Source organism: Ruminococcus sp. SR1/5, from assembly GCF_000209835.1.
Classification (GTDB): Bacteria; Bacillota; Clostridia; order Lachnospirales; family Lachnospiraceae; genus Blautia_A; species Blautia_A fusiformis.
Genome location: NC_021014.1, coordinates 1 through 57,135, shown reverse-complemented (window position 1 = coordinate 57,135; position 57,135 = coordinate 1). Strand labels below are relative to the sequence as shown.

Genomic DNA, 57,135 nt, shown 5'->3' with positions numbered 1-57,135 from the left:
CAAACAGGGATTTCCCTCCTGCCGCAAAAATGCCGTTTTTGTTGTATTTCCATCCAAACAGCGTTAAAATGAGTACTATATATTTTTATAAAGGAGTAATCTTTTTATGAATCGAAACAGCTGTCTGAATTATTTTCAGGCGTTTCCCTTCTGGGAACATATGACGGAAGAAGATCGGAATTTTCTTCTTGATAACATTCGCGAGCTTCATTACCCGGCAGGTGCTGCCGTACAGTCTGAAGAGCGCCAGTGCCTGGGAACTCTTTTTCTTCTGAAGGGAGTTCTCCGTGTTTATCTACTGTCCGCTCAGGGAAAAGAGGCAACCCTGTACCGTTTAAGGGACAGTGACATCTGCACTCTTTCCGCCTCCTGCATGCTTTCTGCCATTACATTTGATGTACAGATCGATGCAGAAACAGACTGTGATCTGCTTCTGCTTCCGGCAGTTCCTTTTTCCCGGCTGATGAAAAACAATATCTATCTGGAAAATTTCATCTACAAACGGACAACTGAACATTTCTCAGATGTGATCGCAGGAATCGAACGGACATTTTTTATGACTCTGACTCAGAGAATCGCAGCCTTTCTTCTGGATGAAGCTGCAGATACCGGTTCCGATGAGCTCGCTCTCACACAGGAAGCCATCGCCCGCTCCATCGGAAGTGCCAGAGAAGCTGTCAGCCGCAGCCTTAAAAAATGAATAAAGACGGCTCTATCCAGATCTCACGGGGATCGATCCGCATTCTGGATAAAAGACGTCTTTATGAAATGATGAATACTTTTTAATTTGAAGATGTTTTAGGTGCCGGCTGCAAGATCCACCAGAACAGCATCGGCATAATAGTCATTACCGGCCACATATAACGGATCATCCCATTTACAGGAGACACAAGACATATCAGTATATTCAGCACCGGTATGGCAAAGATCAGGAGTTTTTTCCATTGCTTCTTCACCAGAAGATATCCCATCAGCAACAGAGTAAGCCAGGTATACGTTCCTGCACTTAAGATAAGTCCCAGCCCAGGTGCACGCATCCATAATTCATCATAAAGCCTGAATAGATACTGGATCTTTTTTGGGCCTACATAGCTGACATCGATCCCGGATTTTTTCTGATACAGTTTATCTATGTAAAACCGGTACACGCCCTGCTGTCCTCTTCCCATATGGAACGGATCATTATAGCTGTAGGTGTTATTCAATGTCGCCTGGACATATACTCCCGGATGACGACGGAACATGGCAAACCAGGCTTTAAAATAATCTTTCATGTATCCATCCAATTTAGGATCATTATCATCATCTCTGAACCTGAATGTAATTTTCACAGGATCCGACAGTTCCGGATTATACTTCTCGGCAAGAACATCATAATCCAGGATCCTGTTTATCGCTTTCTTCTCACTTGCGGTTACATCATCCGGATATTCTCTCAGATATCGGGCAGTCTGCTGAAACGGTACCGAAAGCATTTCACATCGGGATCCAGGTGCCACGCCAAGGGCAGGTGCTGCCCCCTTTTCTACGCCCAGATAGCAGGCAAAAACACAGACAGCCACAATAAATGCATATTTCCTCGCGCCCTTTACCAGGAAGAAAAACAAAAGGATCAAAGAAGGCAGGACCAGATGAATGCCATTATTTCGGGTAAGACAAACACTGATTCCCAGAAGAAATAAATATACTGCCTTTCTCTTGGAAAAGGAATGACAAATATCTATATACACTGCAAAATACAAAGTAATGACCGCCGTATATAATCCATCTTTGATCACTGCCTGGGCATAGCTTCCAAATATGGGAACAAATGCAAACAGCAGAACAGTACCAAAAAGTATCCATTTTGGAGCCTTCCATCTGTACAGATAGCGGACTACCGCACTGTAACACCAGATTTCCACAGAAGTAAACACAATGACGATCAAAAATACTCCAAAATTATAACACCAGATAGTTTTTCCAAGTGTCAGCAGTCCACCCATGATCATCGTCAGGACCCATGGATGATGATTGTCCAGCGGCATAGCTCCCAAAAATACATCCAGTTGCCGAAATCCATCTGCCGGGATCGAACCTGGGAGAAATGCCAGGATAAACGGTGTCCATCCAATGATCATAGATATCTTTGCCAGGCGGAACCACATTACTTCTTCCTCTCTGGCCGGGATACGCCCGCAGGCCTTTCGGAAAAACTCCATCTCAGGAATCCTCCAGAAATAAGTGATTCCCATATCACAGATAATATAAAATCCTATAAAACATCCGGCTGAGATCAGGATCTGTTTCTTTGCGCCAAACAGAAAATCCCAGTTTCCATTTGTAAAATAAGAAGTTCCAAGAAGCATTCCCGCCGAAAAGATCACTGCCAAAACATGTGCCTGCCAGTTTCTGTATTTCCGGTAGCCCTCCCATCCTTTCACGTATAAAATAAGAAGCAGGATCCATGCAAGCAAGCTCGTGCATCCCAATCCATTATAAACATCGCTCATTTTTTCTACAGAAGTATTTCCATCCATTGGAAGGCCCGTAAAAGAAAAGGCCAGCGCTGTGATCATTGCCGCGATCACAGGCACTGCATTCTTTTTATTATTTTCTCATCCATATTTTTATTAACCCTTGTCTAAAATTTTCAGTAAACCAACAATGCTCCGGAAACCGTTTCGGTTCCCAGAGCTGTATCTGTTTTTCTGTTTTCTGTTTTGGTTACTGAAGCGCTGCCTCAAGCTCTGTCTTTGATGTCAGTCCCACAAAACGTGCGGTCTCTTTTCCTTCTTTGAATACCAGCAGTGTGGGGATACTCATGATCTTGTACTGCTGTGCCAGTGATGGCTCTTTGTCTACGTCAACCTTGCCAACCTCATATCCGGCTTCTGCAAGCTCTTCCACGACCGGAGCCTGACGTCTGCATGGTCCGCACCAGGTTGCCCAAAAATCTACCAGTACCGGCTTTTCTGCCTTTAATACCTCAGTTTCAAAATTGTCTGTTGTAAAAATTTTTGCCATGATAAAATTCCTCCTTGATCCTGTATTTATTTTTAGTATCAGCTTATACTTACGCCTTCAGAAGCTTCCGCACATACTGACAGGCGGAAAGTCCTGCCTGGGCACCGTCATGAACAGCTTTTGCCACCTGGAGAAGTCCACCGGTGCAATCACCTGCTGCATACAGTCCCGGAACTGTAGTCTCCATCTCTTCATTGACCCGGATATTTCCTTTTTCATTCAGTTCCGCTCCGATCTGGCGGGCCATCTCCGAGCTTCCGGCTGTACCAAGTGCTACAAAGACTCCCTCTGCCGGCACAAAAGAATCTGCTCCGGTACCTGCTTCCTGCATGGACACATCACTTTTCAGGCGGATGCCGGAAACACGCTCATCTCCTTCGATCGCCTGGATCTTCATGGTGTTAACCGGAAGCGGATTTTCTCTTGAAAATTCCGGTTTCTTTCCATCTGTAAAGATCGTCACACGGGAAGCGGTATGAGAAAGTTCTTCTGCTTCATGAAGAGCAAAATCACTGTTTCCAAGCACTGCCACTTCTTTTCCTCTGTAAAAAAATGCGTCACATACTGCGCAGTAGCTGACACCTTTTCCCTCAAATTCCTTTACTCCCGGAATCCTGGCAGAAGCTCTCCTGCTTCCGGTTGCCAGGATCACGCTGCGTGCCTCAAAATCTCCTGCGGTAGTTTTCACCTCAAAAGTATCAAAACCACCCATTCCCACAACCTGGGCATCCAGGATCCGTACTCCAAGTGCTCTTGCCTGGACAAGACCTCTTTCGAAAAGTTCTCTGCCGGACAGCGGCTGCTCCAGTCCGTAATAGTTCTCGATCTTCTCCGCTTTTTCCAGTGAACCGATTCCTGTATTTATGATCAGCGGATCCATATTTCCTCTTGCCGCATAAAGTGCTGCCGAGATCCCGGCCGGACCTGCTCCTATGATAATGATATTCTCCATTTCAGACACCTGCTTTCTTCTTCGTTTGGATCTGTTCTATAATATACGCTTCGCATTGGTCTGTTTCTGTGATCAGGTCACTTTTCCTTCACAGAAGTCATTATATCACATTCCCCCAAAATTACACCTTTTTTTCAATAGCTTTTATTTGCGTCTGTTTCTCTTCTATGCTATTATTATAACGACTTTAAACCAATTAAATGAATCAAGATGATACCCCTGCGGGATCATAAATATCTGCTTGACCTGTAAGGAAACAGATTCCTTATATTTATCAATAGATCATGAATCATAAAAAGGAGCCTAATCTCTATGAGAAATTTTGAATATTTTACCCCTACCCGGGTTATTTTCGGAAAAGATACACACCTTAAGATCGGCACTGTTCTAAAAGAGCAGAACTGCAGCAAAGTACTGATCCATTATGGCAGCCACAGTGCAGTAAGCTCCGGTCTGATCGATGAGATCCGATCTTCTCTGGATGAAGCTGGAATTTCCTATGTCACTCTTGGCGGTGTGGTTCCCAATCCCCGTCTCTCCAAGGTACGTGAAGGTATTGAGCTTTGCCGCAAAGAACAGGTTGATTTTCTTTTGGCTGTTGGCGGTGGCAGCGTTATTGATTCCTGCAAGGCCATCGGCTATGGACTTGCCAATCCGGATACAGATGTGTGGAACTTTTTTCTCCGCACCGAAACCCCAAAAGCCTGTCTTCCTGTAGGCGTTATCCTGACGATCGCAGCTTCCGGAAGTGAAATGAGCGGATCCTGTGTGATCACCAATGAAGAGGGCTGGCTGAAACGAAGTAGTGCCCGCAACGATCTGTGCCGCCCACGTTTTGCTATTTTAAATCCCCGCCTCACCTATACCCTGCCGCAATATCAGACCGAAAGCGGCTGTGTGGATATCCTGATGCATACTATGGAACGGTACTTTGTAAATATCGAAACCATGGAGATCACCGACAGTATCAGCGAATCTCTGATGCAGACCGTGATCTATAACTCCCGGATCCTGATGAAGGAGACGGATAATTATACTGCACGGGCAGAGATCATGTGGGCCGGCAGTCTTTCCCACAATGGACTTACCGGCTGCGGAACCGGCGGTGGTGACTGGGCCTGTCACCAGCTGGAGCATGAACTGGGCGGCACCTACGATGTGGCTCACGGAGCCGGTCTTGCCGCTTTGTGGGGAAGCTGGGCACGTTACGTTTATGATGCAAATCCGGAACGCTTTGCCCAGTTTGCAGTCAATATCTTTGACATTCCCTGCAGTACCGACTTCAACAAAACTGCTCTTGCCGGCATAGAAGCCATGGAAGATTATTTCCGTTCCATCCAGATGCCTACCAGCCTTCATGAGCTTGGTCTTGATCTTACAGAAAAGGAGATCCATGATCTAGCGTTTAAATGCAGCTTTGAAGACACCCGTACCATCGGTGTGTTCAAACAGCTGAACATGAAAGATATGGAAAAAATCTATCTTGCTGCCAGATAAATCTGTAGCCATAATATTGCAGATGTTTTTTTGAAAATCAGATTTTTCAGAAAAACATCTGCTTTTTTTATTTTTTCCTTGCATTCTCTACATAAATGTGTTAAAGTAACAAAGTACTCGAAAGAGACATGCCCAGATAGCTCAGTTGGTAGAGCAGAGGACTGAAAATCCTCGTGTCGCTGGTTCGATTCCGGCTCTGGGCATTATTTTTTACTCTGATCGCAGAATAGCCTCTGCTGGTCAGAGTTTTTTATACAAAAAACTGCTGCAAATCCCTTGTGGAATCTACAGCAGTCTTTTTCTGATCACTGAAGCAAATAAACTTCTGTATAAAACACGCCCTTCTGCTCTGCTTCGGAGTGTGTTGCCACATATACATCAATGCAATTGGTCCGGATCGCTCCTCCGCAGTCCTCTGCAACATAAACCTGTCCATTGATCACTACTTTGGAACCGTATGGGATCTGACTCGGATCCACTGCGATCGTACGGTTGGTAGTGGCCGTTACTCCTGTGGAAGTAATTCCATTCGCCCATGGTCCGCAGCAGATGCTACACGGACAATAATGCGTGATCCGGAATGTTCCCAGTGGTTTCAATGTCGCGTCCGAAGATACTGATACCGGCGTTCCGATCTGTACGCCAGCTGCGGTACTTCCGGAACCACCTGTGGAAGTTACACCATCCACCGCATCCGCAAAAACGCCCTCCCCGGAACTCTTGGTAAGGGATCCTGCTTTTGTATTCTTTTCCTGCTCTGCCTTGGCCACTTCCGTAGCCTGATAACCTTCCAGACAGCTGGTCGGAATATAGCCGACGTGATCTGAACCACTGTCATCTGTGTAAACGATCCTGCTCCAGATAGCATCTACCGTACCTGTTCTTTTCAGCTCATCATCCTGAAGGACCTCTCCTACAACCTCTCCGTCCTTCTTGCCGGGATAATCCAGGATATCACTGTCCTGTGCCGCTGTAACTGTATCTGTAAATTTATTTACGATCTCCGTATCACTGAGCACGCTGTCCGAAACATAACCGATGATCTTGTCCTCACCTTTCTTTTGGAAGGTCACCTTGCTCCAGCCATTGTCACAGACTGCAACTCTTTCAAGCTTCGTTCCCAGGATCACAGAACGCAGCTCTGTACCACTGTCTCCCGGATTGGACCGGATTTCCGTATTTTTCGCTGTAACATAAAGCGTATCACTCTTCGCCAGAGCATTTACTGTATTTCCCGCCCCATCATCGATCTGAAACTGCTGAGGTGTTTTTTTCTCCTTTGTATATGTATCCAATGTTGCTTCATATCCCAGTACCTCTGCTGATACGGATGCAGGGAAAAGCATAGAAGCACATAAAATAACTGCCAGAAGCTTTTTTCGCATGAAATCTTGCCTCCTTTATTCCGGCATTCTACGGTTTGTCCCGACTATCATAGCATATCAGATCATATTTTGCAATTTCACAGGACAGTCTTCAGAAATTTTTAACAAAAAGATCATATTTTTTAACTGGTCAAATCTATCCGTAACGGATACAATACTTATATGAATATAAAACACAAGAAACCAACCCTTACTAAAAAACAGCGCCACAAACTCCGTGTACAGCAGGTGCGAAGGCAGAAGATCTTTCTGACATGTCTTTTTCTGCTGATCGTGGGCTGTATCCTTCTGCGTTTTTCCAAATTTTCCGGCAGGCAGGAGGAAGCCCATCAGATCAATGCAGCCTGTGAAGCTTATCGCGATGAGGTCTCCAGCGAAGCAGCACAATATGATATGTCCGACTATGTAGACCTGCTCCTGGCCGTGATGATGCAGGAAAGCTCCGGGCAGGGTACTGATCCCATGCAGTCTTCAGAAGGAGCCTACAACACCAGATATCCGCAGCAGCCCAATGGTATCACAGATCCTTCTTACTCTATTTCCTGTGGCATCCAGGAGCTGAAATATGCTCTGGATAAAGCCGGCTGTACCGGTCCGACTGATCTTTCCAAGATCCGTCTGGCTCTGCAGGCATACAATTTCGGAGCCGATTCCTATTTTGCTTATCTGGAAGAAAACGGTCAGACTGTGTGGACGGCCCAAAGTGCTCAGGCCTTTGCTCAGATGGCAAGCGGCGGCACACAACGTGATGAAGATGATCCCCTTCATGATCCTGCCGGTCCATGGGACTATGGTGACCAATACTATCCGGATCATGTTTTGCGCTATTACCACTTAGACAATAACTCATAAACCACCGAAATATTGTCATATACAAGTTCTATTTCAGATGTCTGGAATAAACTTTATATGTTGTATATAATTTCAAAAAATTCCAAAAAACATTTGACAGAATATAAAATCTATGCTAATATATGTCTTGTCGCTGAGGGAAATACGTGAAGCGATAAGGCATATGCGATAGTGGCGTAGTTGGTAACGCGCGACCTTGCCAAGGTCGAGACCGCGGGTTCGAGCCCCGTCTATCGCTCTTCAGAACTCTGAATCTTTCAGAGTTCTTTTTATTTTTAAAACTATCCTTTTTCGATCAAAAAGTCCCGAGTCTGATCTCTTTTTTCCAGAAATTCAGATTCGGGACTTTATATTTTTTATCTTTTATTTCAGCTGCATATCATGGCCAAGGCATGCATCTTTTAGTGGTGGAAAAGGCGGATTCCTGTAAATGCCATCACCATTCCATACTTATTACATGTATCGATAACTGCGTCATCACGTACAGATCCACCCGGCTCTGCAATATATTTTACACCGCTCTTATATGCGCGCTCGATATTATCACTGAATGGGAAGAATGCATCGGATCCCAGTGTCACGCCGGTAAGACCATCCAGCCATGCTCTCTTCTCTTCTTTTGTGAACACTTCCGGCTTCTCCGTGAATGTCTTTTCCCATGCACCATCTGCAAGGACATCCATATATTCCTCACCAATGTAAACATCAATGGCATTATCTCTCTCCGCACGTGTGATCGTGTCTTTAAACGGAAGCTCCAGTACTTTCGGACACTGACGGAGATACCAGTTATCTGCTTTCTGGCCTGCAAGGCGTGTACAATGTACACGGGACTGCTGTCCTGCACCAACGCCGATAGCCTGTCCGTCCTTAACAAAGCATACAGAATTGGACTGTGTATATTTCAGGATGATCAGAGAAACCTTCATATCTCTCTTGGCTTCTTCCGTAAGCTCTTTATTCTCTGTTACAATATTGGAGATCAGCGCATCATCAATTGCCAGCTCCTGGCGGCCCTGCTCAAAGGTGACTCCAAATACCTGTTTGTGCTCCAAAGGTTCCGGAACATAATTTTCATCGATCTGGATCACATTGTAATTGCCTTTTTTCTTCTGCTTCAGAATTTCAAGAGCCTCCTCTGTATATCCAGGTGCGATCACACCATCAGAAACCTCTCTCTTGATCAGCATTGCGGTATCTTTGTCGCAGACATCAGAAAGAGAAATGAAATCACCAAATGATGACATACGATCTGCACCTCTTGCTCTTGCATACGCACATGCAAGCGGGGAAAAATTCTTCCAGTCCATATCATCTACCCAGTAGATCTTTGCCAGTGTCTCATTCAGCGGAAGTCCGATGGAAGCACCTGCCGGAGATACATGCTTAAATGAAGTTGCTGCCGGAAGTCCGGTTGCTTTCTTAAGGTCACGTACCAGCTGCCAGCCATTAAAGGCATCCAGGAAATTGATGTATCCTGGTCTTCCGGAGAGTACCTGGATCGGAAGCTCACTTCCATCTGCCATATAAATCTTTGATGGTTTCTGATTTGGGTTACATCCGTATTTTAACTGTAATTCTTTCATGAAAAAGCTCCTCCGTTCTCTGTGATATCCCTATTTTCTTATTTATTCTTGTTTACGATCCTGGATTCATATTTTCCTGTCTCAATGTCAATAAAACGAACAAAGAGAGAAACTTTATTATCCTGGTTCAGGCTCTTCCAGAGGAGATCCGTAAACTCATCAATATCGCTTGGGATCTCTACCAGCTTCGGCTCTCCCTCGAAACTTGGAAGTGGATTTCCATCGCATTTATAAGTATGGATAAAACGTCCCTGTCCTGCCGCCGCATTCTCATAGGCGAATGTATAACGAAGACAGGAATCCGGATTTCCGTTATTGCTCTTTAAAATAGACATCGCATAATTGAATTTACCGTCTTCAACATGAAGAACACCTGAAATACGAGGTGTATAGTTCGGCGCATCCGGCTCAAACTCTCTGCTGCGGAGAGACTGTTCAAAGGTGAGCTGTCTGTCCATTCCCTCATAGATCGTATCTGTCTGATCACCATTTGTTACGATGGTCTTATTTCCAAGGACACGTACCGGTGCATAAATGATCAGGCTCGGGTCTGTAAGCTTGGATGGATCAAAAGCCTGTGTACGGATTCCTTCCCCATCCTCAACAAAAATACGGTTTCTGCTGTTCTCGCTTCTTCCCATAATAAAATATGCAGTAACTGCATGTTTCCCGTCAGCGGAACGTCCGATCACAATTCCTCTTCCCGGATAGGAATTTTCTTTCAGTTCTTTTTCAAGTGAAAATGTCGTCATTTTTCACAGTCCTCCTTGTCTAATGTAAGGCCCGGGGCTCATCCCAGGATATGAACGGTAACAAAAAACCGCCTGGACACCCCTTATCAGGCTGCCCAGGCGGTCGGCTTCTCACTTCACTGCACTCCCTGTAGGTAATCCTACTTTCCGCCAGTCATGCAGCTTCTGCTGTTATACTACAATACTTCTTCTTAATTTTCAAGCCCCTATTTTCAGAAATTATTTTTCCAGACTTCTTGTTGCTCACAAAATAAACAATAACACTTTATTTCCCCTGTAATGCATAATCTGTCTGGATCTGTGCTGCAATGTCTGATTTCATCTGGATCCATGCATCGGGATTTTCCACGTAATACTTCGGACAGTCTTTACCTGTGACATCATAATGACGGATCACCTGATCCGAAGTCAGTCCAAAGCGTGTACAAAGCCACGCTGTCAGCTTTACCACCGAATCATAGGTTGCTGTATTAAACTGCCCTGTTTCATCCGGATGGCAGCATTCAATGGATATGGTATCTACATTTCTGGAATTTGTGGCATAGGATATTTCCGAAGTGGGAATACATTGTACCACTTCTCCCTCCAACCCTACCACAAAATGACTGCTGACTTTGTTGTCCTGCGTTGTCGCAAGATTTTCAAAATAATTCCGGTTGGATACGGCAGTAGATCCCGGATTGGCCGTATAATGAATGGCTATATAATTTACCTGTTCCATAGAAATCTGTGGTCTGGAATAGGAATTCGGTGTCAGAAGCTCCACATCAATAAAAGGTGCTCCTTCTGCCTGCCATTGTTCCGGTCCGCCATTTCCGCTGGCATTCCCGGATATCTCTTCCTGTCCGGACTGAGTTTCACTCTGTTCCATGCGCATCTCAAAAAATGCGTATCCTAACGCACACGCAGCAAAAGCAACGATCACAATGATACATATCAGCACAATCCTCTGCAGGATCTTGATCGGGTTCTTTTTCTCAAAGACTTCTTTTTCTTCTGGAAGACCCGGAGGAAGTTTTCTTTACGGAAACAGGCCGCCCGCTATGGGACGGCCTGGGTGACTTTTTACCGGTCTTACCTTTTTTCCTTTATTATTCATCTACACTGTAGTTTGGAGCCTCTTTTGTGATGTGGATGTCATGTGGATGTGACTCTTTAAGAGATGCAGCTGAAATCTTGATGAATCTGCCTGTTGTCTTAAGCTTCTCAATATTTTCTGCTCCACAGTAACCCATACCGGATCTTAAACCACCGATCAGCTGGAATACGGTATCCTCAACGTGTCCTTTATACGCAACACGACCCTCAACACCCTCCGGCACAAGCTTCTTTGCATTCTCCTGGAAATAACGATCCTTGCTGCCATTCTCCATAGCTGCGATAGATCCCATTCCACGATATACTTTATATTTTCTTCCCTGATAAAGTTCGAATGTTCCCGGGCTCTCATCGCATCCTGCGAACATGCTTCCCATCATGCAGACATTGGCACCTGCTGCGATGGCCTTGGTGATATCTCCGGAATATTTGATACCGCCGTCTGCAATGATCGGGATTCCGTAGCTGTTAGCCACTTCATAACAATCCATAACTGCAGTAACCTGCGGAACACCAATACCTGCAACAACACGTGTTGTACAGATAGATCCCGGTCCGATACCAACTTTAACTGCATCTACTCCAGCCTCGATCAGAGCCTTGGTAGCTTCGCCTGTTGCAACATTACCTGCGATTACCTGAAGCTCCGGATATGTTGCCTTGATCTCGCGGACTGCTTTTAAAATGTTTTCTGAATGACCATGTGCAGAATCAATTACGATCACATCTACATTAGCCTTCACAAGCGCATCAACACGCGCAAGCACATTTGCTGTGATGCCAACCGCAGCACCACAGAGAAGTCTTCCCTGTGCATCCTTGGCTGCAAGCGGATACTTGATCTGTTTCTCGATATCCTTGATGGTAATGAGTCCTTTTAAATTAAAGTCATCATCTACAATGGGTAATTTCTCCTTACGGGATTTCGCAAGGATCTTCTTGGCATCCTCAAGTGTGATTCCTTCCTTAGCTGTGATCAGTCCTTCTGAAGTCATGCACTCCTTGATCTTTCTGCTGAAATCTGTCTCAAATTTAAGATCACGGTTTGTGATAATACCTACCAGTTTTCTGCCTTCTGTGATCGGAACACCGGAAATACGGTATTTCGCCATCAGATCATTGGCATCCTTCAGTGTATGCTCTGCTGAAAGATAAAATGGATCGGTGATAACACCGTTCTCAGAACGTTTAACTTTGTCAACCTCTTCTGCCTGTGCCTCAATGGACATATTCTTGTGAATGATACCGATACCACCCTGTCTGGCCATAGCAATTGCCATTCTGTGCTCTGTAACTGTGTCCATTCCCGCACTCATCATGGGGATATTCAGCTTTACTTTCTTGGTTAAATACGTTGAAACATCAACCTGATTCGGAATTACTTTAGAATAAGCCGGAACCAGCAGGACATCATCAAACGTAATGCCTTCACCAATAATAGTACCCATTGCATTTCCTCCCTTTGTGTAAGATATTTTAAATTTGTGAACTAGTGTAACAAAAAACAAGATTCATGTCAATCCAAAAAAACTTTACTCGGTGCAGAATTTTTCATGGTATTGGCAAGTTCATCATCCAGCTCCAGGATCACCTTGCAGGTTTCTCCGCTGTCTCTTACGATCATGGCATAGCGCTTATGATCCTCAATACCTGAGGAAAAGTCTATGGTTTTCATCTTCTGATTTCCGTTGTAATAATCCATTCTGTGGGATTTCAGAGGTGCCACAAGATCAGCCTCCGCAAGCTGAAGTGATTTTACTCTTTTCCTCTTTGACTTGGACATGATCATATCAATATCCAGTTCCCCGTTAACAAACAGATATTCATATTCCAGGTCTGTTTTCGGAATTACAAAATAGCATGCAACACCAAGAGCGATAGCCGGAACCAGAAGAAGTGCATTCAGCACCAGACCTCCCAGAACCATGATCACGGTCAGTGCAATAAGACCGTATTTTATAGCAAGATCCTTCCCTGTCTGTTTCTTCTTTACCAGAAGTTCTGAATATAAGTCACTCATTTGCTTCTTCCTTTCGTAATTTACTGATTTCTTTTGATTATAACACAAAAAGAGAGCCGCGTCCATGACGCAGGCCCTCTCATTTTGTAAATTATTTACCTGCCTGCTTGAAATTACATCATTCCCATTCCCGGGTTTGTTGCCGGAGCAGGAGTATCCTCTTTGATCGTAGAAACTACAGCCTCTGTTGTAAGAAGTGTAGATGCAACACTTGTTGCGTTCTGAAGTGCACTTCTTGTAACCTTTGCAGGATCAAGGATTCCATTCTCAACCATGTTTACATATTTCTCATTCAGAGCATCAAAGCCTGTACCTACCTCAGACTCTCTTACCTTGTTGATGATAACAGCGCCTTCCAGTCCTGCGTTTGCAGCAATGTGGAACAACGGAGCCTCAAGGGCTTTCAGGATCACATAAGCACCTGTCTTCTCATCTCCCTCAAGTGTTGCTGCAAGCTTTGCAACCTCTTTGGAAGCATGGATATAAGCAGAGCCGCCGCCTGCGATGATACCTTCCTCAACAGCTGCTCTTGTTGCTGCAAGAGCATCCTCAAGACGAAGCTTTGCTTCTTTCATCTCTGTCTCAGTAGCAGCACCTACACGGATAACAGCTACGCCGCCTGCCAGTTTTGCAAGTCTTTCCTGAAGTTTTTCTTTATCAAACTCGGATTTTGTCTCCTCGATCTGCGCACGGATCTGAGCAACACGTTTTGCGATGGCATCTTTATCGCCAAGGCCGTCAACGATAACTGTATTCTCTTTTGCAACCTTAACGGATTTTGCACGTCCGAGCTGCTCCATTTTAGCTTCCTTCAGATCAAGACCGAGCTCGTCAGAGATCACCTGTCCGCCTGTCAGGATCGCAATATCCTGAAGCATCTCTTTTCTTCTGTCACCATAGCCAGGTGCTTTAACAGCTACTACCTGGAAGGTTCCTCTCAGTTTGTTAACGATCAGGGTTGTGAGAGCCTCACCCTCAACATCTTCTGCAATAATGAGAAGCTTTGCACCAGCCTGAACAACCTGCTCAAGAAGCGGAAGGATCTCCTGGATGTTGCTGATTTTCTTATCTGTGATCAGAATATACGGATCATCAAGAGTTGCCTCCATCTTCTCCATATCTGTAGACATGTATGCGGAAATATATCCACGGTCAAACTGCATACCTTCAACAAGGTCAAGCTCTGTATGCATGGTCTTGGACTCCTCAACAGTGATAACACCATCCTTGGAAACCTTCTCCATAGCGTCTGCAACCAGCTGTCCAACCTGCTCATCACTTGCAGAGATTGCGGCTACATTAGCGATCTGAGCTTTTCCGTTAATTGCCTGGCTCATGTTCTTGATCGCTTCTACTGCAACATCTGTTGCTTTTTTCATTCCTTTTCTGAGGATGATCGGGTTCGCTCCTGCTGCCAGGTTCTTCATTCCCTCATGTACCATTGCCTGTGCAAGTACGGTTGCTGTTGTAGTACCATCACCAGCTACATCGTTTGTCTTGGATGCAACCTCTTTGATGATCTGAGCACCCATATTCTCGAATCCGTCCTCAAGCTCGATCTCTTTTGCAATGGAAACACCATCGTTTGTGATAAGCGGAGCACCGAAAGATTTGTCAAGTACTACATTTCTTCCTTTCGGTCCAAGTGTTACTCTTACTGTATCTGCAAGTTTATTTACACCAGCTTCAAGTGCTGCTCTTGCTTCTGCGCCGTATTTGATCTCTTTTGCCATGATAAAATGACCTCCTATTTATATTGATATACGATAAGATGTTTATATTATTTAATGATTGCCAGGATATCTTCCTGCTTTACAATAATATAATCAGTTCCATCCATCTTTACTTCTGTTCCTGCATATTTGGAATAGATAACAGTATTTCCGACTTCTACTTCCATTTTTACTTCTTTCCCGTTTACAACTCCGCCAGGTCCAACTGCAATAACCTCTGCCTGCTGTGGTTTCTCCTGTGCCTGTCCCGGAAGCACAATTCCGGATGCTGTTGTCTCTTCTGCTTCAACCTGTTTTAATACTACTCTGTCGCCTAAAGGTACTAACTTCATGATCTATGTTCCTCCTTTATAAGTTCCATCTTCGCCTGCTAGCACTCACTTTATACGAGTGCTAATCACTATGGCTATATTAGTGAATTTCACATATTTTCGCAACCCTTTTAAGATATGGTTTTTCTATATTATTCTGGTTTTATCTCTTTTATACTCTTGTTTTCTCTTGTTTTCTTAATTTCATTATTTATTTTGATTTTATGAAACAGACAAAAAAGAGACTCCCACACTAGCGGGAAGTCTCTTTTGTCACGTTCTTTATCTTATATCAAGCATCTGACAGTGCTGATCACATTATGCCTTCTTGCTTCTCTGTGCTTTTATCTCCTCAAGCTCATCAAAGATCACTTCATTAAGAACTTTAATGTAAGTTCCCTTCATACCGGATGAACGGGATTCGATCACACCTGCACTCTCGAATTTACGCAGTGCATTTACGATCACGGATCTGGTGATACCTACACGGTCAGCGATCTTGCTGGCAACCAGGATACCCTCATCCCCATCCAGCTCATCAAAAATATGGATGATCGCCTCAAGTTCTGAGAAGGACAGTGTACTGAATGCCGATTTAACGATCTGCTGTTTTCTGTCTTCTTCTGCGTTCTCGTCATGAACCGCACGCATCATTTCCAGGCCAACAACTGTTGTACCATACTCGCTGACGATAATATCCTCAATATCATAGGGATGATCATTGCGGTACATGAATAACGTTCCCAGTCTCTCACCTGCAATATCGATCGGATTCACGATTCCCTGATAATTTCCGGGTACATGCTCAAAGCCAAGTGTCTGGAGATTGACATTCTCCTTTGTGGAAAGAACACCAAGAAATCTCTCATTCAATAACGGGTCGATATGTCCGCCGATCTTGTCATCGATCAGCTCTGTGATCTCATCCACACCCGGGCAGATACTGACTCCCAGAACCTTACCTTTCTTACTGAGTACCAGGATATTGGAACTTAAGGTTTCCATGAGCACCTGGCAAATGTCGTTAAACACTACCTTGCTTGAGCTGCTGTTATGCAGAAGCTTATTGATTTTTCTAGTTTTATCTAGCAACTGAACGCTCATTTTTCCTCCTTTCACTTTCGTACCTTGAAAGAAATCGTTTTTCTAGTCTAATATTACACGTTATTCTGGAAATTTACAAGACTTTTTTATATTTTTTATTTTTAACGGGATTTTCTGAAAATTGGTGGAAAAGCATTTATTCAATCAATCTTCATCTTTTGGTTTTTGTTCCACATATCCGCAGGTTTCCTGGCTGCAAACCAGCTTATTTCCCTTTTCGAGCATATAATTACCACATTTCGGACATTTCTTTGCAGAAGGTTTCTGCCAGGACATAAAATCACATTCCGGATTATTCTCACATCCGTAATATTTTCTGCCTTTTTTCGTTTTTTTCATGACAATTTCGCCGCCGCACTTCGGACATGCAACACCGATCTTCTCATAATATGGTTTTGTATTACGGCAGTCCGGAAATCCGGGGCATGCAAGAAATCTTCCATGAGGACCGTACTTGATCACCATGTTGCGGCCACAGTTGTCGCAGATCACATCCGTAACCTCATCCTGTATATCAACTTTCTCAAGCTCTTTCTCAGCCTCATCCACATCATGCTTCAGATCCGGATAGAAGTTACGTACAACCGTTTTCCACTGTACAGTACCTGCTTCCACGCAGTCCAAAAGTCCCTCCATAGTTGCTGTAAAGTTTACATCCACAATACTTGGAAAAGCCTGTTTCATAATATTATTAACAACCTCTCCAAGCTCTGTGACGTAAAGATTTTTCTGTTCCTTGGATACATAGCGTCTGCTGATGATCGTTGTGATAGTCGGCGCATACGTACTTGGACGTCCGATTCCAAGCTCTTCCATAGTCTTTACAAGTGAAGCCTCTGTGTAATGTGCCGGCGGCTGTGTAAAATGCTGCTCCGGCTTCAGTTCTTTCAGCTTCAGCTCCATACCCTTTTCCAGACTTTGACTTAAAACATTGCCCTTTTTGTCATCGCCCTCTTCTGTGTACACAGACATAAAGCCATCAAAGGCAACCTTGGATGCTGCAACCGTAAACACATACTCACCTGCTCCGATCTTGACAGACGTGGTCTCATAACGTGCCGGTGCCATTCTGCTCGCCGCAAAACGTCTCCAGATCAGCTGATATAAACGGAACTGATCCCTGGTCAGGGATTCCTTCACCAGAACTGGTGTCCTCGCAATATCTGTAGGACGGATCGCCTCATGAGCATCCTGTATCTTCTGTCCGTTTTTGATTGCCTTCTCTGTCTGAGAAACATAATCCAAACCATACTGCTCAGAAATATAAGTTCTTGCTGCTGCATCTGCTTCCTCTGAAATTCGAGTAGAATCTGTACGCAGATAGGAGATCAGACCTACCGTACCACTGCCTTTTACATCCACACCTTCATATAACTGCTGTGCCAGGCGCATAGTCTTCTGCGTAGAAAAATTCAGTGTCTTGGCAGCTTCCTGCTGCAGAGTACTTGTGGTAAACGGAAGGGGAGCGTTTTTGATTCTCTCGCCTTTTTTACTTCTGTGATCTCATATTTACAGTCTTCCAGACTTTTCAGGATCTCATCCATTTCCTGACGGTTTCTGATCGGAAGTTTTTTATCTGTTCCATAGAACTTGGCTGTCAACGGTTTCTTCTCACCCTTTACCTGAAATTCACCCTCCAGGCTCCAGTATTCTTCAGGAATGAATGCATTGATCTCATCTTCTCTGTCACAGATGATACGCAGTGCCACAGACTGTACACGGCCTGCACTTAAGCCTCTTTTTACCTTGGCCCAGAGCAGCGGACTGATGGTATAACCTACCATACGATCCAGCATACGCCTTGCCTGCTGTGCATCTACCAGATTCATGTCCAGTTCCCTGGCCTGCTTGATGGACGCCTTAACTGCTGTTTTTGTTACTTCATTAAATGTGATCCTGTGCATCTTTGCAGTATCTGTCTTCAAAGCCTGCATCAGATGCCAGGAAATTGCTTCTCCCTCACGGTCAGGGTCAGTTGCAAGATAGATCTTATCTGCTTTTTTTGCTTCTTTACGAAGTTTTGCAAGAAGCTCACCCTTTCCCCGTATTGTAATATACTTCGGTTCAAAATCATTGTCCACGTCAATACCAAACTGGCTCTTGGGAAAATCCCTCACATGACCGTTGGACGCTTCTACTGTATAATTTGCCCCCAGAAATTTCTTTACTGTCTTCATTTTAGCAGGTGACTCTACTATCACCAGATTTTTGGCCATTTTACCTCTCCTAATCTCATTCTGCCTTCCTGTCCGGCTTAAAAACTCCTGCTAAATCTCCGGGCAAAAAAGCATTTATTCAAGTCTGATATAATACTGTCTCCCGGTTTCCTTCACAAGCCCCATCAAAATAAGCTGTCCCAGGATCCCGGCTGTTTTTCCCGGTGAAAAACCGGTTTTTCTGATAATATGATCCAGATTTTTTGGTCGTAAATCGAGACAACTATACACCAAATCCAAATCCGTTGCAAGTCCTAACTTGCTTTTTTCAGACAAATTTGTCTTTTTTTCACAGATAATCCCCACTCATCCAGAAGTATTTCCGGAGAGTATGCAATTCCTGCTCCGTCGTAGATCAGCTTGTGACAGCCTCGGCTCAGCGCATCATTTACTGCTCCCGGAATGGCGTATACCATCTTCCCCTGTTCCAGTGCACAGGTAGCTGTGATCAGTGATCCGCTCTTTTCTTTTGCTTCCACCACAAGCACCAGATCTGCCAGTCCGCTGATGATCCGGTTCCTTGCCGGAAAATAATATGCCCTGCCTTTGGTACCTGGTTCATATTCGCTGATGATCCCTCCGTTTTTTTCGGGGATTCTCCGGTAAATACCTCTGCTGGATGAAGGATAACAGATGTCCACGCCATTTCCCAGCACGGCAAAGGTCGGGGTACCACCTTCCAGAGCACCCTTGTGGCCCTCAGCATCAATGCCGGCCGCCATACCGCTGATCACCTGTACCCCATGTTCGCTTAAGAATTTTCCGTAATTAAATGCCTGTATCCGTCCGTAAGGACTGCACAGCCTTGCTCCTACAATTGCAGCTGTAGGTTTGTCATCATCCGGAAATCTTCCAATATAATATAATTGTTTTGGCATACCAGGAAGTTCCTGAAGTCTTGCCGGATAAACACTACTGTCCTTCCGGGCACACCGGATCCTTGTTTGCTGTATTTCTTCCATATAAAATACCTTCCTTTTTTCTGTTTTATGACCAGTATTTCTTATCATATGCCCGGTACGTCAGAGCTTCGCAGATATGTTCTTCCTTTATCTTTTCGGAGGATTCCATATCCGCGATGGTCCTGGCCGTTTTCAGGATCTTATGATATGCTCTGGTACTGAATTGAAACTGCTCATATGCCTGCTCCAGAAGTTTGTCTGCCCCTCCCGTCATTACACAGTATTTTTCCAGTTTTCTTCCGTCAAGCTCCCCATTGAAGCAAAATTTTTCCTTTTTGTAACGTTCTCTCTGGATCTCCTGTACTGCTTCCACCCTCTTTCTTATTTGAGCAGAGGATTCCCCTGCAATTTTCTTTTTCATTTTTGAAAAACTCACTGCCGGAACTTCTGTGCAGATATCAATACGCTCCAGGAGAGGCTGGCTGATCTTTCCAAGATAATGCGTGATCTCCCCTGACGTACAACGACATCTGTTCATATCCGGGTAAAATCCGCAGGGACAGGGATTCATCGCTGCCGCCAGCATAAAACTGGCCGGAAAAACATAGGTTCCGGCAGCTCTGGACAGATGGATCTCCTTATCTTCCAGCGGCTGACGCAGGATCTCCAGGCTTTTTCTGGAAAATTCCGGCATCTCATCCAGAAAAAGAACACCTCTGTGTGCAAGAGTGATCTCCCCCGGCCCCGGTATCCTGCCGCCACCTGCCAAAGCCTGAGGGGAACTGGTATGATGCGGACTTCGAAAAGGCCTCTGCCGGATCAGCGGATCTTTTTCCGTGAGAAGTCCTGCCACACTGTATACCTTAGTGATCTCCAGGCTTTCCTCAAATGTCATCTCCGGCATAATGGTCGGCAGACGTCTTGCCAGCATGGTCTTTCCGGATCCTGGCGGTCCGATAAAAAGAATATTATGAAAACCGCTCACTGCGATCTCTGCCGCCCGCCGGGCTCCTTCCTGCCCGCAGATGTCCGCAAAATCAACCTTTGGTATTTCCGGTTTGTTTTCTGTTTTTCTTTTTCCTGATACGCAGCTGTATAAGTGTTTGGGTCTCTCAGACACCGGATCATGTCATTCAGACTTTTTACTCCAAACACCGGCATATCCTTCACCAGATTCCCCTCCCGGATGTTTTCCTCCGGAATAACGCAAAAGCGTAAGCCCAGCTCTCTTGCGCGGATCACCCGAGGCAAAACTCCGGCAACCCCATGGATCTCTCCATTCAGACTGATCTCTCCTACGATCATAACTCCTTCCAGAAGATCCGGTTCCAGAATTCCGGCAGCCGCAAGTACTGCAGCCGCCACAGGCAGATCAAAACCGGCTCCTTCCTTTTTCATATCGGCAGGTGCAAAATTTACAGTTACTTTTTTGGTGGCAGACAAAGCCGGTTGTTCTTAAATGCAGTCCGGACTCTTTCCTGGGCCTCTCTCACCTGGGCAGAGGGAAATCCTACCATAGCAAAAGAAGGCAGACCATCACTGACATCTGCCTCAACCTGGATCTCACGTACTTCCATTCCGTAGATCGCTGCTGATAAAACACTCGCAAACAAATACATTCCTTTCTGCGAAAAAAACGGATCCCGATCTTCCATCTTTTCGTCTTTTCAGGTCAGGCGGATATTCGAAATCCGCATTGGTTAAAAACAAGGGAATTTTCAGATAGACATTTTCTGAATTTTAGAAGATAATAAATTTAGTATAGTCCATTTTGCTCTCTTTTGCAAGGGTGCATTTCGTTCTGTTTTATACTTTCAATAGAAAGAAGAGGTGAGCACAATGAAATTTCAGCGTATTCAGGATTTACGTACAGACGCGGATCTGTCCCAGAGAGAATTAAGTGAGATTCTTCATATCAGTCAGCGTTCTTATTCCCATTATGAAACGGGATCCCGTAATATTCCTATCGAAATGCTTATCCGGCTGGCAAATTATTACGACACCAGCATCGATTATCTCGTCGGCCGCACAGACCGCAAAAAAATGATCAAATAAAGAGATCCCCGGAAATGTGGAACAGTTTCGGGAATTCCTGTATCGGGATTCCCTGATTGCCAAAATCCGGGGATTCTTTATTTTACCGTGTTTTATTTTTTTGATCATTCCGTATAATAGGTTTCTTCTTCTCCGTAGGGAATCTCATATTCTTCTGTATTCTCATCAGAAGAATCTTCACTGTTTTCGCTGTAGGATTCCTGTTCATAGGAATTTTCGTTGCTTTCATTATAGGAAGCATCTTCTTCGGAATTTTCGGATACTTCCAGGGATGGCTCCTGCCGGGTCATAATAGACTCTGTTTTCGGATAGGTCAGAGATCCCTCTCCCCGTTCATATGTTTTTACCTTCACATAAAGCTCACCACTTTTATCGAAAACAAACTCTCCTTTTGCCTTATTCCCTTCGGAATCCTTAAAACGGAACTGTGTGGCATTTCCTGCTACCTCTGCAGTCACATCTGCTTCTGCGGTCATGGAAGGATCTTTTCCATTCACTCTCTTATAGGTAAAGGAAACAGATTTCAGACTGATATCATAAATATCGATCGTTGTCAGCCCGTCTTCGCTGTACCAGATTCCCTGATAATTTTCCGGTTCAAATGCCGGAAGGATTGTCGGGACCGGTGTCAATGACGGTGTCGGCGTCGCTGTCGGAACCGGTGTTGCTGTTGCTGCCGGAGTTGCTGTCACCTCCGGAATACTGTCCAATGCAGCCAATGCGGCCTCTCTTCGTTGTTCTTTTTCCACTTTATCCCTGTGGGAAACATACAGCATCCCTCCCAGTCCTGCCAGAATAAACAGAATGATCAACAGGATCAGAACTGCTCTCAGCCGTTTTTTTCTTCTTTTGTTTTTTCTCATCTGCATTACCTCTGTTTACTATAGCATACAGGAAACCCTTCTTGTATTTCTCAATTCTGCTTATTTTTTCTCTTTGATGATACCTTTTCTGTAAACTTCCAGAAGCTGGATCAGCTCACTGATCCTTTCCTTCAGAGCAGTTCCGGTATCGGTATCACCGACCAGAGTACGTTTGTTATTGTAGTGAACTGCCACCCTGTTGGAAACAATATCCTGCTCCTTGGCTACCGCTTCTTCCGCAGAAGTAAAAGGCTCATGAGCAGACAGGATCAGCCCGTAGGAATTATAAACCAGTGTATAACCGGCAATCCCCGTAACCTTCTGATATGGTCTGGAAAAACCGCCGTCGATCACAAGAACTTTGCCATTGCATTTTACAGGACTCTCTCCCTCACTCTGGTGAACCGGCACATGCCCGTTGATGATGTGACCTTTTTCCGGATCCAGTTCAAATTCACGGAGCAGATCATCTACAACATTCTCATTTTCCAGAAGATGATAGTAGGCATTTTTAGTTTCTTTATGTGTTTCCTTATCTTTAATAAAATAACGTTCAAAGGTGGTCATTTTGTCTTTTCCGAACAGCGGTGAATTCGGAGCTGCCCAGATATACCACATAATATCCCTGCCTTTACGCTTTTCATCCTCATTTACAGAGAAAAACGCCCGGCGCACATAAGTCTCAAGAACATCGTACAATTCTTTTCCTTTGTAGGTTTTTCCATAAATCTGGACTTCTTTCAGACTTCCATCCTCATTAAGCGGAATACTTCCATGGAACAGAAGATTTCCATTATAAGTTTTATAAAGGCCTCCCTTGTCCAGAAGAAGCCGGACATGATTCTGCAGTTTCTCGCAGTTTCGGAACGCGGAATCCAAGCGTTCCATTACATCCTTTTCCTCTGTAGTAAGTTCATATGGCTTTTTCCAGTCAATAGTAGGAAAATATGTATCGGTCAGCGGATATTCTTTTCCGTCCGGAAGTGTGATCATTCCCTTTTTCGGATCGATCCTATGAAGCAAACAACGCTTTTCCATATGGAATTCTTTGTGCCGGCGGATCAGCTGCCCCTCCAGCTTAAACTGGATAATGGCAATAGCCTTGTGCATTTTCCGTCCAAGCTCTTCTTCCAGAATACTATAGTTATTGGCATCTCCCTTCATCTCAAAAGCAGTACATGGATCATCCTTATAAGCCTCCATTGCAAAGGTTGCCAGAGGCATGAGATTGATCCCATATCCATCCTCAAGAATATCCATATTTCGGTAACGGATGCTGTTCCGGATCACCGTTGCAATGCAGGCTTTCTGTCCTGTAGCAGCTCCCATCCAGACCACATCATGATTTCCCCACTGGATATCCAGCGAATGATATTTCATCAAACGATCCATGATGAAATGCGGGCCCGGACCTCTGTCATAAATATCTCCCAGCACATGAAGATGATCCACAACAAGACGCTGGATCAGTTCTGCCAGGGCAATGATAAAATTCTCTGCCCGGCCGATCTCAATGATCGTATTGACGATGGCATCGTAATATGCTTCTTTGTCCAGAACCTCCGCTTTCTCTGTAATCAGCTCCTCGATCACATATGCATAGTCTGCAGGAAGTGCCTTACGTACCTTGGAACGGGTATATTTGGATGCCGTTGTCTTGCATACTTCGATCAGACGATAAAGTGTGATCTTGTACCAGTTCTCCATGTCTTCTTCCTGTTTTTTTACAACCTCCATCTTTTCCTTCGGATAATAGATCAGTGTGGCAAGAGAACGTTTGTCGCTGTTGCTTAAGGTATGTCCGAATACATCATCGATCTTTTTTCGTACAGCCCCTGATCCATTCCGAAGAACATGGGAAAACGCATCGTATTCTCCATGAATGTCCGACATGAAATGCTCGGTACCTTTCGGAAGGTTTAATATAGACTGCAGATTGATGATCTCTGTTGAAGCCTTTGCTATAGTAGGATACAGCTCCGCAAGTCGCTGCAGGTATCTTAATTCTTCTTTTTCATAGTATCTGGTATCCTCCTGGGAGTTCTCACTGCCAGATCAGCCTTCAGGATAAACGGCAGTATTTTTTATTTATTGTAAGCCCTTCCGGTATCATATATCAACCCGTAAAATCAAACAGTGACATCTGATTGGACTGCGGGATATCTCCGAAAAGATCCATATCATCCATCAGATCGATAACGGTCTTGCTGACCTTGGTACGATCACGGAAATCATCCTTGGAAAGGAATCTGCCTTTTGCGGCAGCATCCACAACTGCCTCTGCTGCCTTATCTCCAAGACCCTCTATGGTATCCAGAGCAGGCATCAGTTTATCTCCGATGATCTGGAACCGGTGTGCCTTTGCCTTATAAAGATCGATCGGTACAAAATCAAAACCTCTGGCGTACATTTCCTGTACGATCCTCATATCCTTCAGTGTATCCTGTTCCTTCTTGGATGCCGCATCACCTTTTTTCCGGATCTCCGCCATATAATATTCCAGACGTTCTTTTCCCATGCACATCAGTTCATAGGAAAAGGAAGTGGCACGGATACTGAAAAATGCTGCATAATAAGCCAGTGGATGAAACACTTTATACCAGGCGATACGATACGCCATCATAACATAGGCTGCCGCATGGGCTTTCGGGAACATGTACTTGATCAGCTTACAGGACCAGATATACCAGTCCGGAACATCATGCTCTTTCATAGTCTGGATCCATTCCTCACGAAGACCCTTTCCCTTACGGACACTCTCCATGATGGTAAACGCCAGACCACTTTCCACTCCTTTTCCGATAAGATAGATCATAATATCATCTCGCGTACAGATTGCTGTGGAAATGGTAGCTGTACCATTCTGGATCAATACCTGGGCATTTCCAAGCCATACATCCGTGCCGTGGGAAAGTCCAGCAATACGTACCAGGTCGGAAAAATATTTCGGCTTGGTATCGATCAACATCTGCATGGCAAAGTCTGTACCAAACTCCGGGATCCCGAGGCATCCCAGCCTGCAGCCGCCGATATCCTCAGGGCTGATCCCCAGAGCCTGCGTTCCCGCAAACAGGGACATGACATCTCTCTGGTCCAGCGGAACTGTTCTTGCACTGATGCCGGTCAGATCCTCCAGCATACGGATCATGGTCGGATCATCGTGTCCAAGTATATCAAGTTTCAGAAGATTTCCGTCAATGGAATGGTAATCAAAATGTGTGGTGATGATATCACTGTTCACATCATTGGCCGGGTGCTGCACAGGTGTAAATTTCTCAATCTCCTCACCCATAGGCAGTACGATGATACCTCCCGGATGCTGGCCAGTGGTACGGCGGACACCGGTACAGCCCTTCACGATACGGTTGATCTCACAGTAACGCTTGTGCTGCCCCCGTTCCTCATAATAGTTCTTCACATAACCAAATGCGGTTTTTTCCGCAAGGGTACCAATGGTTCCCGCCTTAAAGGTCTGCCCTTTTCCGAAGATAACCTCTGTATACCGGTGGGCATTGGCCTGATATTCACCGGAAAAGTTCAGGTCGATATCCGGCTCCTTATCACCTTTAAAACCAAGGAATGTCTCAAAAGGAATATCAAAGCCTTCCTTGTTCATCCTGGCACCGCATTTCGGACAAATCTTATCCGGCATATCACATCCTGCCATACCCGCGTATTTTTTCACCTCAGGGGAATCAAAATCACTGTATTTACAGTCCGGATTCGGACAGAGATAATGAGGCGGCAGAGGGTTTACCTCCGTGATACCGGACATGGTCGCTGCCAGAGAAGAACCTACAGAACCACGGGATCCAACCAGATAGCCGTCCTCATTGGACTTCCACACAAGCTTCTGTGCAATGATATACATTACCGCATAACCATTGGAGATAATAGAATTCAGCTCCCTGTCCAGACGGTCCTCCACGATCTTCGGCAACGGATCTCCGTACATTTCGTGGGCCTTCGTAAAACAGATATTCTTAAGATCCTGCTCGGAGTTCTCAATGACCGGTGGAAATTTATCCGGATGGATCGGTGATATCTTCTCGATCATATCCGCGATCTTATTGGTATTGGTGATCACCACCTCTTCCGCCTTTTCACTTCCCAGATAGGAAAATTCCTCCAGCATTTCCTCCGTTGTACGAAGATAAAGCGGGGCCTGGTTATCTGCATCAGAAAATCCGTTTCCTGCCATGATGATCCGTCGGTAAACCTCGTCCTGAGGATCCATAAAATGCACATCACAGGTGGCAACCACCGGTTTTTTGAACTGTTCTCCAAGTTTTACGATCTTCCGGTTTATCTCTTTTAAGTCTTCCTCAGAATTGATCATATCATGTTTTTCATCCGCAAGCATAAACGCATTGTTCCCAAGAGGCTGGATTTCCAGATAGTCATAAAAATTTACCAGTCTGGCGATCTCCTGATCCGGTGCATTGCGAAGAAGTGCCTGATAAAGCTCTCCTGCCTCGCAGGCACTTCCCACCAGAAGGCCTTCCCTGTATTTTTCCAGCACGCTTTTGGGAACCCTTGGTCTTCTGTGATAGTACTTTAAATGGGACTGGCTTACCAGCTTGTACAGATTGATCCTTCCGGTCTCATTTCTTGCAAAAACAATAGCATGGTATGTGGGCAGCTTTCGGATGGTATCCGGTGAAACCGCACCCTGCCTGTTCATCTCATCCACATCAAAAATATCTCTTTCTTCCAGCATCTTTACAAACCGCACAAAAATCTCTGCGGTACATGCCGCATCATCCACAGCTCTGTGGTGATGATCAAGAGAAACACCTACTGCCTTGGCTACCGTATCCAGTTTAAAACGGTTCAGGGCAGGAAGAAGGAATCTAGCCATACCAACGGTATCCACATAAGTAAAATCATCCGAAATCCCCTGCCGTTTACAGTTTTCAATAATAAAGCTCATATCAAAGTCCGCATTATGGGCCACCATCACGCAGCCCTCACAGAATTCCAGGAATTTCGGCAGTACTTCCTCTATCACAGGTGCATCCAGGACCATGGAATCATTGATGCTTGTCAGCTGCTCAATACGGAACGGAATGGGCACTTCCGGGTTTACAAAGGTGGAAAAACGATCTGTGATCTGTCCTTTTTCCACTTTTACCGCACCAATCTCAATGATCCTGCAGGTTAGTGCTGAGAATCCCGTAGTCTCAATATCAAAAACAACAAAATCTCCATCCAGCCGCTGCCCTTTGGAATTGGTGACCATACCCTTCAGATCGTCTACCAGATACGCTTCCATTCCATAGAGCACCTTAAAATCAGACTCCTTTGGAACACAACCGCCCCAGGCATCAAAGCAGTGATTTGCCTCCGGGAAGGACTGCACCACGCCATGATCCGTGATAGCGATAGCCTTATGTCCCCACTCATAGGCACGTTTTACCAATGCCTTTGCATCGCTGACACCATCCATATCGCTCATCTTGGTGTGACAGTGAAGCTCCACACGCTTCTGAGGACTGGTATCCATTCTTGTGCTAGTAAAATTGGCGATTTTCTTGATACCTGTAATATTTCCAATAGTAAGCTCACTGTCAAAACGGTCAATGGTGGTAACTCCCTTCAGCTTCAGGAATGCGCCTTTTTTACACTTTCCGTCACTTCCGGAACCTGCTCGTTACGCAGAAACATCTTCACAACAATACTGTCCGTAAAATCGGTCACAGGGAAGATCAGGATCGTTTTCTCATTTCGGATCTCACGAGCTTCCACATCCATAACCTGACATCGGATGATAACCTCCCCCCATCTCACCGGTAATGCTCTCCAGCGGAATCGTTTCTCCATCAAAATCTCTGCCGTAAACCACATCCGGATTGCTGTCCCTGCGGAATCCGAAGCTACCGCGGAAATCTCCCTTCTGAACCTTCTGCTGTTTTTTGTCAACGGATTTCTTCTCGTTTGTCTTTTCGCCCTTCTTATCTCCTGAGGTTTTCTTTGTCTCTTCCTTGGCTGTATCCTCCTGCTTCGGTTCACTTTCCTGATCCCCGCTGAGTTTGGCATGCTTCAGGACATTTTCCACTTCCTGTTTGATCTGAAGTGCAGCATTTTTCCGGTATTTACTCTCTTTCACTTCCACAAAATCCAGTTCCACTTTCAGATCCATACCGCAGCGTTCACAAAAAACCTTATGAAAATATTCAACAAGTATTTCGCTTTTCTGTCTGGAAATAACCGTATCCGGAAGCTCCATACGCAAGGTATCTTTTCCTGTAAAAATGATTTTTGATCTACGGAACAGATTGTACTCCAGCATGTTATAGTTGCGCAGCTCCATCTCCATACTGGAACGGTAGCTTTCCAGAAAGTTCTCCGGTGTATACTGCTCGGAAAGATGAAATTTTTCCACAACTGTTACAGTCATGGGAATCCCCGGAAAGCACTGCCGTTCGATCTCATCCTCCAGCGCAAAAATATTCTTCTTGTGTATCCAGCGGCTGCTTTCGATATAAACCCTCAGATGAGTTCTTCCGGGGTTCATGGAAACCTTTGTCACAAATACCATGTCCAGAAGTTCTTCCAGCTCTTTCTTCACTTTAAGATGCGGAAATACATCAAAAAAATCTTTCTCCATTATGACTCCTGCTCATTCCAGGTAAGAAGTTCCTGACGAAGTGTATCCAGAAGATCCGTTTCCGGTACTTTTTTTACAACATCTCCATGCCGGATCAGAAGACCAACACCATCGCCTCCTGCAATTCCAAGATCTGCTTCTTTCGCCTCTCCCGGTCCATTTACCACACAGCCCATAACCGCAACCTTAATATCAAGAGGAATATCCTGTACCATGGTCTCTACCTGGTTTGCAAGGCCGATCAGATCGATTTTTGTTCTTCCGCAGGTCGGACAGGAAACAACCTCCACGCCTCCTTTGCGAAGTCCCAGCGTTTTCAGGATCCTTTTGGCTGATTTCACTTCTTCCAGCGGCGCGCCTGTCAGAGAAACACGGATGGTATCTCCGATTCCCTGATACAGGATGATCCCAAGTCCGATAGCTGATTTGATATTTCCCGAATACAGAGTTCCTGCTTCTGTAATTCCCACATGAAGAGGATACTGTGTTTTTTCTGCGATCAGTTCATGGGCTCTGGCGCACATGAGAACATCAGAAGATTTGATGCTGATCACAAGATTGTCATATCCCATCTCTTCAATGATGTGCACCTTATCAAGAGCACTCTCCACAAGTCCTTCGGCTGTAACACCGTGATATTTTTCTACCAGTTCTTTTTCAAGGGAACCGCTGTTTACTCCTACACGAATAGGGATATTCCGTTCCTTTGCTGTATCCACAACTGCCTGGATCCTCTCTTTGGAACCGATATTTCCCGGATTGATACGGATCTTGTCCGCACCGTTCTCCATGGCTGCAATGGCAAGGCGATAATCAAAATGGATGTCCGCAACCAGCGGAATATGGATCTGTTTTTTGATCTGGGATAAAGCCTTCGCAGCTTCCATGGTAGGAACTGCGCAGCGGATAATATCACAGCCTGCTTTTTCCAGTGAAAGGATCTGCGCAACCGTTGCTTCTACATCTTCAGTTTTCGTATTGGTCATGGACTGGATAAGGATCGGATTTCCTCCTCCGATAACACGATTTCCAATTTTTATTACTTTTGTATGATCTCTGTACATAAAAATCTCCTTTATGAATCCTGAAAGGCAGGTGTCTTCAAACGCCCTGCCTTTCCTTTCCGAACTATCTTTTTACTCTTACTCCTAACGTCGGATCTCCAGCAGCTTTGTTTTCAGTTCGTTTTCCATACGTCTCATATCTGCCTCTGCTGCCTGACGTTTTTCACGGCCTTCCTGCTGGATCTTCATCACATCATCCAGTGTCTGGATCAGTTCCTGATTGGTTTTTTTCAGAGTTTCAATATCTACAATACCACGCTGGGATTCCTTTGCAGTTTCCACAGATGCCAGGTGAAGCGTTTCCGCATTTTTCTTCAGAAGTTCATTGGTAAAATCCGTAACCTGCCGTTGTGCCTGTGCGGCTTCTGTGGAGTGCGCGATCCCTAGAGCCAGCACCATCTGGCTTTTCCAGAGAGGAATGGTATTTACAATGGTTGTCTGGATCTTCTCGATCATCGTCGTATCATTGTTCTGGATCATGCGGATCTGCGGTGCAGTCTGCATAGAAATGGTTCTGGTAAGCTCCAGATCATGAAGCTTTTTCTCAAAGCGGTCACATTTGCTTTCCAGATCATTGGCAGCCTGTGCATCTTCCGGAAGTCCGCTTGCCGCTGCCTTCTGATGCAATTCGTTGAGCTTGCCTTCTCTGACTTCCCTAAGCTTCTTTTTACCCGCAAGAATGTACATGGAAAGTTCTTTAAAGTATGCAAGGTTCTGCTCATACATTTTATCCAGCACGGCAGAATCTTTCATCAGACGCATCTGGTGCTGCTCCAGAGCTTCCGTGATCTTCGTCACATTTCCCTCGGCCTTTGTGTAACGGTTTTTCAGAGTTTCCACCTTCGCTGTCTGTTTTTTGAAAAAAGCCGAAAAATCCCTTTTCCTCTGTGGCATCAAAATCCTTCAATTCTCCTACCACATTTGCAAGAAGCTCTCCTGCCTCCCCAAGATCCTGTGTCTTCACATTTACCAGCGCTGCATCAGAAAAATCTGCCATCTTCTTCTGAGTGCCTGCTCCGTACTGCAGGATCTGGTTTGTATTTTCAATATCGATCTTTGCTGCAAAATCTTCTACGATTTTCTGTTCCTGGGGAGATAACACCGGTTCCTCTACTGCAGGCTCCTGGGGTTTCTCCGGTTCTTTTTTGCAATTTCTTCTTTTTCTTCCGTGAGATCCGGTTCCAGAGTCAGCACCGGTGCTTCTACCTCAAAGTCTTTAAATTCTTCTCCCATAAACATTCTCCTTGATCAGCTGTACCTTCCGGCAGATGTCTGTATTCCAGCTTCTGATCTGCTCGTTGTACTTATTTCATTTCCGCATTCTGTTTCATTTTTTCGAAATCATCCTCTGTCAGTCCCTCCTGTGCCAGAACTGTATGCAGCACAGAAATATCGGTGGATACATCCAATGCGGTATCCCGGAATATGGAATCCAGAAGTTTCTCAAAAGCAATATTCAGTGTATCAATGGTTTCTTCAATTTCTTTCTTGGAAGCCGTGATATTCTCGCCCTGTACAGGCTGTCCATCCATATCCTCATAAGCATCCAGAAGCTTCACAGTCATGGGCAGATAGTAATCCATCATTTTCTTAAGATCCGGAATCACCTCCGGATGCTCTCCTGCACGCTCAAAAATTTTCTGAACGATCATTTCCATCCTGGAAATCTTTGCGGAAATTTCTTCCCCGGGAATGGCGTCATTGCTCTCACGGATCTTTACCAGAAATTCATTTCCTTTTCTCAGGACTTCCTGGGCTTCCGGACTCATATTCTCCTCCAGCTGAACCTTAGGATCTGCTTCCTGTTTACGAAGCTCCAGCTGCTTCTGTGTTTCCAGATACTGCTGATAGGTCTCATTACTGGTGATCAGACAGGTTCCCTGCTCATCCACATGGCCTTCCAGAAACCAGCCCTTCTGGATCATTCTGCTGATATCTTTTTTACAAATTTCTCGTTCTTTCCTGCTGCCTGGGCAAGCTTCTGAAAATTACAGTAGGTGTGGTCTCCCAGCGCACGGATATATTTCTGGAAACGTCCCAGTCTTCCGAGACGGCTTGTTCCTGCTCCAAGAAGAGCACCGCCACCTGCTGCGCCTGCACACATCACTCCAAGCACACCTGCTGCAAGTGCACCGCTGTGTCCAATGCCCATCCAGATCAGAAGCACCATGGCTCCAAGCCCCATGCCACTTAAAAGTATCCCACCGGAAACTGCCATCATCATGCCTTTGAGATTCTCACCGGTAGTCTTTCCGTAGAGCAGTTCCGACTGTTTCCTTGCAGCCTGCTGCTTTGCTTTTCTGCTTCTTCCGTAATAAGGGCTCTGGTATGTATAGCTTTTCTTACGGAATTCCGGATCAGCACCCGGATCAAACACGGAATTCAGCGCATTTTTTAGCGCTTCGCTTCCGGAATCAATGGCCTTATTTACTGTCTGGTTGATCGTATGGCTTAATTCGTGATAGCTGTTTGAATTCACTGCATTATCTACAATATCCTGAATCTTTTTCCAAGGTCTTCAAATTCGTGATTGTCCATTTTTCCCTCCAGTCCATAGATAATTTTTATTATATCGAAATCATATTAAAATTACAAGCAAATGAAAAAAAGGAACAAAAAACTATTGAAGTCATCACGTAAAAGTTTTACAATGGTAAAAAGTAAAAATTGTAAACGGAGGAATCGTTATGGAAAAAAGAACATCGACTGGTCCAGCATCGGATTCGCTTACATGCCAACCGACTACAGATATGTGTCTAATTTTAAAGATGGAAAATGGGATGAGGGTACTTTAAGCACAGACCCTAATATCGTACTCAACGAGTGTGCTGGTGTGCTTCAGTATTCTCAGAGTGTATTCGAGGGTCTGAAGGCATACACAACAGAAGACGGACATATCGTTACTTTCCGTCCTGACCTGAACGCAGAGCGTATGGCTGCATCTGCAGCAAGACTTGAAATGCCGGTATTCCCGAAGGAAAGATTTATCGACGCTGTTGAGCAGGTTGTTAAGGCAAATGCTGCATGGGTTCCGCCATATGGTTCCGGCGCAACACTTTATCTTCGCCCGTACATGTTTGGTTCCAACGCCGTGATCGGTGTTAAACCGGCTGACGAATATCAGTTCCGTATCCTTACAACACCGGTTGGTCCGTACTTTAAAGGCGGCGCCAAACCGATCACGATCCGTGTCAGCGACTATGACCGTGCCGCACCTTGCGGAACCGGTAACATCAAGGCTGGCCTGAACTACGCAATGAGCCTTCATGCTATCGTAGATGCTCACAAACAGGGCTTTGATGAGAACATGTACCTTGATCCCAAGACTCGTACAAAAGTTGAGGAGACAGGCGGAGCAAACTTCATCTTCGTTACTAAAGACGGCAAGGTTGTAACACCGAAGTCTGACAGCATCCTTCCTTCCATCACACGTCGTTCTCTGATCTACGTTGCAAAGGAGTACCTTGGACTGGAAGCTGAAGAGCGTGAGGTCTACTTCGATGAGGTTAAAGATTTTGCAGAGTGTGGTCTTTGCGGTACTGCTGCAGTTATCTCTCCTGTCGGAAAGATCAATGATCACGGCAAAGAAATCTGCTTCCCAAGCGGAATGGAGAAGATGGGTCCGGTCATCCAGAAGCTGTACGACACACTGACCGGTATCCAGATGGGACGCATCGAAGCACCGAAGGGATGGATCCACGTAATCGAGTAATTACCGGATTTTCGTCATTATACATAACATTAAGCACCAAAAAACAGACCGCCGTATTTTTTCGGTGGTCTGTTTTTTATTATTTCTTCATTGTTTTTCTGTACAAAGCGGGCAGTCTCATTCTGCTTTATGATCTGTGCTCACATTATCTATCTTTTCTCTCATATTTCACAAACGCATATTCCAGATCAAAGTATGTCTGTTCTTCACTCTCCGCTGTGATCTCCCAGTCCGGGTCCTCATCCAGGTTTGGAAAATACGCATCCGCTTCATATGCAAAATCGATTTTTGTCACATGAGCTGTATCACAGTACGGGAGCATCTGTTTGTAAATACTGTCTCCGCCGATACAGTACACATCCTCTGCCGGATATTTCTCCACTTCCTTCAGTGCTTCCTCGATGCTGTGAACGATCACCGCACCTTTTACCTGATAATCCCGGTTGCCGGTGATCACAATGTTGGTTCTGTTTTTCAGAGGAAGTCCGTTTGGAAAAGACTCCAGTGTTTTTCTTCCCATAACAACCACTTTTCCTGTAGTTTCCTCACGGAACATCTTCATATCTGCCGGAATACTTACCAGAAGTTCATTATTTCTTCCGATTCCCCAGTTTTTATCTGCTGCAACAATAATATTCATTCTTTCTTCCTTTCTTTATGCAATTATACTGCAATGGGAATATTTTTGATCTGTGGCCATGTCTCATAATTCTCCACGATCAGATCATCGGTGGTGAATTTATAAAAATCCTTTATCTCCGGATTCAGTTTTACTGTCGGTGCAGGATACGGTTTTCTGGAGATCAGTTCTTTAATTACCGGAATATGACGATCATAAATATGGCAGTCTGCGATCACATGAACAAGCTCTCCGGCTTCCATATCGCAGGCCTGTGCGATCATCATGAGAAGAAGAGAATACTGACACACATTCCAGTTGTTTGCAGCCAGGATATCCTGCGATCTCTGGTTCAGCACCGCATTAAGGACCAGCTTGTCCTTTCCGGGTTCCTTGGTTACATTGAAAGTCATGGAATAGGCACATGGGTAAAGATTCATCTCGTGGAGATCCTGATGTACATAAATATTGGTCATGATCCTTCTGCTGTACGGATTGTTCTTAAGATCAAAAAGAACTCTGTCTACCTGATCCATCATTCCCTCTTTATACTGATGCTTCACACCTAACTGATAGCCGTAGGCTTTTCCGATGGAACCGTTCTCATCTGCCCAGCTGTCCCAGATGTGGCTGTGAAGATCATGGATATTATTGGATTTCTGCTGCCAGATCCATAGAATCTCATCCATTGCACTCTTTAACGCTGTTTTTCTTAAAGTCAGTGCCGGAAACTCCTTCCGGAGATCATAACGGTTCACAACACCAAATCTCTTGATGGTATAAGCCGGAGTTCCATCCTCCCACACAGGACGTACCTTCTCACCTTCTGTGCTGGTTCCGTTTTCTATGACATCTTTGCACATGTCAATGAATATATTATCTGCAAGACTCATTTGTTGATTTCCTCCTGTAATTTTCTTCTATTCGATCCCGGGCTGCTTTTTCTTAAAAATGCCCCTGAAATTTATTTTATATTCTAACACATTTCAGTCCTTACTGTCCACTTCCCCTTTAACCTCCTATCCCATTTAACCTTCTCTCCCTGTTTTTCCTTTTCCCTGTTCTTTTTCTGTATTTTTCTGGACTTTTCCATGCGGGAGTGCTATATTAAGAGCCATGAAAATACTGATTGCATTATTAAAACCTTTTTCTTTTGCACCTGCGATCCTGATGATGTGCGTGATCTACTCTTTTTCCGCACAGACCGGAGATGTTTCCGGTGCCCTGAGCTACAAGATCAGCTACCAGATCGTAGAAACCAAAAACGAAATATTAGCTTCCGGCAAAAGCCTGGAACAGCTTTCCCAGGAAGCTGCCGGTATCGAATTTTATGTCCGTAAGGCTGCTCACATGACAGAATACTGCCTGTTGGCCATATCTATTTCCTTCCCCCTCTATGTATACGGAGTTCGGGGAATCTGGCTGATGCTTCTTGCCGGATTTGTATGTGTGGGATTTGCCGGACTGGATGAATACCACCAGTCTTTTGTAGAGGCCCGCGGACCTTCCGTAAGGGATGTAGGGATCGACAGCTGCGGAGCAATGATCGGAATTTTGCTGGTACAGGCATTCTGTTGGTCTACCTTACATACCCCCGGCAGAAAAAAATCTCGAAAAAAGCGCAGAAACGCGCAAAGACGCAGATAACTGTTTTGCGATCTGCCTGATCTAAAAAACGGAACATACATAAGGATTTTTTTGCCTTATGATGTTCCGTTTTTGCTATTACTAATCGTCATATCTCAGCAGGCATTTTACTCTCACCTGCATCCAGTTTTATTTTTCGTCTTTCTCCTCCGGTGCGTCATCCAGATTTTCCGCAAGATGCGCCCGCTCCGCAATTGACATTTTTTCTTTGCCACGGTTTCCGGATTTTGAGAAGCTTCCTCTGCCGCTTTTTTCGCAGCAGCTTCTTCCAGCTCATGTTTCTGTGCGCCAGCCTTTGCAAGATTACGGATCGCCATGATCAGAAGCACTGCTCCGATCACAACAAAAATACCTCCCGCTGCCAGAAATACCACACCGGAGTCTTCTGCTCCGCTTATGACACTGGCACAGAGACGATATCCTGTATACACAAGATAACCGCCTGCAAAGATCCACAGAAGACTGCTTCTTGTGGAAGAATTTCCATGTCCGGAATTCTTTTCCTCAGCAGTTTCCTGCTGCAGCTCTTCCTTATTTTCTCTTTTCTGTTCTTCCATGATGTATTTCTGTCCTTTCTGATATCCTTATATTTCTCTATTTGTCAGATATCTTTTCCCTGTCAGCTTCTGTTTTTTCCTTCTCTTCCGTTTCTTCTTTTACAAGTCTTCCATAAAGCTTTGTCATTTTATAAATCTTCTGAATAATTGTTTCATTGAGCTGGCCTTTTTTCATACGCCACTTCCAGTTGTCACCAAGAGTTGACGGTTCATTGATCCTTGCCTCATTTCCAAGGCAGAGATAATCCTGTACCGGGATCACACAGCGATCTGCAACACTGGACATCGCCGCACGTATCATGCTCCACACTGCCGCAGTCTCATGCTTGCCCTCACAGCCAATATAGGCCCTGGCAAAATTTCGATCATGCTGGCTCAGATTGCGGAACCATCCTCTTGTTGTCTCATTGTCATGAGTACCTGTGTAAACAATGCAATTCCTTTCATATCTGTGCGTCAGATACGGACTGTCCTCATTCTCGTCAAAAGCAAACTGCAATACCTTCATTCCCGGGAATCCGGATTCTTCCACCATCTCGATCACACTGTCTGTAAGGAGACCAAGATCCTCTGCGATCACATCCAGCTTTCCAAGATTCTTTTCAAGCGCACGGAACAGATCCATTCCCGGTCCCTTTTCCCAGTGACCGAACTCCGCAGTTTTATCTCCGTACGGAATGGAATAATACTCATCAAAGCCTCTGAAATGGTCGATCCTTACCACATCATAAAGCTTCATACAATTTGCCATTCGGCGTGTCCACCATGCATAGCCCGTTTTCTTGTGATATTCCCAGTCATAAAGCGGATTTCCCCAGAGCTGCCCTGTGGCGGAAAAAGCATCCGGCGGGCATCCGGCAACGCCGATCGGAATATTTTCCTTATCAAACTGGAACAATTCCGGCTGTGCCCAGGCATCCGCACTGTCAAACGCAACGTAGATCGGGATGTCTCCGATCATCTCCACTCCCTTAGCATTTGCATAAGCTTTCAATGCTGTCCACTGTTTAAAAAAGCAGAACTGCTGGAAACAGTAAAATCCCACTTCTTTTGCAAGCTTCTCCCTTTTTTCAGCCAATGCAGCTTTTTCTCTGTTTTTGAGTTCCGTAGGCCATTCGATCCAGCTGATCCCATTCAGGCTGTCCTTGATTGCCATATACAGGCTGTAATCTTCCAGCCAGGCAGCATTTTCTTTTACAAACTTACGGTACTCCTGATCTGTCTCACAGTCATAATTTTCAAAGGCTTTTCTCAAAAGCCGAAATCTGGAATTATAAATCTTCTCATAATCCACATAGCTCTCGTTTGTACCCCAGTCACAGTCCTCGCAATCACTTTTATCCAGATATCCCTCTTTTACAAAAGCCTCCAGATCAATAAAATACGGATTTCCCGCAAAGGTAGAAAAAGACTGGTATGGTGAATCTCCATATCCGGTAGGTCCGAGAGGAAGGATCTGCCAGTATTTCTGTCCTGCTCTTGCCAGCTGGTCTACAAACTCATATGCTTCCTCAGAAAAGCATCCGATCCCATATTTCGATGGCAGACTGGATACCGGAAGTAAAATCCCACTTGCTCTCATAATTTACGAATCCTCCTGTTTTCTCAGTAGTTGCGCCCTCTCACAGATGTCTGCAGGAGCACTCAGATTTTTATTATATCACTCTGTCACAGAGCGTTCAAAGTCCTTTTTTTGCAGATATATGTAAATATATCATGATAAACCTTTTCCCTGTTTTTCTCATTCAGGATCTCGTGGCGCATTCCCGGATATAATTTTCCCCGGACATCCCGGTATCCTGCACAACGCATGGCACGGACAGCCTTCGCAAACTGCCGCACATTTCCCATGCAGGGATCCTCCGCCCCACTGATAAACAGCACCGGCATTTCCGGCTTTGTACACTTCCAGTGCTTCACATCATAGGCTCTTTTCATCAGGTCAAAAAGTGCCAGATATGCATCATCCGTAAAGGTAAATCCACAGTATTCTGAATCCGAATAATCCTGCACAACCTGCGGATCAGAGCAGATCCAAGAAAAACGGTTTTTTCTTTTTTGAAGTGCATTGCATAGCTTCCAAAAGACATCATCTCGATCAGACCCGCACTGTGTTTAGGCCCGAAAACAGTCTTTCCCGCTTTTGCCAGAGCTACTCCGACCGGACGAAATACATTATAGCTGGGTGAGCCGCAGACGATCAGCATATCCATACAGCTGTCATGATGAGCTGCATAGGCACGAACTGCCAGAGAGCCCATGCTGTGTCCGAAAAGGATCAGCGGAATACCTGGGAAATGATCCTTGATCAAGCAGTTCACCGTATGGATATCCTGCAGCATGGCATCCGCCCCACCACCGTACATATACCCAAGATCCTCTTTACTGCGTACGCTTTTCCCATGGCCACGGTGATCATGGATCACACTTATATATTTTCGCTCTGCCATATATTCCATAAAAGGAATGTAGCGTTCCTTGTACTCACTCATTCCGTGAACGATCTGTATGATCCCACGGTATTTCTCATTACGTTCCAACTCCGGCACTACTGCCAGGCAGGAAATTTCCAATCCGTCTGCTTTTGAAGGAAATGAATACTGAATTGTCCGTAACATATATTTCACCTCACCTTTTCTGCTGCATAAAGCGGGCATTCACATTCCGCTTTGTCACCTGTACTCAACCACTTTTTCTGTGTCTTCCAGTATATCATAACACAGGGGGTTTCTCAAACAGTAAACCTATGATATAATCGTTACGGTAACATAGGGTGATGCTGTTTGCCCGCAAATGCAAACAGATATCCTCTGACTTACCCACCCGAAAACCAGAATGACTTATTGTAAGGAGGAATAATGAATACAGAAGACAATAATGATTTTTATGACGATGAGCTCTCCAGATCATTGATCTCCAATGATTTTGAAGACGACACTCCCCACAGAAAGAAAAAAGCAAAAAGCCTCTCGTGATCTGTCTGATCATCCTTCTGATCACTGCCGCAGCCGGCGGAACCGCCTGGTATATGATGCAGCGCCATAAACCGGTAGAAGCCACAGAAGAATTTCTCACAGGAATGCAGAACATGGATTTTACCACAATGGAGAACCTTCTCCAGAGTCATGATCTCAGCGCTCTGGATGATGCAGATATCCGTGATTCTGCTTACACAGATTTCTTCACTACCGTCAACAAAAAATGACCTACAAGATCACCAAAAACAAATTTGACATCCAGAACGGAACTGCCAGGATAACGGTTCACATGAAATATATTGACGGAACCAATATCTATGCAGCAACCATTCAGGAATACACCCGTAAGATTGCTGTCGCAGCCTATGCCGGAAAGGAAATGACCCAGGATGATATCCAGGAAATGCTCGCTGCACTTCTTGCCGAAAATGCTTCCACAGCGGATGAAAAATACAGTGAGATCGATATCACCTATCCTCTGATCAAAATCGGCAATGACTGGAAGATCGTTTCTCTGGATGACACCACAGTCAAGGTTATGTGCGCAAACTTCAAAAGCGTAAAAGACGAGATATCATCCCAGCTTACAGATGACAGCACAGATAGCAGTTCTTCCGCTGCAGAGGATTCTTCCACCCCTGACAACACAGCCTCTGCTGAAGGCACAAGTGCATCCATTGATATTACAACTGACAAATTCTCCGTCCGTTTCAAACAGTTTGCGATCTCCAAGGACTACGGCGGAAATCCCTGTCTGATGATCTACTATGACTATACAAACTCTGGTGATTCCCAGTCCAGTGCATTTGTAGACTTCACCCTGCAGGCTTCCCAGAACGGAGAAGCTCTGGAAGGAACTTATCCGGAAGCCAGCGATGATGCTGTAGATAACTACATGAGCACCATTGATCCCGGAAAGACCGTCACTGTATGCCAGGTATTTCTTCTGAAGGATACCACCAGTGATGTAACGCTTCAGGGCAAAGAAACTCTGAATGTAAGCGGCGGACAGACAACCTCTCAGGTTCTGAAGCTGAAGTAAGATATCGGAATTGCTGGGCGGATATTTACGATCCAAATTCGATAAACCGGAAATTTACATTTTATCTTGCATATGAAAGGAAAACGGAAATTTCTCCTTCATGATTTTTTCATGACTGGCAGAAATTTCCGTTTTTCGTTTTCTCATTCCTGTGTATATTTTTTCGATTCCATGAAAAACTATTTCCTATATAACGAAAGGATGGTGACTTATGTCAAATAAATGTCTGCAGTACTTCACCCTGACCATTGCTGTGGTCGGTGCCATAAACTGGGGTCTGATCGGCTTCTTTAATTTTAATCTGGTAGCATTCCTGTTCGGAAGCATGAGCTGGCTCTCCCGGATCATCTACGGACTTGTAGGCTTATGCGGGCTTTATCTTCTGACCTTCTATACTCTGATCGATCAGGGTGAAACAACTGAATAAGCTACACAGTAACACATAACGTGAAAAATCCTCTGCTGCATAAAAATAAAGCAGAGGATTTTTTCGCAACAAAAAAGAACTCTGATCATCCTCAGAGTTCCGAAGAGCGATAGACGGGGCTCGAACCCGCGGTCTCGACCTTGGCAAGGTCGCGCGTTACCAACTACGCCACTATCGCACAAGCGGGTGATGGGAATCGAACCCACGTATCCAGCTTGGAAGGCTGGTGTTCTACCATTGAACTACACCCGCAGTTATGAAATTATAAATCTTCATCCTTCGATGAGAGCGATAGACGGGGCTCGAACCCGCGGTCTCGACCTTGGCAAGGTCGCGCGTTACCAACTACGCCACTATCGCATAAGCGGGTGATGGGAATCGAACCCACGTATCCAGCTTGGAAGGCTGGTGTTCTACCATTGAACTACACCCGCGCATCGTCGCTTCGGTGATTACCGATCGCTTGACCGCTGCAACGATGATTAGTATATAGCATGCTGTTTTATTTGTCAACAGTTTTTTTTAAATTTTTATTTTTTTATTTATTGGATTTTTCATCAATACTCCCATACATTTGTGGCAGAAACCTGGGCCTTCGGTTTCTTGATCACAAGCTCCGGACTTTTTGCACTGACCTTGGTATTTGCAGGAATGGATTCTGTGATAAAGGTATTACCACCTATAATCGTATTCTCTCCTACAACCGTCTCACCACCGAGCACTGTGGAATTAGAATAGATCGTTACATTATCACGAATCGTCGGATGACGTTTTACATTGGCAAGCTGCTGTCCCTTTCTTGTGGAAAGCGCTCCCAGTGTCACTCCCTGATACAGTTTTACATTATTTCCGATCTCTGTAGTCTCACCTACAACCACACCGGTACCATGATCGATAAAGAAATACTCTCCGATGGTCGCTCCCGGGTTGATATCGATCCCTGTACGGCCATGAGCATATTCCGACATCACGCGCGGGATAAATGGGATTTCTTCTTTATAAAGAACATGTGCCAGACGATACACGTAGATAGCAAATAATCCCGGATATGAAAAAATGATCTCTTCCTTGCTCTTGGCTGCGGGGTCACCATCAAAACCAGCCTGTACATCAGTCAGAAGCAGTCTCTGGATCTCAGGAAGCTGCTCAAAAAATCCACATGCAGTTCTGTCTGCATGAGCTGCTGCTTCTTCCGGTTCCTCTCCGTGATAAAGAAGTGCGATCTCGATCTGATTCTTCAATCTGTCATAAAGATCATTCAGTCTGTGTCCCACATAATACTCCGGAAATACGGTAGCACTGGTATCCGTACTGAAATATCCCGGAAATACAATAGATTTCAGATCTCTTACTATATCAATGATCACCGAACGGTTCGGCAGACGTCTGCCGCTCTTCGGCATAAAAAGTTCTTCTGAAGCATAATTCTCAGTAAGACCCTTCGCCACTCTGAGAATCGCTGATTTCTTATCGCTCATAATTCCCTCCATTTCTGCACATCCACTTCTGTCTGTACACTTTATCTCATTATCATATTATAGTCTGGAAGATTCGTCAATAATACAAAAAAGAAAAGTTTTAAAAAAGATTGACCTTTCTCCGGATACCTTATATAATAATAAAGGTTTGCATCCGGAGATGTACCCAAGTGGCTGAAGGGTCCGCACTCGAAATGCGGTAGGTCGGGCAACCGGCGCGAGGGTTCAAATCCCTCCATCTCCGTTTTTCTGCCGATTTATGACAGGAAGAATTTTATTTATATTTTATTATACAAAAAGCACTCTCATCTCTTGACAATTGTATATTTTATATGTATAATTGCAACAGTGATGAAAACACTATTTAATATAGGGGATTGGTCAAATGGTATGATAGGGGTCTCCAAAACCTTTGGTGGGAGTTCGATTCTCTCATCCCCTGCTATTAGAATCGCTGAAAAACCTTAATTAAGGATTTTCAGCGTTTTTTATTATATGGCAGAAAAGTGATCGCCCGGCCTGTCATATCAACATCCGGGCGATCACTTTTCAATATTTTACTTCTCACTGCATTCATATCGTGAAAATCTCTACACGTGTCCACATGCGCTTATCACTTCAGTTTCTTCAGATTATCCGGTCCAAATCCAAATGGCAACAGTTCCTTTAACGTAAAGATATCATATTTTTCTCTGCTGACTGCCAGTATGATCTGAAAGGTTTCCGGATCACAGAACTCCATCATAACCTGTCTGCATACTCCACAGGGTGCTGCATACTCTGTAGGAACACCATCCTTGCCGCCAACGATACAGATTGCCTGAAAGTCTCTCATGCCTTCACTGACCGCTTTGAAAAAAGCAGTTCTTTCCGCACAGTTTGTTGGAGTATAGGCAGCATTTTCTATGTTACACCCGGTATAATAGGTACCGTTTTTTGCAAGAAGTACCGCCCCTACATGAAAATGTGAGTATGGCGCATAGGAATAGTCCATCTGTCTGATCGCCAGATCGATCATTTCTTTGATCTGTTTTTCTTCCATAATTTTCCCACCTTTCCTGAATCAGGCATGCATACGTTATTCTTCTTTTTTCTGTGCCTGATCTGCACGGATCAGTTCACGGATCGCCTGTACTGCAACCTGGATCGCCTTATCGGTATCATGTACCACAGGATTATCCAAACCCAGCTTTTCTCTTTCCTGATTTGCAAGCACCAGGAAGCAGGAGCCCACACGTACTTTTAAATGGCTTGCCACTATAAAAAGAGCAGCGGATTCCATCTCCGACGCAAGACAGCCGAGACGTTTCCACGCTTCCCATTTATTCATCAGTTCATAGCTGACCGGCTTGGTTTCCGGCTCATGCTGGCCATAAAAGGAATCCTTACATTGTACCACACCTGTGTGGAATTCACATTCTTCTTTCTTTGCTCCTTCCACAAGTGCATTGATCACTTCCAGATTTGCCACTGCCGGGAATTCAATAGGTGCATACTCTTTACTGGTGCCCTCCATACGGATCGCGCCCGTTGCAACAACAATATCACCACTTTTTACCTCCGGCTGCATTCCACCGCAGGTTCCGATGCGTACAAATGTATCAGCCCCGCACCGATACAGCTCTTCCATTGCGATAGAAGCGGACGGTCCGCCGATTCCGGTAGATGTCACACTTACCTTCACTCCGTCCAGTGTTCCGGTGTATGTTACGTATTCCCGGTTATCTGCTACCAAAACCGGATCATCAAAATACTGTGCGATCTTTTTGCAGCGTTTCGGATCTCCCGGTAAAATAACGTAACGTCCCACTTCTCCTTTTGCTACCTGAATGTGATACTGTCTGTCCGCATCCTCTGAATAATTTTTCATGTTTGTTTCCCCCTTTCTCAGCTAACAGTTTCCCTATTCCTTATGAATAAAAAAAGACTGCATTTTCATACAATCCAGTCCTTTATTCTTTTATTTTAACCTTGCTTCCCGTCGATCCCTGCAAAACTGTATTGTCTTACATTACAGTCAGATTTTCGTATTTGCTCAGTCAATGTCAAACCTCTTTTGTCTTTATCCCATTATAACATAGATTCATTTTCTTCAAAAGCTTAATATAAACATGTTCCACAAACCACGGTTCTGTTGATCTCATCAATGCTTCTTCCGGTGAAAACCAGGCTACACCGCTGTTTTCATCTGCTTTTATGGAAACAGCCTCTTCTGAATCTGCCTCAAGGAGATATGTTAGGTTAAAGTGCAGATGGCTGGATACATATTTTCCTTTTTTCACATGGCCGTCTACAGTCAGGGATTCCAGGGAAAAAATCTCTTCTGACACCGGACGAACATTGGAAATCCCTGCCTCTTCTTTTACTTCTCTGACAGCAACGGATAGTAAATCCGTCTCTCCATCTGCATGTCCTCCAAGCCAGGACCAGGAATTGTATATGTTGTGATATACCATAAGGACTTTCGTCCGTTCTCTGTTTACTACCCAGGCAGAAGCTGTCATATGGGCTACTGCATTTTCCCTGGAAAAAGCATTCTCATTATTTCTGATCCAGTCCAGGATCAGGATTTTATCTTTTTCTTCCTGCTCATTATATGGCTTGTATTTTTCTATCTGATCAATCAGTTTCTGACGTGTTATCATTATGCACTCTGTCTCTTTCTTAAATATCCATAAATGTATTTTTAGTCAAGCGGATAAAAGCATCCGCTTCGCTACTTGCTCATAACCGAATAACTGCTTCACAGTTTATCAGAAGGAGCTTGTAACTATCTTTTTATTTAATACCCATCCTTTAACCGGACAATATTTTTAATTTTTTCCATTCAGATATCGTTCCATATTTTCCATACAGATGTTCCAGATCATATCCTGGACTTCAGCGTTTCCACCGAAACTCGGTCCTGCAATGTGTGGAGTGATAAGGACGTTTTCCATATTCCAAAGAGGTGATGTCTCCGGCAATGGTTCTGTTTCAAATACATCCAGGACCACTCCTTTTAAGTGGCCTTCCTCCAGTACTCTGATCAGGTCTTCTGTTGGAATGAGGCTTCCTCTTCCTACATTAACCAGAATTGCATCTTTTTCATGGAATACAGCCGTTCGTAATTCAGAAGGCCTTTTGTTTCCGGTGTTCCCGGGAGACAGCCGATCACAATATCCGCTTTCTGAAGCTGCTGATCCAGCGCTGTCAGATCATATACCTCATCAAACTCTTTCATCTGCTGCAAATGCTCCGGGACTGCAGTTCTTTTTATTCCAGTCACATGCGTTTCAAACGCTTTCATTCTATGGGCAATATTTCTTCCTATATCCCCGGTTCCCAGGATGAGAATGTTTTTTCCATATATGGTTTCTGATGATCTATTCTGTACCCAGAGGTGTTTCTGTTTGTTCTTCCAGTAGTTCGGAAGTTCACGGTACAGCGCAATGATATTCCCGATCACATATTCTGATATGATCTTTCCAAAAGCGCCGGAAGCATTGGTTAATGTAACTCCTGTCGGGAATGCTTTCATTTTTGTATATTTGTCCGCACCGGCCCAGGTCAGCTGGATCCAGCGAAGATTTTCTGCTTTCAGGATTTCTTCTTCCTCTGGCTCTCCGATCACTACTTCTGCTGCTGCGATCGCATCCTCAGTTTCTTTGCCCTGAAATGTAAATTCGCACTGATCTCCGAATTTTGTTGCAAACTGATTTTGAATTTCTGCATTGCATTGTGGTTTTAGTAAAACTTGTATTTTTTTCATGTTTTTCTCCGCAAATCATCTTTATCAGCTATATCCTACCATAATTAACAGCCATCTGCTATTATTTTCTGTTATTTCTGCCGCTGATACCTGGTCACTGCCAGGATCATGCAGACAAAAACTACCGCAAACATAGCTTCCAGTCCAATGCCTTTCCACACCGATACAGCTGCCTCACCTGTTAGGTGGCTATAACTTCCAAGAGTCTCATTTACGTTTTCATACCAGTACACAGGAAGAAACTGAGACACCTTCAGAACGTTTCTGTCCATAATATTCATGGGAACAAACACACCACACAGAAAGCACATTCCAAGAGACAGGATATTTGCGATCCCGCTTAACATGTTGCTGTTTTTTACAAAAAGACCGATCAGATAGGAAAGTGAAAGTGCCACTGCCATCATTACCAGAGTGTTCAGTACATAGTATCCGAAATTTTCTGAACTGAGAAATGTTTTTCCATACATAAGGATAGCTCCAGCCATACCGATTCCCCATAAGCCCCCACCCATCACAAACATGGCCAGAAGCCCTTCCAGACTCTGTCGTCTTGCAGAGATCGCAGATGCCTGCATTCTCTTTGGTATATCGTCTTTTTTGAAAGCCATCAGAACATATCCCATCACATAGCAAAGTAATGCAAGAAACAGATATGGAATATATCGGAAATAATAGAGCCATCCGGACGTACCACTGTTTTCATCTGTATCCAGCATGGTGACTTCTCCTCTTTTTTTATCCAGGATCGCTGTTGCCGCTTCCTTCTGGGAAAAACCGGCTTTCAGATATGTCCGCATTGTATTCAGACAGCTCTCCAGCTGCTGATCCACATAATATGCCGAATAAGATCCGGGCACCTTGGTCACAGAAATACTTTCGCCGTTTACCATACAGTTCTCATAAAAATCCTCAGGAATCACCACGATGTATTCTACATTTCTGTAAAAAAGCTCTTCCTGAAGCTTCTCCCTGTTATCCTCCAGCATGGTCACGTGATGCGTACCTTCAAGCCATTTTACCAGTCCTTCTGCAAGTGGTCCGTTGTCTTTATCCACCACTCCGATCTTTATTTTTTCGCTTTCATAGCTGGTATAAGTTTCCTTACCGGCCGCTGCCTGAAGTGCCATTGTCACTCCGAAAAAAATGCCCAGATACAGGAGGATCAGACCTGTATTTTTTTTCATGATCCTCATATAGCCTTTAAATACTGTCATAACGTTCCCTCCTGACCATGAAAAAGGATGCCATCACCAGCACCACGCACATTACCGCCAGTGTGATCAGATTTCTATAGTATCTGGTCATATCATCATATACATTGATACAGTAAAACGCATCTGAGATCAGTGATGCAGGATTGATCCGGTTCACAAACGGAACACTTTTTTCCACGATATCCTTCATATTTCCGTTCATCAGTCCGGCAAGAAAGCTGCTTACCATAGAGATTCCAAGCATGAGCCCGATTCTGACGCCTTCCTGCATTTTTCCGAAGCTGCCTATAAACATTCCCATAGATACACCGATGAGACTTCCGAAAAAAGATACCACCAGCATTTTTCCCATCTGTCCCTGAAAATCCAGATTGAGAATATACCGGAGATACAGGATCAGAATGATCACGTCCACATAGCCCAGAGCAAAAGATGTCAGCTGGTCTGTAAGGATCAGCTTCAGCTTGTGGGTCGGCGTTACACACCTTCTGGCTGCCAGAGGTGTGATATTGGCCTGAATCCCGATCGCAGAGCCAAATCCGATAAAGCATCCATACAGGCAGGCCATGGCGATCAGTGCGTAAAAGAACTGCACATTTCCGTCAATGGTCCGGCCGCCAAGAGAGACTTCCCTTACCAGGCTGTCGGAACTTAACAAGGATTTCATGGTTTCCATATCCATCTGCGGATTTTTTTCATGATATTGGTGATGGTTGTTCTGGTGTTTTCACAGCTGTCGAGAACTGTCTGAAGGATACTTTCTTCTATTCCGGTTCCTGCTACTGTAAGGGAAGGCTCTTTTCCCACATAATAAATCCCTTCTACTTTTTTATCCTGCAGTGCTTCCAGCGCTTCCTTTTCCGACATTTCTTCTGCTTTTAAAAGATCCGGACTGCTTTTTTCCACTTCATCCAGATAGGTCATAAAAAACGTATCCGCAGAAGCTTCCTTCACCACTGCCACCGGAACCGTCTGAAAATCTGCCTCATTGATATTTCCGAATGCAAAATAGAAAAAAGTTCCAAGCACAAGCGGAAAGACCAGCGGCCAGAATACAATGTTAAAATTCCGGATCTTGGAAAGAAAACTGTATTTCAGTAAATGCAACATCTCCCATCCCTCCTAATCTCTTAGCTGTTTTCCGGTGATCTCCAGAAAGACATCATTTAATGTAGGCAGTTCGGAAAAGACTCTTCCAAAAGAAATATCCTGGCTTTGCAGATAATTAAGAAGACGGATCAGGTTATGCTTCGCATCGGTACAGCGCACGACCAGCACCTGTTTTTCATACTGCACATCAAACACATGCTCCAGTGTGCGGATATCCCGGAGATTTTTTCTTCCAGGGCAATGGCTTCTACGGTGATGGTCTCTCCTGTTTTGATCATCTGCTTCAATTCTTCCTTTGTTCCCTGAGCGATGACTCTTCCGTGATCCATGATGGCGATCCTGGTACAGATCTGCTCCACTTCTTCCATGTAATGGGATGTGTAGATAATGGTGGAGCCCTGGTGGTTCAGCGTCTGGATCCCTTCCAGGATCTTGTTTCTGCTCTGTGGATCTACAGCTACCGTCGGCTCATCCATAATGATCAGTCTTGGCTTATGGGCGATCCCGCAGGCAATGTTCAATCTTCGTAAAAGGCCCCCGGAAAGCTTCTTCGGGTACATTTTGCGGAAATCTTCAAGACCTGTAAATTCAATGGCATCCTCCACCAGCTCTTTTCTCCGTTTCCTGTCCCGTATGTAAAGGCCGCAGAAATAATCGATATTTTCCTGCACTGTCAGCTCATCAAAAACGGCTACATTCTGAAGCACGATCCCAATCTGTTCCTTGAGCTTATAGCTGTCCGGCTTCATCTCTTCTCCGAATATCTTTATTTCACCTCTGTCATATTTCAGAAGTGACAAGAGGCAGCTGATGGCCGTTGTCTTTCCCGAGCCGTTGGGACCAAGTAATCCGAAGATCTCACCCTCCCGGATATCCAGTTCCAGATGATTCAGTGCGGTAAGATCACCGTATCGTTTTACCAGATTTTCTATGTGGACCATACTCTGTGGCATATGTTTTCCTCCTTTTTTACAGTCCGTTAAGCAGGACTTTTATGTCTCTTTCGCAGAAATTCATATTTCTTCTATGATGCCATTATATCCTTTTCTTCTGTCTGCTCCAAGTGTTGAATGTCACCACCTGCGAATGACAAATGTCATGTCTTTTTCAAAAGGATAGATTTTTCTTTGCAGGGAAGGAACCGGTATATTATAATAAAGGCACATTGATTTCAGAAATTTGTGCAACAAAAGGGGTTCTCCCGGAACAGGATACGATAATTTTAGACGATTATCTGCCTGACTTTCGGAAAATGCTGTAGTAGAAAGGAGGGTATATTTTTTATGCGTTATTTTACAGATTCCATACTATTGCTTTTATACAGTACTTTAACATTTTTTTATGTGCCTGCAGATCAGGCTCTTGTGTTTGCCCTCCTTTTTACGGTGATCCTTTGCTGCATTACTTATCTGTGCAGGGTATGTAAAACAGAATCCTGTTCACACAATTCTTTGCCAGTATTGAAACCCGCCGGAAATATCATTCCGGTTCTTGCAGGAAGCTATGTGATCTTTGGATTATGTTCCCTGTGGTTTTCGGATTTTCTTCTGTTTTTCCCGCTGCTGCTGTATCAGACCTTATCTGCCGGGCTTTTTCCTCTGGCAGTGGCTGAGCTTCCACTTTGGGGATTTCTGGTTTTTCAGATCAATAGATTTCCGGCAGTTCTTTGTCTGCTTGGGATTTTTGGTTTCGTTCTCTCATTTTTTCTCTGGCTCTATGCCGGAAAATATCAGGCTCTTTACCAGGATTTTCATCAGATCCGGGATGACAGTGAGGAACATACGCTTCTTCTTTCTGAAAAAAACAAGGCACTTCTGGAAAAACAGGATTACGAGATTTATGCTGCTACATTGCGCGAGCGAAACAGAATTGCCAGAGAGATCCATGATAATGTGGGACATGTACTATCCCGTTCTATCCTTATGACTGCTGCCTGCAAAACCATCAACAAAAATGATTCTCTTGATCCTCTGCTTGGAAATCTGGAAGAATCCCTGAACGGTGCTATGAACAGCATCCGTTCCAGTGTACATGATCTTCATGACGATGCGATAGATCTGGAAGATGCCATAAAAGGACTTGTAAAAGATTTCACCTTCTGCCCGGTGAATCTTACTTATGATATGTCTAGGCAGATTCCAAGAGAGGTGAAATACAGTCTGATCAGTATTACAAAGGAAGGGCTTTCCAATGTAATGCGGCATAGTAATGCGGATTCTGTGGATATTCTTCTGCGGGAGCATCCTGCACTTTATCAATTGTGCATTGAGGATAATGGGACACCGGAAAATGGAATTCCGGATATTCAAACTGGATCAGACAGCAATAAGGCAAAAAATACTTCCGGTGGTATGGGACTGTCCAATATCCGTGACCGTGCAAAGGCGCTGGGCGGTACGGTCCAGATTACGCAGGAGAATGGTTTTCGGATCTTTGTGACGATCCCGAAATCTGTTTCTAATTGAATCAGACAGATATTTCTCACTTTTCCGGAAACCTTCCTGATTTGATCAAAGTACTTTCCCGGCATATTGGATCCGTCTGTTTTTTCTGATCTGTAAATTTACTTTTTATAACTCATAAACAGGAGATTTTGACATGAAAATTATAATCGTAGACGACGACTGCCTGGTTGCAGGAGCACTAAAAACCATTCTTGAAGCAAACCCGGATATCGAAGTGACTACCACCGGCTCTGATGGTGAAGAAGCCTGCTCTCTGTACAGAGAGTATCTTCCGGATATTCTTCTGATGGATATCCGTATGAAAGGAATGGACGGACTGGAAGCTTCCAGAAAGATCCTGGGCGAATTTCCGGAGGCAAAAATTCTTCTTCTGACTACTTTTTCCGATGATGAATATATTGTAAAAGCCCTCCGCCTCGGCACAAAGGGTTATCTTCTGAAGCAGGATCATACCAGCATTCTTCCGGCTCTTCAGGCGGTTTACTCCGGCCAGACCGTATTCGGCACAGAGATCATATCCAAAATCCCTGAACTCCTGCAGTCTTCCGACGGATTTGATTATGCTTCCAGAAACATCAGCGAACGGGAGCTGGATATCATCCGGCTGATCGCCAACGGATACAGCAATAAGGAGATTGCCGCAGAACTGTTTCTCAGTGAGGGAACGGTACGAAATTATCTCAGTTCCATTCTGGATAAACTGCAGCTGAGGGATCGGACTCAAGTTGCTGTTTTTTATTATCAGCATAAGTAAAAATCTCCTGCATCCAAATTCCTGTAAATATTTATTAATTTAATAGAATCGGAGGATTCCTCACAATGAACCGCTATCTTACTATCTATATCCCGAAAACAGCTGTTCCGGCACCTGTCTCCCGCTTTCTTCGCACGCAGGCAGGTCTTACAAAAAAGCAGATCAGCCAGGCGAAGTTCCGTCCCGGTGGTATCCGAAAAAACGGACAACAGTGCCGGGTAACGGAAACCGCTTATCCCGGGGATCAGATCATAGTATGCCTGGAAGCGGACGATGTGGATTCTGCCCAGCTGGAATCTTCATCCTTTACCGTCTATTCGTCCAATCACAATTTCCAGTTCTCCGCAGACGCAATTTCATATTCTGATTCCGCAGCTTCAGAATTTGCAGGTTCTGATGTCAATTCTCACAATTATCATTCACCGGCTACAACGTCACAGTTTCTTCCTGAGTTGGCGATTATATACGAAGACCAGGATATCCTCGCCATAAATAAACCTGCCGGGATTGTCACTCACCCTTCCGGTTCTCACTACAGTGACAGTCTCGCCAACCAGGTGGCTTCCTATTTCCGTTCCAAAGGAGAGCCTACCAAAGTCCGGTCTATCGGACGATTGGATAAAGAAACCTCCGGTATCCTGCTCTTTGCCAGGAACCAGACTGCTGCCGCCAGATTACAGAACCAGCGTGAAGAAGGGATTTCAGAGAAAACCTATCTGGCTGCAGTTTCCGGTTTCATGCCTGTGGATGAAGATGGAGCTTTTCACAGGATCTCCGTTCCCCTTGCACCTGACCCGGATAACCGTCTGAAAATGGTCGTATCCACAGATGGCACGCTTCCCGGAAGCAAACATGCAGAAACCCTTTATTCTGTTCTGAAATCTACCGGCCCTGACGCAGCAGCTCCGGCTTCTCTTGTAATGCTCCGTCTGAAAACCGGCCGTACCCATCAGATCCGTGTACACATGGCATCTCTCGGGCATCCTCTTCTGGGTGATTCTCTGTACTGTTTATCGGACATATCGAATCCGTTTTCCCGGGCTGCACTCCACGCATGGAAGCTTAAATTTCAACTTCCATTTTCAATTGATGAATCTGCTTCCGACACCCAGGCTTCCATGCATCATGACAAAAATGCCAAAAAAGAAATCTCCCTGGAAGCACCCCTCCCGGAAGATTTCAAAAAATTCTATGAAACGATATTCTGAAGCCATACGCCTTTTTTTACAAGGATAAATCCAATGACACATTTCATCATATCCGCTGCCTGGACCATTGCGTAGATCACAAGTACAGGCAGACCTGTAAAACGGCTTAAGGTAAATGCGATCGTTACACTTACCACCCAGATAAACACACTGTCAAACAGAAATGTAACGATGGTCTTTCCACCGGAACGCAAAGTAAAATATGTTGCATGCAAGAATGCATTCTGCGGCATGAAAAATGCTGTGAGCATAATAAAATATTTCGCCAGAGTACGTGCCTCAGCATTGGTATTGTAAAGCCTTGGAAACAGTGGTGCCATTACAAACATCACAGCTGCCACGCAGGTACAGCAGAACACAGAAAATGCGATCATCTTGTTGTCCGTATCTCTGGCTTCCTTCATCTTACCTGCCCCCAGAAGCTGTCCTACAACAATGGCTACCGAATCTCCAAGTGCGATAAATATGATATTAAATACATTGTTGATGGTATTGGAAATATTTAATCCCGCAACCACGTTCAGTCCACGGACTGAATAACATTGTGTCAGCATGGCCACTCCGGCTGCCCATAAAGTCTCATTCAGAAGCAGCGGGGTTCCCTTAATAAGTATCTTCTTTGTCAGGTTCGCCGGAACCTTTAATGTTGAATACAGACCCTGTGCAAAAATATTCTTTTCTGTATGCTTATGTGTCCAGCTCAGGACAATGCAGGCTTCCACATATCTGGAGAGCACTGTGGCAACAGCCGCGCCTCTTACTCCCATTTCCGGGAATCCGAATTTTCCATAGATCAGAAGATAATTAAATATCAGATTGATCAGCACTGCCACGATCCCGGCCTTCATTGGAAGTACGGTCTCACCGCATTCACGTAAAGTACTTGCATAGACCTGCACCATCATAAATGGCGGAAGTCCCAGAAGCATGATCCATAAATACTGTTTCCCATAAATAAGAGTATCCCTGATCTCCTGTGCAGTCCCGTCACCTTTTAAATACATGCTGATCAGTGAACCCCCTGCTGTCAGAAACAGTATAATGGTGATTGCTGTCAGAATCACTGCCATCCACAATTTATAACGAAGTGTCTGGCGGACACCCTCATGATCCTTCTGTCCGAAATACTGTGCTGTAAAAATTCCCGCTCCGGACACCCCGCCGAAAATACATAGATTATATACAAAGATCAGCTGATTGACGATCGCCGCTCCAGACATCTGTTCGGTACCGATACGACCGATCATAATATTGTCCAGAAGACTGACAAAATTTGTGATCCCGTTCTGTACCATGATCGGTACTGCAATAGACAGGACCATCAGATAAAACCTCTTATCTCCTACGAACTTTCGGAAAAAAGAAGATTTCTCTTTTACCTTCTCCATAAATTCTTCCCCCTTGTTTTTCATTTTCCTTCATCCAAAATTCTCCACAAAAAGGAGACTGCCCACCCGAAACAGTCTTCCCTTTCGTAAGCGTTGTAGCTACTACCTTACTACAAACTTCTTTTATTTTCAATAGTCTTTATAACGATAAATCTCCGCTTTTTTGTATCTTTTTACTCCACCATACGACTCTCGTCTGCAATATCCTGATCTTTGAACTTTTGTTCCAGCCGTGTCACAATTTCAGTGTCAAAGTTTTTCAAAGAGATCTAAGCCGGCTGAAAAAAGATCTGGACCGGCTGAATCTGGTGCTGAATTATATTTCTGAGAATTACAAACGGCCTATTTCTCTGGATGAGATTGCAGGTGTTGCTTATCTCCAGACTGGATATTTCTTCCATTTTTTCAAGAAAAAGATGGGGGTTACATTTTTGGAATATCAGAATGAATACAGACTTTCTTTTATCTACAAAGATCTGATCAATACGAAAGACCCTGTGCATGTGACCCTGGAACGCCATGGATTCACCAATTATAAGCTGTTTCGACGGATGTTCCAGGAGCACTTCGGGTGCACACCTACGAAGGTGCGGGAGAATATGCGGAAATAACAGTACCTTCTCTTACACCATCCAGTCTTCCCGCAAATACGAAGGAAAGTACCGCAGCAATCACTGCCATGGATACGTCAAAACAGATCTTGGTTGTTCCGAAATTTGTTTTCTATGTGAGGATAACCATATAAAAAATGATCCTATACACGCATAAAAAAACAGCGAAATGAATTTTAACTTCCATTTCGCTGTCTTGTGTTATTTCTTGTTTTTTATTATTTTTTTAGTATGTCGTTTTACGCAACCTGATTTTTGTTGTTGGTAACTGTGATCAGATGACTTTTGATCAGTACCGGACGTACTGCATTATAGATGATCGCTACCAGAATTACAGATACAACTGCATTGATAAAGGTTGCCGCCGCACTCATTTTTGCAAGTGCCTGTGCCAGTTCCTGTGGCTGTCCCAAAATGTACTGTTTGTAGAAATATCCTACGATAGGATCTGCAATTACGTTAAATGCAAGTCCTGCGACAGATGCGATCACACTCCATTTGAAAACATATTTTTATCTGTACTCTCATTGATCTTTGCAACCTTGTGTGCCACAAGACCTACGATCAGACCGATACAGAATTTCAGTATAAAGGTTTTCGGTGCGCCTGTGATATAAACAGGGTCCATGATATCTGCAATTCCCATTCCGATAGCTCCGGCAAGTCCGCCATATACGCCACCCAGAAGCAGTGCTGCAAGTACGCAGAAAGCATTTCCGATATGAATGGATGTTGCGTCTCCGCCCGGCACCGGGATCTTGATCTGCAGAAATGTGAAGGATACATAACATAAAGCTGCTAATAACGCAGTTTCTGCAAGTTTAACTACTGTGTTGTTCTGTGTGTTCATAATAATTCCCCTCTCGTTTCGTTATTACCTTTGTTATTACTTTAATGTATGATTGTATTAATGTAGGAATGTAATAACTTGGATGTTATAGTACCGCTTGTTTGGGTATATTACAAGGGGCAATTTTTATGTTTTTTTAGGGGACAGTTTTTATGGGTAATAAAAAAGTGGCTGTTTAAGCCACTCTTTCATGATTGTATATTCAAAACTACATACATGTTCTATTGATGATCGTTAATCTTTTTTGAATCAATTTTAACCTGCGTACCGATTCACCTTTTTCACGGGCTCGCAGCTAAAGCTACATCGCCTGTTCTTTTGGCTACTCCAGCGGTGGTCATCTCACGACTCCGTCGTTCGATGTCATTTGCTTCGCAAATGTCAAAACAGGCCGAAAAGCCTTATAAAATGGGCTTTCCAAGGGTTTGTATTTCCTTTCTCAAACCCTACCCGGAAAAATTTTTTCTGTTTTTTTCAAACATTGACATTATTTTTTCTCTGTATATAATTGAAAGTATGATGACTTAAAAAATCATATGAAAGGATGACAATAATGAAAGTTTTATTACTCAACGGCAGTCCTCGCAAAGAAGGCTGCACTTATACAGCTCTTACAGAGATCGCAGAAACCTTAAAGAAGAACGGTGTGGGGGCAGAAATCTTCCAGGCCGGGGATCCTTCTCAGGAAAACGTTGCTGCCGCAGCTGCCATTATGAAAGAGGCTGACGCCCTTATTGTTGGTTCTCCGGTTTACTGGGCTTCTCCTTCCGGACAGATCATCGAATTCATGGATAAATTCGCTTCCAAGGCCGGAAAGGATATGATCCACAAGCCTGCCGCAGCTGTTGCTTCCGCAAGACGTGCCGGTACTACTGCTACTCTGGATGTTCTGATCAAATACTTTACCTATCATCAGATGCCTGTCGTGTCCGGAAACTACTGGACAATGGTTCACGGCAATACCCCGGATGACGTCAGAAAAGACGCTGAAGGCCTCCAGATCATGCGTACGTTAGGCAATAACATGGCATGGCTGTTAAAATGTATTGAAGCCGGTAAAAAGGCCGGTATCGACGCTCCGGAAACAGAGCAGAAGATCATGACTAATTTCATTCGATAAGCCAGAATTTCTCTGTCATAGCTTTATAAATTTATTGATTATCTCTAACAGTCAATATTTCTATTTGTAGTTACAAAAATAAACGTGCAGATATAAATATATCTTATTTATATTTATATCTGCACGTTTTTACATCCTTATCCTGTCACAGATCAAGCATAAAAAAATCCCATAAACTTTACATTTACAGGAAAC

General features: G+C 44.5%; 52 protein-coding genes, 8 tRNA genes, 6 pseudogenes and 1 riboswitch. Of the genes and pseudogenes, 18 read left to right on the top strand and 48 right to left on the bottom strand.

Translation table 11 applies throughout. The annotated features are described in order from the left end of the window. The first annotated feature begins 106 nt into the window (after positions 1-106). A complete protein-coding gene (locus CK1_RS00310; protein WP_015524363.1) occupies positions 107-700 on the top strand; it encodes a Crp/Fnr family transcriptional regulator in 594 nt (197 codons plus the stop codon). Positions 701-782: 82 nt separating this feature from the next. Here CK1_RS00310 and CK1_RS00305 read toward each other — a convergent pair whose 3' ends face one another. The 3 genes from CK1_RS00305 to CK1_RS00295 form a co-directional block, all read right to left on the bottom strand. Further along, complete coding sequence (locus tag CK1_RS00305; RefSeq protein ID WP_306288658.1) at positions 783-2,570, bottom strand: DUF6020 family protein; 1,788 nt, start codon at positions 2,568-2,570, stop codon at positions 783-785. Between the two features lie 136 nt (positions 2,571-2,706). Beyond that, complete coding sequence (gene trxA / locus CK1_RS00300) at positions 2,707-3,006, bottom strand: thioredoxin (protein WP_015524361.1); 300 nt, start codon at positions 3,004-3,006, stop codon at positions 2,707-2,709. 49 nt (positions 3,007-3,055) lie between these two features. Then, positions 3,056-3,958, bottom strand: a complete 903-nt coding sequence (locus CK1_RS00295) for an NAD(P)/FAD-dependent oxidoreductase (protein WP_015524360.1) — start codon at positions 3,956-3,958, stop codon at positions 3,056-3,058. Positions 3,959-4,270: 312 nt separating this feature from the next. Here CK1_RS00295 and CK1_RS00290 point away from each other — a divergent pair, with 312 nt between their 5' ends. Beyond that, a complete protein-coding gene (locus tag CK1_RS00290) occupies positions 4,271-5,455 on the top strand; it encodes an iron-containing alcohol dehydrogenase (RefSeq protein WP_015524359.1) in 1,185 nt (394 codons plus the stop codon). Between the two features lie 130 nt (positions 5,456-5,585). Further along, a tRNA-Phe gene (locus CK1_RS00285) sits at positions 5,586-5,658 on the top strand. Between the two features lie 102 nt (positions 5,659-5,760). On the opposite strand, the gene CK1_RS00280 is transcribed toward CK1_RS00285, so the two are convergent. Beyond that, on the bottom strand, positions 5,761-6,840 hold the full coding sequence (locus CK1_RS00280) for a 3D domain-containing protein (RefSeq protein WP_015524358.1): 1,080 nt from the start codon (positions 6,838-6,840) through the stop codon (positions 5,761-5,763). Between the two features lie 162 nt (positions 6,841-7,002). On the opposite strand from CK1_RS00280, the gene CK1_RS00275 reads away from it, so the two are divergent. Continuing rightward, positions 7,003-7,692 (top strand): lysozyme family protein, encoded by a 690-nt coding sequence (locus CK1_RS00275; protein ID WP_015524357.1) that lies wholly within the window; start codon positions 7,003-7,005, stop codon positions 7,690-7,692. A 165-nt stretch (positions 7,693-7,857) separates the two neighbouring features. After that, positions 7,858-7,930: transfer RNA gene (locus tag CK1_RS00270), tRNA-Gly, on the top strand. Between the two features lie 163 nt (positions 7,931-8,093). On the opposite strand, the gene CK1_RS00265 is transcribed toward CK1_RS00270, so the two are convergent. From CK1_RS00265 to CK1_RS17705, 13 genes and pseudogenes are all read right to left on the bottom strand, one after another. Next, positions 8,094-9,278, bottom strand: a complete 1,185-nt coding sequence (locus tag CK1_RS00265) for a phosphoribosylaminoimidazolecarboxamide formyltransferase (protein ID WP_015524356.1) — start codon at positions 9,276-9,278, stop codon at positions 8,094-8,096. Positions 9,279-9,316: 38 nt separating this feature from the next. Next, positions 9,317-10,030, bottom strand: coding sequence for an IMP cyclohydrolase (locus tag CK1_RS00260; protein WP_015524355.1), 714 nt, complete (start codon positions 10,028-10,030; stop codon positions 9,317-9,319). A gap of 86 nt (positions 10,031-10,116) precedes the next feature. Next, positions 10,117-10,198, bottom strand: a riboswitch (ZMP/ZTP riboswitch). A gap of 97 nt (positions 10,199-10,295) precedes the next feature. Continuing rightward, positions 10,296-10,973, bottom strand: a complete 678-nt coding sequence (locus CK1_RS00255; protein ID WP_306288657.1) for a peptidoglycan recognition protein family protein — start codon at positions 10,971-10,973, stop codon at positions 10,296-10,298. Between the two features lie 148 nt (positions 10,974-11,121). Continuing rightward, positions 11,122-12,576: an IMP dehydrogenase gene (gene guaB / locus CK1_RS00250; RefSeq protein ID WP_015524354.1), complete on the bottom strand. Its 1,455-nt coding sequence runs from the start codon at positions 12,574-12,576 to the stop codon at positions 11,122-11,124. 68 nt (positions 12,577-12,644) lie between these two features. Further along, positions 12,645-13,148: a DUF6106 family protein gene (locus CK1_RS00245; protein WP_015524353.1), complete on the bottom strand. Its 504-nt coding sequence runs from the start codon at positions 13,146-13,148 to the stop codon at positions 12,645-12,647. 113 nt (positions 13,149-13,261) lie between these two features. After that, entirely contained in the window at positions 13,262-14,881 is a 1,620-nt protein-coding gene (gene groL / locus CK1_RS00240) for a chaperonin GroEL (protein ID WP_015524352.1), read from the bottom strand. A gap of 47 nt (positions 14,882-14,928) precedes the next feature. Then, positions 14,929-15,213, bottom strand: a complete 285-nt coding sequence (gene groES, locus CK1_RS00235; RefSeq protein WP_015524351.1) for a co-chaperone GroES — start codon at positions 15,211-15,213, stop codon at positions 14,929-14,931. 297 nt (positions 15,214-15,510) lie between these two features. Then, complete coding sequence (codY, locus tag CK1_RS00230; RefSeq protein ID WP_015524350.1) at positions 15,511-16,296, bottom strand: GTP-sensing pleiotropic transcriptional regulator CodY; 786 nt, start codon at positions 16,294-16,296, stop codon at positions 15,511-15,513. Positions 16,297-16,440: 144 nt separating this feature from the next. Then, positions 16,441-18,512: pseudogene (gene topA / locus CK1_RS00225) on the bottom strand (type I DNA topoisomerase). Between the two features lie 75 nt (positions 18,513-18,587). Further along, entirely contained in the window at positions 18,588-18,743 is a 156-nt protein-coding gene (locus CK1_RS00220) for a hypothetical protein (protein ID WP_306288656.1), read from the bottom strand. A gap of 23 nt (positions 18,744-18,766) precedes the next feature. Further along, on the bottom strand, positions 18,767-19,474 hold the full coding sequence (gene dprA, locus CK1_RS00215; RefSeq protein ID WP_015524347.1) for a DNA-processing protein DprA: 708 nt from the start codon (positions 19,472-19,474) through the stop codon (positions 18,767-18,769). Between the two features lie 25 nt (positions 19,475-19,499). Further along, on the bottom strand, positions 19,500-20,441 hold the full coding sequence (locus CK1_RS17710) for a YifB family Mg chelatase-like AAA ATPase (RefSeq protein ID WP_353611202.1): 942 nt from the start codon (positions 20,439-20,441) through the stop codon (positions 19,500-19,502). Beyond that, a pseudogene (locus CK1_RS17705) lies at positions 20,396-20,931 on the bottom strand (magnesium chelatase domain-containing protein). Before CK1_RS17705 ends, CK1_RS17710 begins: the two are co-directional and overlap by 46 nt. 322 nt (positions 20,932-21,253) lie before the next feature. Between CK1_RS17705 and CK1_RS00205 the strand changes: the two are divergent. Beyond that, positions 21,254-21,469 (top strand): helix-turn-helix domain-containing protein, encoded by a 216-nt coding sequence (locus CK1_RS00205; RefSeq protein ID WP_015524345.1) that lies wholly within the window; start codon positions 21,254-21,256, stop codon positions 21,467-21,469. 104 nt (positions 21,470-21,573) lie between these two features. Here the strand turns inward: CK1_RS00205 and CK1_RS00200 are convergent, their stop codons facing one another. From CK1_RS00200 to CK1_RS00170, 9 genes and pseudogenes are all read right to left on the bottom strand, one after another. Beyond that, complete coding sequence (locus CK1_RS00200) at positions 21,574-22,332, bottom strand: hypothetical protein (protein ID WP_015524344.1); 759 nt, start codon at positions 22,330-22,332, stop codon at positions 21,574-21,576. A gap of 60 nt (positions 22,333-22,392) precedes the next feature. Then, on the bottom strand, positions 22,393-24,327 hold the full coding sequence (locus CK1_RS00195; RefSeq protein WP_306289047.1) for a fructose-1,6-bisphosphatase: 1,935 nt from the start codon (positions 24,325-24,327) through the stop codon (positions 22,393-22,395). A 121-nt stretch (positions 24,328-24,448) separates the two neighbouring features. Then, positions 24,449-28,942, bottom strand: a pseudogene (locus CK1_RS00190) (PolC-type DNA polymerase III). Beyond that, positions 28,942-30,006 (bottom strand): flavodoxin-dependent (E)-4-hydroxy-3-methylbut-2-enyl-diphosphate synthase, encoded by a 1,065-nt coding sequence (gene ispG / locus CK1_RS00185; protein ID WP_015524339.1) that lies wholly within the window; start codon positions 30,004-30,006, stop codon positions 28,942-28,944. The pseudogene CK1_RS00190 and the gene ispG overlap by 1 nt, the downstream one beginning before the upstream one ends. A gap of 84 nt (positions 30,007-30,090) precedes the next feature. Continuing rightward, positions 30,091-30,846, bottom strand: coding sequence for a toxic anion resistance protein (locus CK1_RS00180; RefSeq protein ID WP_502685081.1), 756 nt, complete (start codon positions 30,844-30,846; stop codon positions 30,091-30,093). After that, positions 30,734-31,108 carry a toxic anion resistance protein gene (locus CK1_RS18705; protein WP_502685080.1) on the bottom strand — a complete coding sequence of 125 codons (375 nt, stop codon included), beginning with the start codon at positions 31,106-31,108 and terminating at the stop codon, positions 30,734-30,736. Before CK1_RS18705 ends, CK1_RS00180 begins: the two co-directional genes overlap by 113 nt. Positions 31,109-31,116: 8 nt before the next feature. Beyond that, entirely contained in the window at positions 31,117-31,239 is a 123-nt protein-coding gene (locus CK1_RS18700) for a hypothetical protein (protein ID WP_015524337.1), read from the bottom strand. Between the two features lie 71 nt (positions 31,240-31,310). After that, on the bottom strand, positions 31,311-31,931 hold the full coding sequence (locus tag CK1_RS00175; RefSeq protein WP_015524336.1) for a 5-bromo-4-chloroindolyl phosphate hydrolysis family protein: 621 nt from the start codon (positions 31,929-31,931) through the stop codon (positions 31,311-31,313). Next, positions 31,928-32,485: a hypothetical protein gene (locus tag CK1_RS00170; RefSeq protein ID WP_306288655.1), complete on the bottom strand. Its 558-nt coding sequence runs from the start codon at positions 32,483-32,485 to the stop codon at positions 31,928-31,930. The genes CK1_RS00175 and CK1_RS00170 overlap by 4 nt, the downstream gene beginning before the upstream one ends. 171 nt (positions 32,486-32,656) lie before the next feature. On the opposite strand from CK1_RS00170, the gene CK1_RS00165 reads away from it, so the two are divergent. Further along, on the top strand, positions 32,657-33,718 hold the full coding sequence (locus CK1_RS00165; RefSeq protein WP_015524335.1) for a branched-chain amino acid aminotransferase: 1,062 nt from the start codon (positions 32,657-32,659) through the stop codon (positions 33,716-33,718). Between the two features lie 145 nt (positions 33,719-33,863). Here CK1_RS00165 and CK1_RS00160 read toward each other — a convergent pair whose 3' ends face one another. Together CK1_RS00160 and thyA are read right to left on the bottom strand one after the other, a co-directional pair. Further along, positions 33,864-34,358 (bottom strand): dihydrofolate reductase, encoded by a 495-nt coding sequence (locus CK1_RS00160; protein ID WP_015524334.1) that lies wholly within the window; start codon positions 34,356-34,358, stop codon positions 33,864-33,866. A 23-nt stretch (positions 34,359-34,381) separates the two neighbouring features. After that, a complete protein-coding gene (gene thyA / locus CK1_RS00155; protein WP_015524333.1) occupies positions 34,382-35,230 on the bottom strand; it encodes a thymidylate synthase in 849 nt (282 codons plus the stop codon). A 223-nt stretch (positions 35,231-35,453) separates the two neighbouring features. Here thyA and CK1_RS00150 point away from each other — a divergent pair, with 223 nt between their 5' ends. Next, positions 35,454-35,984: a VanZ family protein gene (locus tag CK1_RS00150; RefSeq protein WP_015524331.1), complete on the top strand. Its 531-nt coding sequence runs from the start codon at positions 35,454-35,456 to the stop codon at positions 35,982-35,984. Between the two features lie 113 nt (positions 35,985-36,097). On the opposite strand, the gene CK1_RS00145 is transcribed toward CK1_RS00150, so the two are convergent. The 4 genes from CK1_RS00145 to CK1_RS00130 form a co-directional block, all read right to left on the bottom strand. Then, positions 36,098-36,541 carry a hypothetical protein gene (locus CK1_RS00145; protein ID WP_015524330.1) on the bottom strand — a complete coding sequence of 148 codons (444 nt, stop codon included), beginning with the start codon at positions 36,539-36,541 and terminating at the stop codon, positions 36,098-36,100. A gap of 37 nt (positions 36,542-36,578) precedes the next feature. Next, a complete protein-coding gene (gene malQ, locus CK1_RS00140) occupies positions 36,579-38,123 on the bottom strand; it encodes a 4-alpha-glucanotransferase (protein ID WP_015524329.1) in 1,545 nt (514 codons plus the stop codon). Positions 38,124-38,209: 86 nt separating this feature from the next. Then, positions 38,210-38,554 carry an alpha/beta hydrolase gene (locus CK1_RS00135; protein WP_306288654.1) on the bottom strand — a complete coding sequence of 115 codons (345 nt, stop codon included), beginning with the start codon at positions 38,552-38,554 and terminating at the stop codon, positions 38,210-38,212. After that, positions 38,479-39,159 carry an alpha/beta hydrolase gene (locus tag CK1_RS00130; RefSeq protein WP_306288653.1) on the bottom strand — a complete coding sequence of 227 codons (681 nt, stop codon included), beginning with the start codon at positions 39,157-39,159 and terminating at the stop codon, positions 38,479-38,481. Before CK1_RS00130 ends, CK1_RS00135 begins: the two co-directional genes overlap by 76 nt. Before the next feature lie 353 nt (positions 39,160-39,512). Here CK1_RS00130 and CK1_RS00125 point away from each other — a divergent pair, with 353 nt between their 5' ends. From CK1_RS00125 to CK1_RS00115, 3 genes are all read left to right on the top strand, one after another. Continuing rightward, complete coding sequence (locus CK1_RS00125) at positions 39,513-39,746, top strand: flagellar basal body-associated FliL family protein (RefSeq protein WP_306288652.1); 234 nt, start codon at positions 39,513-39,515, stop codon at positions 39,744-39,746. A gap of 62 nt (positions 39,747-39,808) precedes the next feature. Beyond that, positions 39,809-40,561 carry a DUF5067 domain-containing protein gene (locus CK1_RS00120; protein ID WP_306288651.1) on the top strand — a complete coding sequence of 251 codons (753 nt, stop codon included), beginning with the start codon at positions 39,809-39,811 and terminating at the stop codon, positions 40,559-40,561. A gap of 211 nt (positions 40,562-40,772) precedes the next feature. Next, complete coding sequence (locus CK1_RS00115; RefSeq protein WP_015524323.1) at positions 40,773-40,988, top strand: DUF378 domain-containing protein; 216 nt, start codon at positions 40,773-40,775, stop codon at positions 40,986-40,988. Positions 40,989-41,093: 105 nt separating this feature from the next. Here CK1_RS00115 and CK1_RS00110 read toward each other — a convergent pair. The 5 genes from CK1_RS00110 to epsC form a co-directional block, all read right to left on the bottom strand. Then, positions 41,094-41,166, bottom strand: a tRNA-Gly gene (locus CK1_RS00110). Between the two features lie 3 nt (positions 41,167-41,169). Beyond that, positions 41,170-41,240: transfer RNA gene (locus CK1_RS00105), tRNA-Gly, on the bottom strand. Positions 41,241-41,275: 35 nt separating this feature from the next. Continuing rightward, positions 41,276-41,348: transfer RNA gene (locus tag CK1_RS00100), tRNA-Gly, on the bottom strand. A 3-nt stretch (positions 41,349-41,351) separates the two neighbouring features. Beyond that, positions 41,352-41,422: transfer RNA gene (locus CK1_RS00095), tRNA-Gly, on the bottom strand. A gap of 123 nt (positions 41,423-41,545) precedes the next feature. After that, on the bottom strand, positions 41,546-42,466 hold the full coding sequence (gene epsC, locus CK1_RS00090; RefSeq protein WP_015524322.1) for a serine O-acetyltransferase EpsC: 921 nt from the start codon (positions 42,464-42,466) through the stop codon (positions 41,546-41,548). 156 nt (positions 42,467-42,622) lie between these two features. Between epsC and CK1_RS00085 the strand changes: the two genes are divergently transcribed. Beyond that, positions 42,623-42,710: transfer RNA gene (locus CK1_RS00085), tRNA-Ser, on the top strand. A gap of 127 nt (positions 42,711-42,837) precedes the next feature. Further along, positions 42,838-42,908: transfer RNA gene (locus CK1_RS00080), tRNA-Trp, on the top strand. Between the two features lie 171 nt (positions 42,909-43,079). On the opposite strand, the gene CK1_RS00075 is transcribed toward CK1_RS00080, so the two are convergent. The 8 genes and pseudogenes from CK1_RS00075 to CK1_RS00045 form a co-directional block, all read right to left on the bottom strand. Next, positions 43,080-43,508 carry a cytidine deaminase gene (locus CK1_RS00075; protein ID WP_015524321.1) on the bottom strand — a complete coding sequence of 143 codons (429 nt, stop codon included), beginning with the start codon at positions 43,506-43,508 and terminating at the stop codon, positions 43,080-43,082. Positions 43,509-43,544: 36 nt separating this feature from the next. Continuing rightward, on the bottom strand, positions 43,545-44,336 hold the full coding sequence (gene udp, locus CK1_RS00070) for a uridine phosphorylase (protein ID WP_015524320.1): 792 nt from the start codon (positions 44,334-44,336) through the stop codon (positions 43,545-43,547). Between the two features lie 175 nt (positions 44,337-44,511). Continuing rightward, complete coding sequence (locus CK1_RS00065) at positions 44,512-45,111, bottom strand: NUDIX hydrolase (RefSeq protein ID WP_015524319.1); 600 nt, start codon at positions 45,109-45,111, stop codon at positions 44,512-44,514. Positions 45,112-45,279: 168 nt separating this feature from the next. After that, positions 45,280-45,986: pseudogene (locus CK1_RS17700) on the bottom strand (D-2-hydroxyacid dehydrogenase). A gap of 302 nt (positions 45,987-46,288) precedes the next feature. After that, positions 46,289-47,434, bottom strand: a complete 1,146-nt coding sequence (locus CK1_RS00055) for an ABC transporter permease (RefSeq protein WP_015524317.1) — start codon at positions 47,432-47,434, stop codon at positions 46,289-46,291. Continuing rightward, a complete protein-coding gene (locus CK1_RS17695; RefSeq protein ID WP_353611087.1) occupies positions 47,421-48,110 on the bottom strand; it encodes an ABC transporter permease in 690 nt (229 codons plus the stop codon). Before CK1_RS17695 ends, CK1_RS00055 begins: the two co-directional genes overlap by 14 nt. Further along, positions 48,098-48,544 (bottom strand): ABC transporter permease, encoded by a 447-nt coding sequence (locus CK1_RS17690; RefSeq protein ID WP_015524315.1) that lies wholly within the window; start codon positions 48,542-48,544, stop codon positions 48,098-48,100. Before CK1_RS17690 ends, CK1_RS17695 begins: the two co-directional genes overlap by 13 nt. 12 nt (positions 48,545-48,556) lie before the next feature. Beyond that, positions 48,557-49,497 (bottom strand): annotated as a pseudogene (locus tag CK1_RS00045) (ABC transporter ATP-binding protein). Positions 49,498-49,827: 330 nt separating this feature from the next. Here CK1_RS00045 and CK1_RS00040 point away from each other — a divergent pair. The 3 genes from CK1_RS00040 to CK1_RS00030 all read left to right on the top strand — a co-directional run bounded on the left by CK1_RS00040 (position 49,828) and on the right by CK1_RS00030 (position 52,971). Continuing rightward, positions 49,828-51,009, top strand: coding sequence for a sensor histidine kinase (locus tag CK1_RS00040; protein WP_015524313.1), 1,182 nt, complete (start codon positions 49,828-49,830; stop codon positions 51,007-51,009). Between the two features lie 133 nt (positions 51,010-51,142). Next, positions 51,143-51,763, top strand: coding sequence for a response regulator (locus CK1_RS00035; protein ID WP_015524312.1), 621 nt, complete (start codon positions 51,143-51,145; stop codon positions 51,761-51,763). 65 nt (positions 51,764-51,828) lie between these two features. Further along, a complete protein-coding gene (locus CK1_RS00030; RefSeq protein ID WP_015524311.1) occupies positions 51,829-52,971 on the top strand; it encodes an RluA family pseudouridine synthase in 1,143 nt (380 codons plus the stop codon). Here CK1_RS00030 and CK1_RS00025 read toward each other — a convergent pair. Next, positions 52,953-54,383, bottom strand: a complete 1,431-nt coding sequence (locus tag CK1_RS00025; RefSeq protein ID WP_015524310.1) for an MATE family efflux transporter — start codon at positions 54,381-54,383, stop codon at positions 52,953-52,955. The two genes, CK1_RS00030 and CK1_RS00025, sit on opposite strands and share 19 nt — an antisense overlap. 284 nt (positions 54,384-54,667) lie before the next feature. Between CK1_RS00025 and CK1_RS00020 the strand changes: the two genes are divergently transcribed. Continuing rightward, the gene (locus CK1_RS00020) at positions 54,668-54,970 is read left to right on the top strand and encodes a helix-turn-helix transcriptional regulator (RefSeq protein WP_302416218.1); all 303 of its coding nucleotides are present in this window, start codon (positions 54,668-54,670) and stop codon (positions 54,968-54,970) included. On the opposite strand, the gene CK1_RS18695 is transcribed toward CK1_RS00020, so the two are convergent. Both CK1_RS18695 and CK1_RS00010 read right to left on the bottom strand, forming a co-directional pair. Further along, positions 54,939-55,040: a DUF6198 family protein gene (locus tag CK1_RS18695; protein ID WP_465220963.1), complete on the bottom strand. Its 102-nt coding sequence runs from the start codon at positions 55,038-55,040 to the stop codon at positions 54,939-54,941. The two genes, CK1_RS00020 and CK1_RS18695, sit on opposite strands and share 32 nt — an antisense overlap. Positions 55,041-55,209: 169 nt before the next feature. Further along, a pseudogene (locus CK1_RS00010) lies at positions 55,210-55,820 on the bottom strand (ECF transporter S component). Between the two features lie 553 nt (positions 55,821-56,373). On the opposite strand from CK1_RS00010, the gene CK1_RS00005 reads away from it, so the two are divergent. Further along, entirely contained in the window at positions 56,374-56,940 is a 567-nt protein-coding gene (locus CK1_RS00005; protein WP_015524308.1) for a flavodoxin family protein, read from the top strand. The last annotated feature ends 195 nt before the right edge of the window (positions 56,941-57,135 follow it).

Excerpts from the sequence above, each read along its gene's own strand:
- codY (WP_015524350.1), bottom strand. The coding sequence starts at position 16,296 with ATGAGCGTTCAGTTGCTAGATAAAACTAGAAAAATCAATAAGCTTCTG.
- CK1_RS18700 (WP_015524337.1), bottom strand. The coding sequence starts at position 31,239 with ATGGGAGAAGAATTTAAAGACTTTGAGGTAGAAGCACCGGTGCTGACT.
- CK1_RS00120 (WP_306288651.1), top strand. The coding sequence starts at position 39,809 with ATGAAATATATTGACGGAACCAATATCTATGCAGCAACCATTCAGGAA.
- CK1_RS00005 (WP_015524308.1), top strand. The coding sequence starts at position 56,374 with ATGAAAGTTTTATTACTCAACGGCAGTCCTCGCAAAGAAGGCTGCACT.
- CK1_RS00310 (WP_015524363.1), top strand. The coding sequence starts at position 107 with ATGAATCGAAACAGCTGTCTGAATTATTTTCAGGCGTTTCCCTTCTGG.
- guaB (WP_015524354.1), bottom strand. The coding sequence starts at position 12,576 with ATGGGTACTATTATTGGTGAAGGCATTACGTTTGATGATGTCCTGCTG.
- udp (WP_015524320.1), bottom strand. The coding sequence starts at position 44,336 with ATGAAAAATTATTCAGAGGATGCGGACAGACAGTATCACATTCAGGTA.
- CK1_RS00175 (WP_015524336.1), bottom strand. The coding sequence starts at position 31,931 with ATGATCCAGAAGGGCTGGTTTCTGGAAGGCCATGTGGATGAGCAGGGA.
- CK1_RS00035 (WP_015524312.1), top strand. The coding sequence starts at position 51,143 with ATGAAAATTATAATCGTAGACGACGACTGCCTGGTTGCAGGAGCACTA.
- groL (WP_015524352.1), bottom strand. The coding sequence starts at position 14,881 with ATGGCAAAAGAGATCAAATACGGCGCAGAAGCAAGAGCAGCACTTGAA.
- CK1_RS17690 (WP_015524315.1), bottom strand. The coding sequence starts at position 48,544 with ATGTTGCATTTACTGAAATACAGTTTTCTTTCCAAGATCCGGAATTTT.
- epsC (WP_015524322.1), bottom strand. The coding sequence starts at position 42,466 with ATGAGCGATAAGAAATCAGCGATTCTCAGAGTGGCGAAGGGTCTTACT.
- CK1_RS00280 (WP_015524358.1), bottom strand. The coding sequence starts at position 6,840 with ATGCGAAAAAAGCTTCTGGCAGTTATTTTATGTGCTTCTATGCTTTTC.
- CK1_RS00030 (WP_015524311.1), top strand. The coding sequence starts at position 51,829 with ATGAACCGCTATCTTACTATCTATATCCCGAAAACAGCTGTTCCGGCA.
- malQ (WP_015524329.1), bottom strand. The coding sequence starts at position 38,123 with ATGAGAGCAAGTGGGATTTTACTTCCGGTATCCAGTCTGCCATCGAAA.
- dprA (WP_015524347.1), bottom strand. The coding sequence starts at position 19,474 with ATGGAAGAAATACAGCAAACAAGGATCCGGTGTGCCCGGAAGGACAGT.
- CK1_RS00075 (WP_015524321.1), bottom strand. The coding sequence starts at position 43,508 with ATGGAAGAAAAACAGATCAAAGAAATGATCGATCTGGCGATCAGACAG.
- CK1_RS00265 (WP_015524356.1), bottom strand. The coding sequence starts at position 9,278 with ATGAAAGAATTACAGTTAAAATACGGATGTAACCCAAATCAGAAACCA.
- CK1_RS00290 (WP_015524359.1), top strand. The coding sequence starts at position 4,271 with ATGAGAAATTTTGAATATTTTACCCCTACCCGGGTTATTTTCGGAAAA.
- thyA (WP_015524333.1), bottom strand. The coding sequence starts at position 35,230 with ATGAGTCTTGCAGATAATATATTCATTGACATGTGCAAAGATGTCATA.
- CK1_RS00200 (WP_015524344.1), bottom strand. The coding sequence starts at position 22,332 with ATGAGAAAAAACAAAAGAAGAAAAAAACGGCTGAGAGCAGTTCTGATC.
- CK1_RS00130 (WP_306288653.1), bottom strand. The coding sequence starts at position 39,159 with ATGTTACGGACAATTCAGTATTCATTTCCTTCAAAAGCAGACGGATTG.
- CK1_RS00260 (WP_015524355.1), bottom strand. The coding sequence starts at position 10,030 with ATGACGACATTTTCACTTGAAAAAGAACTGAAAGAAAATTCCTATCCG.
- ispG (WP_015524339.1), bottom strand. The coding sequence starts at position 30,006 with ATGTACAGAGATCATACAAAAGTAATAAAAATTGGAAATCGTGTTATC.
- CK1_RS00055 (WP_015524317.1), bottom strand. The coding sequence starts at position 47,434 with ATGACAGTATTTAAAGGCTATATGAGGATCATGAAAAAAAATACAGGT.
- trxA (WP_015524361.1), bottom strand. The coding sequence starts at position 3,006 with ATGGCAAAAATTTTTACAACAGACAATTTTGAAACTGAGGTATTAAAG.
- CK1_RS00040 (WP_015524313.1), top strand. The coding sequence starts at position 49,828 with ATGCGTTATTTTACAGATTCCATACTATTGCTTTTATACAGTACTTTA.
- CK1_RS00275 (WP_015524357.1), top strand. The coding sequence starts at position 7,003 with ATGAATATAAAACACAAGAAACCAACCCTTACTAAAAAACAGCGCCAC.
- groES (WP_015524351.1), bottom strand. The coding sequence starts at position 15,213 with ATGAAGTTAGTACCTTTAGGCGACAGAGTAGTATTAAAACAGGTTGAA.
- CK1_RS00115 (WP_015524323.1), top strand. The coding sequence starts at position 40,773 with ATGTCAAATAAATGTCTGCAGTACTTCACCCTGACCATTGCTGTGGTC.
- CK1_RS00245 (WP_015524353.1), bottom strand. The coding sequence starts at position 13,148 with ATGAGTGACTTATATTCAGAACTTCTGGTAAAGAAGAAACAGACAGGG.
- CK1_RS00025 (WP_015524310.1), bottom strand. The coding sequence starts at position 54,383 with ATGAAAAACAAGGGGGAAGAATTTATGGAGAAGGTAAAAGAGAAATCT.
- CK1_RS00205 (WP_015524345.1), top strand. The coding sequence starts at position 21,254 with ATGAAATTTCAGCGTATTCAGGATTTACGTACAGACGCGGATCTGTCC.
- CK1_RS00145 (WP_015524330.1), bottom strand. The coding sequence starts at position 36,541 with ATGGAAGAACAGAAAAGAGAAAATAAGGAAGAGCTGCAGCAGGAAACT.
- CK1_RS17695 (WP_353611087.1), bottom strand. The coding sequence starts at position 48,110 with ATGGAAACCATGAAATCCTTGTTAAGTTCCGACAGCCTGGTAAGGGAA.
- CK1_RS00295 (WP_015524360.1), bottom strand. The coding sequence starts at position 3,958 with ATGGAGAATATCATTATCATAGGAGCAGGTCCGGCCGGGATCTCGGCA.
- CK1_RS18695 (WP_465220963.1), bottom strand. The coding sequence starts at position 55,040 with ATGGCAGTGATTGCTGCGGTACTTTCCTTCGTATTTGCGGGAAGACTG.
- CK1_RS00160 (WP_015524334.1), bottom strand. The coding sequence starts at position 34,358 with ATGAATATTATTGTTGCAGCAGATAAAAACTGGGGAATCGGAAGAAAT.
- CK1_RS00165 (WP_015524335.1), top strand. The coding sequence starts at position 32,657 with ATGGTAAAAAGTAAAAATTGTAAACGGAGGAATCGTTATGGAAAAAAG.
- CK1_RS00065 (WP_015524319.1), bottom strand. The coding sequence starts at position 45,111 with ATGATAACACGTCAGAAACTGATTGATCAGATAGAAAAATACAAGCCA.
- CK1_RS00150 (WP_015524331.1), top strand. The coding sequence starts at position 35,454 with ATGAAAATACTGATTGCATTATTAAAACCTTTTTCTTTTGCACCTGCG.